Annotated in this window: 47 protein-coding genes, 1 tRNA gene and 1 pseudogene (2 of these 49 running past the window's edge); 23 read left to right on the top strand and 26 right to left on the bottom strand. The window is 51.5% G+C overall.

Features of this window, described 5'->3' with window-relative positions; translation table 11 throughout:
- A protein-coding gene (locus JQR86_RS23905) for a cysteine hydrolase family protein (protein WP_434136694.1) crosses the window boundary here: on the top strand, positions 1 to 460 show its 3' portion. Its footprint begins 89 nt before the window's first position; the window shows 460 of its 549 coding nt (coding positions 90-549); its start codon lies off the left edge, out of view; the stop codon is at positions 458 to 460.
- Between the two features lie 75 nt (positions 461 to 535).
- Here JQR86_RS23905 and JQR86_RS23900 read toward each other — a convergent pair whose 3' ends face one another.
- The 7 genes from JQR86_RS23900 to JQR86_RS23870 form a co-directional block, all read right to left on the bottom strand.
- Positions 536 to 1,189: a gamma-glutamylcyclotransferase gene (locus JQR86_RS23900; RefSeq protein ID WP_434155509.1), complete on the bottom strand. Its 654-nt coding sequence runs from the start codon at positions 1,187 to 1,189 to the stop codon at positions 536 to 538.
- Between the two features lie 94 nt (positions 1,190 to 1,283).
- Positions 1,284 to 2,375 carry an LLM class flavin-dependent oxidoreductase gene (locus tag JQR86_RS23895; RefSeq protein ID WP_434155508.1) on the bottom strand — a complete coding sequence of 364 codons (1,092 nt, stop codon included), beginning with the start codon at positions 2,373 to 2,375 and terminating at the stop codon, positions 1,284 to 1,286.
- 128 nt (positions 2,376 to 2,503) lie between these two features.
- The gene (locus tag JQR86_RS23890) at positions 2,504 to 3,694 is read right to left on the bottom strand and encodes an MFS transporter (RefSeq protein WP_434155507.1); all 1,191 of its coding nucleotides are present in this window, start codon (positions 3,692 to 3,694) and stop codon (positions 2,504 to 2,506) included.
- A 139-nt stretch (positions 3,695 to 3,833) separates the two neighbouring features.
- Positions 3,834 to 4,190 carry a hypothetical protein gene (locus JQR86_RS23885; RefSeq protein ID WP_434155505.1) on the bottom strand — a complete coding sequence of 119 codons (357 nt, stop codon included), beginning with the start codon at positions 4,188 to 4,190 and terminating at the stop codon, positions 3,834 to 3,836.
- A 629-nt stretch (positions 4,191 to 4,819) separates the two neighbouring features.
- A complete protein-coding gene (locus tag JQR86_RS23880; RefSeq protein WP_407364357.1) occupies positions 4,820 to 5,719 on the bottom strand; it encodes a LysR substrate-binding domain-containing protein in 900 nt (299 codons plus the stop codon).
- A 242-nt stretch (positions 5,720 to 5,961) separates the two neighbouring features.
- On the bottom strand, positions 5,962 to 6,348 hold the full coding sequence (locus JQR86_RS23875; protein WP_407364359.1) for a cupin domain-containing protein: 387 nt from the start codon (positions 6,346 to 6,348) through the stop codon (positions 5,962 to 5,964).
- A gap of 128 nt (positions 6,349 to 6,476) precedes the next feature.
- Positions 6,477 to 8,177 (bottom strand): BCCT family transporter, encoded by a 1,701-nt coding sequence (locus JQR86_RS23870; RefSeq protein ID WP_434155504.1) that lies wholly within the window; start codon positions 8,175 to 8,177, stop codon positions 6,477 to 6,479.
- A 396-nt stretch (positions 8,178 to 8,573) separates the two neighbouring features.
- Here JQR86_RS23870 and JQR86_RS23865 point away from each other — a divergent pair, with 396 nt between their 5' ends.
- The 7 genes and pseudogenes from JQR86_RS23865 to JQR86_RS23835 all read left to right on the top strand — a co-directional run bounded on the left by JQR86_RS23865 (position 8,574) and on the right by JQR86_RS23835 (position 15,712).
- Positions 8,574 to 9,767: an aromatic ring-hydroxylating oxygenase subunit alpha gene (locus JQR86_RS23865; protein ID WP_407364363.1), complete on the top strand. Its 1,194-nt coding sequence runs from the start codon at positions 8,574 to 8,576 to the stop codon at positions 9,765 to 9,767.
- Positions 9,768 to 9,777: 10 nt separating this feature from the next.
- Positions 9,778 to 11,223 (top strand): aldehyde dehydrogenase family protein, encoded by a 1,446-nt coding sequence (locus tag JQR86_RS23860; protein WP_434136688.1) that lies wholly within the window; start codon positions 9,778 to 9,780, stop codon positions 11,221 to 11,223.
- 5 nt (positions 11,224 to 11,228) lie between these two features.
- Positions 11,229 to 11,393: pseudogene (locus tag JQR86_RS23855) on the top strand (rubredoxin); the annotation flags it as partial.
- Positions 11,382 to 12,647 carry an NAD(P)/FAD-dependent oxidoreductase gene (locus JQR86_RS23850; RefSeq protein WP_434155743.1) on the top strand — a complete coding sequence of 422 codons (1,266 nt, stop codon included), beginning with the start codon at positions 11,382 to 11,384 and terminating at the stop codon, positions 12,645 to 12,647. The pseudogene JQR86_RS23855 and the gene JQR86_RS23850, both read left to right, overlap by 12 nt.
- A 14-nt stretch (positions 12,648 to 12,661) precedes the next feature.
- Positions 12,662 to 13,990 carry an NAD(P)/FAD-dependent oxidoreductase gene (locus JQR86_RS23845; RefSeq protein WP_434155503.1) on the top strand — a complete coding sequence of 443 codons (1,329 nt, stop codon included), beginning with the start codon at positions 12,662 to 12,664 and terminating at the stop codon, positions 13,988 to 13,990.
- Positions 13,987 to 14,358, top strand: a complete 372-nt coding sequence (locus JQR86_RS23840; protein ID WP_407364369.1) for an ethanolamine utilization protein EutQ — start codon at positions 13,987 to 13,989, stop codon at positions 14,356 to 14,358. Before JQR86_RS23845 ends, JQR86_RS23840 begins: the two co-directional genes overlap by 4 nt.
- A 67-nt stretch (positions 14,359 to 14,425) precedes the next feature.
- Positions 14,426 to 15,712: an MFS transporter gene (locus JQR86_RS23835; RefSeq protein WP_434155501.1), complete on the top strand. Its 1,287-nt coding sequence runs from the start codon at positions 14,426 to 14,428 to the stop codon at positions 15,710 to 15,712.
- 254 nt (positions 15,713 to 15,966) lie between these two features.
- On the opposite strand, the gene JQR86_RS23830 is transcribed toward JQR86_RS23835, so the two are convergent.
- On the bottom strand, positions 15,967 to 17,283 hold the full coding sequence (locus tag JQR86_RS23830) for an ATP-binding protein (RefSeq protein WP_434155499.1): 1,317 nt from the start codon (positions 17,281 to 17,283) through the stop codon (positions 15,967 to 15,969).
- Positions 17,280 to 17,969: a response regulator gene (locus JQR86_RS23825; RefSeq protein WP_434136684.1), complete on the bottom strand. Its 690-nt coding sequence runs from the start codon at positions 17,967 to 17,969 to the stop codon at positions 17,280 to 17,282. Before JQR86_RS23825 ends, JQR86_RS23830 begins: the two co-directional genes overlap by 4 nt.
- 138 nt (positions 17,970 to 18,107) lie before the next feature.
- On the opposite strand from JQR86_RS23825, the gene dsbD reads away from it, so the two are divergent.
- From dsbD to JQR86_RS23790, 7 genes are all read left to right on the top strand, one after another.
- Positions 18,108 to 19,832: a protein-disulfide reductase DsbD gene (dsbD, locus tag JQR86_RS23820; protein WP_434155497.1), complete on the top strand. Its 1,725-nt coding sequence runs from the start codon at positions 18,108 to 18,110 to the stop codon at positions 19,830 to 19,832.
- Entirely contained in the window at positions 19,832 to 20,647 is an 816-nt protein-coding gene (locus JQR86_RS23815) for a redoxin family protein (RefSeq protein WP_434155496.1), read from the top strand. Before dsbD ends, JQR86_RS23815 begins: the two co-directional genes overlap by 1 nt.
- A gap of 44 nt (positions 20,648 to 20,691) precedes the next feature.
- Complete coding sequence (gene dsbG, locus JQR86_RS23810) at positions 20,692 to 21,423, top strand: thiol:disulfide interchange protein DsbG (RefSeq protein WP_434155741.1); 732 nt, start codon at positions 20,692 to 20,694, stop codon at positions 21,421 to 21,423.
- A gap of 141 nt (positions 21,424 to 21,564) precedes the next feature.
- A complete protein-coding gene (locus JQR86_RS23805) occupies positions 21,565 to 21,996 on the top strand; it encodes a YeeE/YedE family protein (protein WP_434155495.1) in 432 nt (143 codons plus the stop codon).
- A gap of 20 nt (positions 21,997 to 22,016) precedes the next feature.
- The gene (locus JQR86_RS23800) at positions 22,017 to 22,451 is read left to right on the top strand and encodes a YeeE/YedE family protein (RefSeq protein WP_434155494.1); all 435 of its coding nucleotides are present in this window, start codon (positions 22,017 to 22,019) and stop codon (positions 22,449 to 22,451) included.
- 942 nt (positions 22,452 to 23,393) lie between these two features.
- Positions 23,394 to 26,780, top strand: coding sequence for a hypothetical protein (locus tag JQR86_RS23795; protein WP_434155493.1), 3,387 nt, complete (start codon positions 23,394 to 23,396; stop codon positions 26,778 to 26,780).
- A 483-nt stretch (positions 26,781 to 27,263) separates the two neighbouring features.
- The gene (locus JQR86_RS23790; RefSeq protein ID WP_434155492.1) at positions 27,264 to 28,178 is read left to right on the top strand and encodes an SdiA-regulated domain-containing protein; all 915 of its coding nucleotides are present in this window, start codon (positions 27,264 to 27,266) and stop codon (positions 28,176 to 28,178) included.
- A 691-nt stretch (positions 28,179 to 28,869) separates the two neighbouring features.
- On the opposite strand, the gene JQR86_RS23785 is transcribed toward JQR86_RS23790, so the two are convergent.
- The 8 genes from JQR86_RS23785 to JQR86_RS23750 all read right to left on the bottom strand — a co-directional run bounded on the left by JQR86_RS23785 (position 28,870) and on the right by JQR86_RS23750 (position 38,427).
- Entirely contained in the window at positions 28,870 to 29,880 is a 1,011-nt protein-coding gene (locus JQR86_RS23785; RefSeq protein WP_434155491.1) for a GlxA family transcriptional regulator, read from the bottom strand.
- A gap of 371 nt (positions 29,881 to 30,251) precedes the next feature.
- Positions 30,252 to 31,742, bottom strand: a complete 1,491-nt coding sequence (locus JQR86_RS23780) for an aldehyde dehydrogenase (RefSeq protein ID WP_434155490.1) — start codon at positions 31,740 to 31,742, stop codon at positions 30,252 to 30,254.
- Positions 31,742 to 32,647, bottom strand: coding sequence for a dihydrodipicolinate synthase family protein (locus tag JQR86_RS23775; protein WP_434155489.1), 906 nt, complete (start codon positions 32,645 to 32,647; stop codon positions 31,742 to 31,744). The genes JQR86_RS23780 and JQR86_RS23775 overlap by 1 nt, the downstream gene beginning before the upstream one ends.
- A 119-nt stretch (positions 32,648 to 32,766) precedes the next feature.
- Entirely contained in the window at positions 32,767 to 34,083 is a 1,317-nt protein-coding gene (locus JQR86_RS23770) for an NAD(P)/FAD-dependent oxidoreductase (protein ID WP_434155488.1), read from the bottom strand.
- Positions 34,084 to 34,191: 108 nt separating this feature from the next.
- Positions 34,192 to 35,274, bottom strand: coding sequence for a GlxA family transcriptional regulator (locus JQR86_RS23765; RefSeq protein ID WP_434155486.1), 1,083 nt, complete (start codon positions 35,272 to 35,274; stop codon positions 34,192 to 34,194).
- 41 nt (positions 35,275 to 35,315) lie between these two features.
- Positions 35,316 to 36,281: a glycine betaine/L-proline ABC transporter substrate-binding protein ProX gene (proX, locus tag JQR86_RS23760; RefSeq protein ID WP_434155740.1), complete on the bottom strand. Its 966-nt coding sequence runs from the start codon at positions 36,279 to 36,281 to the stop codon at positions 35,316 to 35,318.
- A 101-nt stretch (positions 36,282 to 36,382) separates the two neighbouring features.
- Complete coding sequence (gene proW, locus JQR86_RS23755; RefSeq protein WP_434155485.1) at positions 36,383 to 37,336, bottom strand: glycine betaine/L-proline ABC transporter permease ProW; 954 nt, start codon at positions 37,334 to 37,336, stop codon at positions 36,383 to 36,385.
- 56 nt (positions 37,337 to 37,392) lie between these two features.
- Entirely contained in the window at positions 37,393 to 38,427 is a 1,035-nt protein-coding gene (locus JQR86_RS23750) for a quaternary amine ABC transporter ATP-binding protein (RefSeq protein WP_434155483.1), read from the bottom strand.
- 325 nt (positions 38,428 to 38,752) lie between these two features.
- On the opposite strand from JQR86_RS23750, the gene JQR86_RS23745 reads away from it, so the two are divergent.
- The 6 genes from JQR86_RS23745 to JQR86_RS23720 all read left to right on the top strand — a co-directional run bounded on the left by JQR86_RS23745 (position 38,753) and on the right by JQR86_RS23720 (position 47,232).
- Positions 38,753 to 39,712 carry a LysR family transcriptional regulator gene (locus JQR86_RS23745; RefSeq protein ID WP_434155732.1) on the top strand — a complete coding sequence of 320 codons (960 nt, stop codon included), beginning with the start codon at positions 38,753 to 38,755 and terminating at the stop codon, positions 39,710 to 39,712.
- A gap of 117 nt (positions 39,713 to 39,829) precedes the next feature.
- The gene (locus tag JQR86_RS23740; protein ID WP_434155731.1) at positions 39,830 to 41,182 is read left to right on the top strand and encodes an MmgE/PrpD family protein; all 1,353 of its coding nucleotides are present in this window, start codon (positions 39,830 to 39,832) and stop codon (positions 41,180 to 41,182) included.
- Between the two features lie 266 nt (positions 41,183 to 41,448).
- Complete coding sequence (locus JQR86_RS23735; protein ID WP_434155729.1) at positions 41,449 to 42,684, top strand: aromatic ring-hydroxylating oxygenase subunit alpha; 1,236 nt, start codon at positions 41,449 to 41,451, stop codon at positions 42,682 to 42,684.
- A 660-nt stretch (positions 42,685 to 43,344) separates the two neighbouring features.
- On the top strand, positions 43,345 to 44,088 hold the full coding sequence (locus tag JQR86_RS23730) for a gluconate 2-dehydrogenase subunit 3 family protein (protein WP_434155728.1): 744 nt from the start codon (positions 43,345 to 43,347) through the stop codon (positions 44,086 to 44,088).
- Between the two features lie 3 nt (positions 44,089 to 44,091).
- Positions 44,092 to 45,879, top strand: a complete 1,788-nt coding sequence (locus tag JQR86_RS23725; RefSeq protein WP_434136677.1) for a GMC family oxidoreductase — start codon at positions 44,092 to 44,094, stop codon at positions 45,877 to 45,879.
- Positions 45,880 to 45,891: 12 nt separating this feature from the next.
- Entirely contained in the window at positions 45,892 to 47,232 is a 1,341-nt protein-coding gene (locus JQR86_RS23720; RefSeq protein ID WP_434155727.1) for a c-type cytochrome, read from the top strand.
- A gap of 94 nt (positions 47,233 to 47,326) precedes the next feature.
- Here JQR86_RS23720 and JQR86_RS23715 read toward each other — a convergent pair whose 3' ends face one another.
- The 4 genes from JQR86_RS23715 to JQR86_RS23700 form a co-directional block, all read right to left on the bottom strand.
- Positions 47,327 to 48,190 carry a sugar phosphate isomerase/epimerase family protein gene (locus JQR86_RS23715; protein ID WP_434155726.1) on the bottom strand — a complete coding sequence of 288 codons (864 nt, stop codon included), beginning with the start codon at positions 48,188 to 48,190 and terminating at the stop codon, positions 47,327 to 47,329.
- A gap of 81 nt (positions 48,191 to 48,271) precedes the next feature.
- Entirely contained in the window at positions 48,272 to 49,513 is a 1,242-nt protein-coding gene (locus JQR86_RS23710) for a nucleoside permease (protein ID WP_434155725.1), read from the bottom strand.
- A 40-nt stretch (positions 49,514 to 49,553) separates the two neighbouring features.
- Positions 49,554 to 50,627 (bottom strand): sugar phosphate isomerase/epimerase family protein, encoded by a 1,074-nt coding sequence (locus JQR86_RS23705; RefSeq protein ID WP_434155723.1) that lies wholly within the window; start codon positions 50,625 to 50,627, stop codon positions 49,554 to 49,556.
- A gap of 2 nt (positions 50,628 to 50,629) precedes the next feature.
- Positions 50,630 to 51,796: a Gfo/Idh/MocA family protein gene (locus JQR86_RS23700; protein WP_434155721.1), complete on the bottom strand. Its 1,167-nt coding sequence runs from the start codon at positions 51,794 to 51,796 to the stop codon at positions 50,630 to 50,632.
- A 192-nt stretch (positions 51,797 to 51,988) separates the two neighbouring features.
- Between JQR86_RS23700 and JQR86_RS23695 the strand changes: the two genes are divergently transcribed.
- A complete protein-coding gene (locus tag JQR86_RS23695) occupies positions 51,989 to 53,023 on the top strand; it encodes a LacI family DNA-binding transcriptional regulator (RefSeq protein ID WP_434155720.1) in 1,035 nt (344 codons plus the stop codon).
- Positions 53,024 to 53,498: 475 nt separating this feature from the next.
- On the opposite strand, the gene JQR86_RS23690 is transcribed toward JQR86_RS23695, so the two are convergent.
- The 5 genes from JQR86_RS23690 to JQR86_RS23670 all read right to left on the bottom strand — a co-directional run bounded on the left by JQR86_RS23690 (position 53,499) and on the right by JQR86_RS23670 (position 56,952).
- Positions 53,499 to 53,768 carry a hypothetical protein gene (locus tag JQR86_RS23690; protein ID WP_434155719.1) on the bottom strand — a complete coding sequence of 90 codons (270 nt, stop codon included), beginning with the start codon at positions 53,766 to 53,768 and terminating at the stop codon, positions 53,499 to 53,501.
- A gap of 415 nt (positions 53,769 to 54,183) precedes the next feature.
- Positions 54,184 to 55,392 (bottom strand): MFS transporter, encoded by a 1,209-nt coding sequence (locus JQR86_RS23685; RefSeq protein ID WP_434155717.1) that lies wholly within the window; start codon positions 55,390 to 55,392, stop codon positions 54,184 to 54,186.
- Between the two features lie 95 nt (positions 55,393 to 55,487).
- Positions 55,488 to 56,345: a LysR family transcriptional regulator gene (locus JQR86_RS23680; protein WP_434155716.1), complete on the bottom strand. Its 858-nt coding sequence runs from the start codon at positions 56,343 to 56,345 to the stop codon at positions 55,488 to 55,490.
- 9 nt (positions 56,346 to 56,354) lie between these two features.
- Positions 56,355 to 56,672 carry a helix-turn-helix domain-containing protein gene (locus JQR86_RS23675; protein ID WP_434155739.1) on the bottom strand — a complete coding sequence of 106 codons (318 nt, stop codon included), beginning with the start codon at positions 56,670 to 56,672 and terminating at the stop codon, positions 56,355 to 56,357.
- A 206-nt stretch (positions 56,673 to 56,878) separates the two neighbouring features.
- A tRNA-Gly gene (locus JQR86_RS23670) sits at positions 56,879 to 56,952 on the bottom strand.
- 335 nt (positions 56,953 to 57,287) lie between these two features.
- Here JQR86_RS23670 and JQR86_RS23665 point away from each other — a divergent pair.
- On the top strand, positions 57,288 to 57,671 hold the 5' portion of the coding sequence (locus JQR86_RS23665) for a P-loop NTPase fold protein (protein ID WP_434155715.1). The gene runs 1,332 nt beyond the window's last position; the window shows 384 of its 1,716 coding nt (coding positions 1-384); its start codon is at positions 57,288 to 57,290; its stop codon lies off the right edge, out of view.

Below are 57,671 nucleotides of genomic sequence, written 5' to 3'. Positions count from 1 at the left end.
TGAAAATGCAGCAGCAGTAATCCAGGATGCGCGCGCGAAAAACATCCCGGTCTTTCACATTCGTCATGAATTTGCCAATGGGGAGGCACCTGTCTTTATCCCCGGCTCCGATGGCGTTGAGATTCAGCCGGCAGTGGCGCCTGTCAGCGATGAGCCTGTCATTGTAAAAAACCACATCAACTCCTTCCGTGATACCGCACTCCAGCAGCAGCTGGAAGCCAACGGAGTAGAGGAGGTCACTATCGTGGGTGCGATGAGCCATATGTGTGTTGACGCGTGTGTTCGCGCCGCAGCGGACATGGGTTATCCCGTCACGGTGCTGCACGATGCCTGCGCCACGCTTGACCTAGAGTTTAACGGAGTAACCGTGCCTGCTGCCCATGTACACGCCGCAATGATGGCTGCTTTTGCCTTTGGCTACGGCACCGTCAAGTCAACCGGTGAGTACCTGGCTGGTTGAAGCCGTTAGCTGGGATGTCAGGAGCCCTGGGATCCCAGCTGGACTGGCAGCTTTAATAGATCAAGGCCGAAGATTCTAGGACTCCGGCCTTAATCTACTAGCAAGCGTATGGATATAGCGATCCTCAATGCCATGTCTCTGCAGCGCGCTGTCAAGTTGAGTAACGTAGTCCTGGTTGCTGCCTAACGGACCGCAGGCACCTGCTATGACTGGAGCTATCGTTTCGATAGTATCATCGGACTCATAAAGCCTGCTGTTTTGATTGGCGGTAAAGATAATAGCTGGCACCGTGCGCTTGTCGGCTAATGTAATCTGAGTCCATTCTGGCCTGTAAACTCCGCCGATCATTTCGCGTGTCCAGACCATTGCCAGCTCCTGCTCAAGGTCCGGGTCGTGCAAACGCAGCGCAAGACCTGCGGTGTGGCCGCCCGGCACCAGCGCCATCATTCTTCCCGGACGCTGGGCACTTCCACGGGCAATAACCAAGCGAATACAAAAGCTGCGCCGCCACCCTTCAAGTAGAGCAGGGCACTTTTCCGCGAAGTGAACCAGCGGATTCCAGATCAATGAGCCATAGGCAAACAGCCATACCGACTCTCCGGCAGGCCGGCAGGCTAGCATTTCCTGCATCGAGGCGTTGATACGCTCCTCAGACCACCAATCGATTTCAGGCGTATCACGAAAGGCAGTTAGAAACGCGCCATTTCTAAGTGTGTCTCTGGTGAGCATAAATCTCACTTTTCCATCATGATGGTTTCAGTGGCAGGCCTGTCCTGAGCAACGTTGCCAGCAACAACGGCCTGCTTGAAGCGAGCCGTCGATCTCAGGCCTCGCTGGAGGGCATGCCATAAGCGTCTGCAATAAGCTCGGTTGAACGATAAATAGCCTGGGGTAAGTGTCCCAGGTTAAGAATCATCAGCTCGTCGGCATTGATGTATTGCTGCCATGCGTTGAGCTTTTCCATGACTTGAAGACCTGTTCCGCTCATGATCTTGGCATTCCACATGTCCATAACGCGTCGCTCTGTGGGCGTGTACTCGTAGACTTCAGCCTCCTCGGCTGTGGGGACCACAAAGGAGCGGCGTGTGGTCATGCGCATCATGGCGTGCGAGTAGGCCCAGGCCTGGCGCCGGGCTTCGTGCTCGTCATCTGCAGCCATGACGCCAAAACTTGCCATCACGTAAGGTTTGGCAAGAACCGCCGAGGGTTGAAAATGCCGACGATAGACATCCAGGGCCATAACCACATTCTGATCGGCCAGATGGGCTGCAAAGGCAAACGGAAACCCAAGCTTTGCCGCCAGTCTCGCAGAATAGTCCGAAGATCCCAGCAGCCATACAGGGGGACGGGCAAACGATCGAGGCACTCCGTTCTCCTTATCCTGCCTGGGGCCAGGAACGGCATATACGCCCGCATTGAAAGGATGGCCGTCCGGAAAATCATCGTCTAGAAACGAAAGCAATTCCTTAAGCTGGGCGGGGAAGTCCTCGGCACCTATCTGGCCTCGGCGCAGGGCGGCAGCCGTATCCATATCAGTGCCAGGCGCTCGGCCGACGCCCAGATCGATACGTCCCGGCACCATGGACGCCAAAAGACCAAACTGCTCGGCTACCACAAGAGGAGGGAAATTGGGAAGCATCATGCCACCTGCGCCCAGGCGAATACGGCTGGTCTCGCCAACCAGGCGAGCCAATACCATGGCAGGCGAGGAAGTAGTTACTCCCGGCATGGAATGATGCTCAGCGACCCAGTAGCGGTTAAAACCGCGCCGATCAGCCAGGCGAGCCAGTTTGATACTGGCATCGAGAGCCTCTCGTGCGGTCAGGCTGCGTCCTGCCATGGCAAAATCAAGAAGGGATATGGGAAAGGGCGCTGCACCCTGGCGTGCACCCATGATCGTATCGTTCATGGTCATTCTCTTTCAGAGTTTGGATTTAGCGTCCTGAGCCGGCCCGCTGTATAGCTGAAAGTTTGTTCGATGCGCCAAAGCCTAGCAATTGGCCTGGATGACAATATTAGATAAATCCAGGCCAATCTATCCGCTTAGCCTACCGCCTCCATTCGTAGGCCTCTACGACAGGCCAGCCACAGCAGGGCCATTGCTATGGAAACCGCCCAAGGAATGAGAAGAAGATTCAGTGTGTGCCAACCCAGGGTATTAACCAGCATTCCTGCGCTCAGTGAAGAGGCAAGGGTAAAAATGAAGATCGTCATGTCATTGATGCCCAATGCAATCCCTTTCTCCGATGCCGTAACGGTACTGGTGACAAGTGATGTGCCGCCTATGTAGAGAAAATTCCAGCCAAGTCCAACAAATATCAGAGCGCTGGCAAACTGAACTGCCCCTGTTCCACTCAACGCCACAGCGAAGTGGCAGGCGAACAGCACCACACCTGCCAGCATGACTCTGATTGCACCGAAACGCCCTATAAGACGCCCGGTTATAAATGAAGGCAAATACATGGCCAGCACGTGCAATTGGATAATGCTTGAGATGGTTGCCAGCGGATGGGCATGATGCGTCATCGCAAGCGGAGTGGCAGTCATGGCCAGTGCCATCAAGCCGAACCCGGAGGCTGCAGCATAAAGCGCAATCAGGTAGGTTGGCTGGGATACAACAATCCTCCATGACCTTGCAGGTTCATCCGAGGCTACTGTGATCCCGCTTTGGGGCATATTGAGAGCGAACAGTATGATTACAGCAATCAGGGTTGCTAGGACTAGCAACACAAACGAGCCTAGGTAGGGAATCGCAAGCAAATCGCTACCCAATCTGGCCATGAGTGGTCCGGCCACTGCCGCAACAACTCCTCCTGCCATTACAAGCGATATCGCTTTTGTCCTGAACGCAGCCGTAACGGCCTCGCTCGCTGCAAAGCGATAGAACTGGGCAAAACCTTGATAAACGCCAACGAGTACTGTGCCCAGGCACAACTGCAAAAATGACGCGTGATAAACGCCCGATGTTGCCAGCAGTGCGCCCAGAAGACCCACGCCTGCGCCTGTGCGAAACCCTTTTTCTCGGCCCACGCGGCTCATCCAGATGGAAGCCGGAAACATTGTTATAGCGGTGCCCAGGAACATGCCTGCGATAGGCGCTGTGGCCAGGGAAGGGGAGGGGGCCAGCTGGCTTCCAACTAGCCCACCGATGGTCATTACCATGACGCTTACAGTTTGTATAAGTGCCTGAGCACTGGCAAGTAGTGCTACCTGCCGGTTCATCCCTTTAAACATGATCGAGACCTTTTCAGGCGAAATGTATCACCCACATGGAGGCTGGCAAAATCAATGGCATGCTCGGAATCGGGCAGGCAGTTTGATTTAGTGATTTAGAAGTACGTGACATGGGGCTGTGTAAAAACACGAGGCGGCTCTATGCCATTACATTGACGACCACCAGGTCACAACAATTGGTTATTACCCTGGGTTCGGAGATATTTTCTTCAGCTTCCCTATTCATGATAAACATGGTTTTCTCGCCAGGATGCGTTAGAACCAACCCGCACGCTTCGGCTTGAGAGCATTGCGGATCCATGCTCGGAACTCTTTTAGGGTTTTTTAGACCTTGCGGTTTGCTGAAGTATATATCCCCATATTCGAGCCCATCATTCAGCGCGAATACATTTACGAATCCTTGCGACCTGATATGTTCGGCAGCTTGTTCGCTACAGGAAATAATAGGAATATCTTTCGGAGCCAGTTTATGCGTGATCTCGTTCCAATGACTCATATGGCCTGGCGTAATTATCAGAGCATCTACATCAAAAAGTGTTTCTATCGAAAACGGTAGCCCCGATAAATTGCATTTTGAATAGGAAGACTTCAGGTGGCGTGGTACCGAATGGTGGGATATGTCGTCAATGACTGGGTCAACCAACAACTTCCTTGCCGCGTACTCTATTACTATATTGGAGTTACCTGCTTTCGTTAATCTCATGGCCTTAGCTAGAACTCTGCCTAAATCGTTATCTGGTATTCATCTCTTTGTAGTGTGGGCCTAGTAACTGATAAGACGCTGAAACCACTTTTATGAATTCTTATCAGAGGATCATTCTTGCCCAATCATCTAGGGTGAGATACTGCTATATGGGACACATTGCGAAGTAATTGGGCCAATCTGGTCTGCCGATAGCCCTGCTTTTATTTTAGATAGTAATTTTGGGGCCGATCACAGGCGCTGAATGGCTTAGGGCCATGTAAAAGCACCTGCTAAGGTCGACCCATAGGGCATGCCATGAAGGTCAGCCCTATTGTTAGAAATGCAGGTGAGCTGGAGAAAGAACATTTTCTGGTTAAGGCCTATCCCAGCCATTTCTGGTAGCAGGGGAGGTATAACGCTGCTGAATATAGGGTTGTGCTTCAGGCAGTTAGCTTGATTAGCCACTCACGAAAAAGCTTCACACCTTTACGCTGGCTGTAACCGCTACGCGTTTCAAGAAGACAGAACTTTGCCTCAGTTTGCACTACCAGGTCGTTTGGTCTTACCAGCGCCCCTGACTCGAGCTGATCATCTACGAGCTTGCTCCAGGCTAGCGCTACACCTTGCCCACTTACAGCGGACTGTATCAGCATACTGTAGCTATTGATCTTGACCTTGTGCTTGGGCGTGAGAGGGGCATGCCCTAGGCGCTTGAGCCATTCTGACCAGCCAATCCAGTCGCGCTGGGAGTCCTCTAGCCATAGCCAAGTACAGGAGGAAAGCCCCTCCAGGGATGAGAGCTCAGGATGAAGGCTCAAATAAGCAGGGCTGCATACCAGAAAGATTTCTTCCGAAAACAGGGGAGTAACTTCTATTTCGTGCGGACGTGAGCTGCAGTAGTACAGGGCAAGATCACTGTCAATTCTAGAAAAATTTTTGACATGATCCTGAGCGATGATACGTAAATCTATCTCCTCATGTTCACGTTGAAACTCTGCCACCTTGGGCAGAAGCCAAAGGGAAGCCATTGCGGTACTTGTGGCTACTGTTACCTGCTGGTTTCCATCAGGTTGACGTATCTCACCTGTTGCGCGCGCGAGCTCCTGAAGCACCCCACTGATATCTTCATAGTATTGTGCACCTGCAGGAGTAAGGTTGATGGTCCGGGTAGTTCGCTCAAGTAAGGTTTTACCAAGATAGTCTTCGAGCAGGCGAACTTTTCGACTTACAGCTCCTTGAGTCACGTTCAACTCTTCCGCTGCATGAGTAAAGCTCAAGTGCCGTGCGGCCGACTCGAAGGCCAGCAAGGTATTAAGCGGAGGCAAAGGATGGATTTTCACTTAAGGCTAGTCCGATATTATTATTGTATAAAGCAGGCTGCTATTCTCATCAGCTCTGTATGGTTTTAGATAAGGAATCTACACAGTTGCCAGCAATCTTGGAATAAATTGTTTAGCCGGCCTTGGCTATATGCAGTCTTGTGAGTGCAATATCCATCTAATAACCATTACCGGTATGACAGCTCATTCTATGCGCTGGCCTCGGTTTCGGATGTTAGAGATCCTGCGGTGGGGGAAAATGCCTAGCGAGAAGTATATGTTACAAAAAGTACTGCTCCGTTTTCTGAGCCACCGGTATGCTTCGCACCCGGCGCCCGGCAGCAATAATCACCTGCAACCATGGTTTGATTCTGGTCATAAAATGTCCCCTCAACAACAAACAACTGCTCAAATTCTGTTGGATGTGAATGTAGAGTAGCAACGGCGCCAGGATCGACCCGCATAAGAAAACTTCTTTCACCATGCCTGTCGTCGCAATAGAGGGGCTTTATCCAAAAACCGGGTGCCCCTATGCAGGGCTGCCACGTGACTTGTGCTGAGGTTCGGTAATGCGAGCCAACCCTTATGGTGGTTAAGGGTCCGTCCCCTGAAGGGCATAGCGAAGCGAAATCGTTTTCTGGTCTGCTCATGGGCTAGCCGTTATATGATTGTGTTTAGAAAACGTTCTGATCAACTCAAGCAATATTGTATTAAGCGTGATATCCCGAGCGCATCAGAAACTAATGCGCCCGGGAAAAGGGTGTTTATGTGAGTACGCTCAGGAAGCTCTTTTAGCGGTTACAAGACCATTGGAATCGAGGCTTGAGAGATGCTCGCTTGACTGTAATGTATCTTTCGAGCGCAGCTCTTGAGCTACCCGGCGGCCTGGAAACGGCTCGAGACCTGGCCCCTTGAGCTCCTGCCGCAAGCTTTGCAGTAACGTGCAGCAGATAAATACAATGAATATTGCTATCGGAAGACCCGCTGCAATACTGGCCATTTGTATGGCCTCCAGACCGCCTGCCATCAGTAGACCTACCGCAATAGTACCCTCCAGTACGCACCAGATGAGGCGGATCATCCGTGGAGGATTCGTACTTCCGAGTGAAGTTAGTGTACAGAGCACCTGGGTGCCTGAGTCAGCAGAGGTGATGAAGTAGGTCGCGAGTAGGACGCATACAAGCACGCTAAGTGCCTTGCCTATTGTGCCTGCATCGATTTTTTCGATCAGGGTAAACATGGCAGAGGTTGTTTCCTTTTTAGTGGCAAGAAGAATGGTGCCACCCTCAAACTTTGCCTCTTCACCCTGCAGCTGCTCATTCACTACCCGCTGCGCATGAGCTTGACGATCGGCTTTCTCGGTGTAAAGGGCTGCGCCTCCAAAGACTGACATCCACACAATGGTAACTAGAGTAGGTACCAGCAGAGCTCCAGCAATAAACTCACGAATAGTTCGCCCTTTGGAGATTCGTGCGATGAAAAGGCCGACAAAAGGCCCCCATGTCATCCACCACGGCCAGTAGAACGCCGTCCATGAATTCTGCCACCCATTATCCTTTTGCGTGTCGCTCCAAAAGCTCAAGCCTACAAGGTTCTGAGCATAGTCCCCGGTTGTTTCCAGCATGAGGTTCAGGATATAGCGCGTCGGCCCAAGCAGTAGCACCAGAACGACCAAGGCGATAGAAAGAAGAATGTTCCATTCGGACAATCGTTTCATGCCACGCGAGACGCCTGCCATTACCGAAAGGGTAGTGACAAGGCTGATCAAGACAACAAGCGTGATCTGGACCCCCAGGCTGATCGGTAGGTTGAATACCTGGCTGAGCCCGGTGTTCATCTGAACCACACCCAGTCCCAATGATTGGGACACACCAAATGCAGTGATTATGACCGCCAGGATATCGACTACATGACCTATCGGGCCATATATCTTGTCGCCGATAAGTGGATACAGTACCGAGCGCATGGTCAAGGGGAGCCCCTTGCGGTACGCAAAGTAGGCAAGCCCCAGACCTACAATGGTAAAGATAGCCCATGGGTGAAGGCCCCAATGAAACATAGTCAACCGCATAGCAGTAGTTGCGGCTTCGTCAGTCAAGCCCTTAGCAAAAGGATTGCCTGCGTAATGCCACATGGGCTCGGCTACCGACCAAAAAATTAATCCGATTCCCATGCCGCCGCTAAACAGCATTGCGACCCAGGAGCCAAGGCTAAATTCCGGGGTATCTGTCTCACGGCCCAGCTTGATATGCCCGTAGCGACTGAGCATAAGATAGATCAATAGACCTAATACCCCACTGACAATAGCGAGATAAAGCCATTTAAAGTTTTGCAGAATAACGGCAGATGTTGATTTAAATACTGAGGCTGCCTGTTCAGGTAAAAGCCCACATGACAAGACGAACGCCAAAACGGCAAGTATGGAAATGATGGTAACCGTTGGGTTGAGGCCTTTGAGCAGGCCTGAATCAGCACGCATAAGTTATCCCTCTTATTATTGTGTAAAGGGCTATGAAATTTGGCAAAGCGCCCGAAATGCCTGGTGTTTCGACTATTACGAGCAGGTCCTGGCTAACACAGCAACCGTTGAGTATTTACCTCTTAGCTGATGCAACAACATGGGGGAGTACCGTCCTGGGGGGCAACTCATTTTTCTTCATTAATCTATGAAACTTTGGAATATATCCTGGTACATTTTCGAAAGAAGACAAGCATTCCCGCGTGATAGATGAGCTCGCCCGATTAATGAGCGCAAGGAATAAATAGCGTAAAAAATATCGTTTGTTTGTTGATTCTTACGCTGTCAAAAATTGCTACTACGCAGCATGCCTAGTCTGTCGTGCAACCATCTCCGTATTAGCAAGAGAGAACAACAATGAATTCAATAATATCTTCTCGCCTAATTCCTACCCAAACGCTCGAAGGCGTTCTCGCCCCGATCCATGAGGCGCATGGTTTAACAAACGAGTTCTATGTAGATCAGCGTTACTTTGAACTGGAGCGTGATCAGGTGCTGGGTCGCACTTGGGCGTGCATTGGCTTTGCCAGTGACCTGGTCAAGACTGGCTCGGTTAAGCCTGTCGACTTCATGGGGCTTCCCTTGCTTTTGATGCGAAACCGGGAAGGGCAGGTTCAAGTTTTTCACAATGTCTGCAGCCATCGCGGCATGAAGCTTGTAGAGGAAGAAGGAACAGTACAAGGCGTTATTCGCTGCCCGTACCACTCGTGGACTTATGATCTGAATGGCGGACTGCGCGGGACGCCACATGTCGGAGGAATCAACCAGCATAAGGATGAGCGCTTTGCTTGCGAAAAGCATGGTCTAAAGGCGATCCGTAGCGCTATCTGGATGGACATGGTCTTTATCAACCTGTCTGGAGATGCGCAGCCGCTTGAAGAAATGCTGGCGCCGCTCACCGAGCGCTGGACTCAATTTCTAGGCACAGACGGCATGAGCCTGCTGCATCGCCGCCCGGGAGAAGACCAAACCACATTGGACATCGCCTGCAATTGGAAATTGGCCGTTGAGAACTACTGTGAGGCCTACCATTTACCTTGGGTTCATCCAAGCCTGAACAGCTATTCTCGTCTGGAAGACCATTACAACATCCTTTTTGATGAGCATTTTGCTGGTCAGGGTAGTCATGCCTACAATTTGTCCGACGTCGCCGGCACGCATTTGCCAAAGTTTCCAAGCTGGCCGCAGGACCGACTACGCACCGCAGAATATGTTGCTTTTTTCCCTAACGTATTGCTGGGCATCCAAGCCGATCATGCGTTTGCCATGCAGTTGGAGCCAGTTGCACCGGGCCGCACGCTAGAACATCTTCGCCTGTTCTATGTCGGCGAAGAGGCGTTGGGTGAAAAGTATGCGGATTGCAGAAAGGCAATTCTTGAGTCCTGGAAAGTGGTGTTTGCCGAAGACGTGGCGTCGGTCGAAGGTATGCAGAAGGGCCGCAACTCACCGGGCTACAAGGGCGGCGCTTTCTCACCTGAGATGGATGTCCCTACTCATTATTTCCATCAATGGGCAGCTCGCCAGCTTCTGAATGTTGATCGATCTGTATAAGGAGGCTGCCATGTATCCAATCTCATCTCATTGGTTGAACTATATCGATGGTGAATGGCTAGATAGCCCTCAGGTGCTATCGGTCAATAATCCTGGAACAGGTACCTGCGTTGCAACCGTAGCCCAGGCCACGATAGAGGATGCGCAGCGCGCATTGGACGCGGCACGTCGATGCGCGGACTCAGGCGAACTTACCCGAGTTCGCCCCGCGCAGCGCGTGGCCTGGCTGCTGGCTATTGCTGAGGAAATTCGCGCCATTGCCGACGAAGGTGCATGGGTCTTGTGCCAGGAGAACGGAAAAAGCTTAAGCGATGCGAGGGATGAGTTCGTCGAGGCTGCTCGGTACTTTGAATACTATGCGGGTATGGCTGACAAGATCGAGGGCACCTCGATTCCGCTTGGTAACGGGTATATGGACTTTACCGTCTATGATCCCATGGGCGTATCTGCACAGATCGTACCCTGGAATTTTCCGGTATCCATTTGTGCCCGCTCATTGGCGCCTGCTTTGGCGGCAGGCAATGCAGTAGTAGTAAAGTCTCCAGAGCTTTCCCCACTGGGTGTGGCTGTGCTGATACGGGCTATAGCCAGAGTCGAATTGCCCAAGGGAGCAGTCAACCTGATTTGTGGGCGTGGCCGAGAGGTCGGCTCCTACCTGGTAAGCAACTCCATGGTTGACCAGATCGTATTCACCGGCTCGGTGCCAACCGGCCAGATGATCCTTCGTGATGCGGCCAAGCATGCTATTCCCAGCGTTATGGAGCTGGGCGGCAAGTCTGCTGCAATCGCCTTTGCTGACGCAGATCGCTCTCAACTCCTGGCCAGCGTTAAGAATGGAATCTTTTTTAATGCTGGCCAGGTATGTTCAGCTATGTCGCGACTGCTCGTACAACGAGAGATCTACGAGGAGGTTGTCCAGGCTGTAGTCAGGTTGGCGGAAGGGTTGAGTGTGGGAATAGGTCAGGATAATCCTGACCTGACGCCGGTTATCAGTGCTTCTCAGCTCTCCGGTATTGAAAACCTGTGCCGACAGGCCATCGAGGAAGGCGCCGTCGCGGCAACCGGCGGAGAGGCGTTTAGCGACAGAGCGGGCTATTTCATGCGGCCCACCGTCTTTCGCGATGTAAAGCCTTCCATGCGTATTGCACAGGAGGAAGTATTCGGTCCGGTGTTGGCTGTGATTCCGTTCGATAGTGAGGAAGAAGCCCTGACTATCGCCAACGGTACGGATTTTGGTCTTGTCGCGGGTGTTTTTACCCAGGACATTAGCAGGGCTATGCGCTGCGCACGTCATCTAAAGGCCGGACAGGTCTTTATCAACGAGTGGTACGCCGGAGGTATCGAGACACCCTTTGGCGGGATTGGACTGTCGGGTTTTGGACGAGAAAAGGGTCAGGAAGCCCTCTACAGCTATGTCCGTACCAAGAACGTTGCGATCCGTGTAGCAGGGGAGTAGCCAAGATGTTCAAAACATGGCTCTGTCTGGTATGTGGTCTGATTTATGACGAGGCCGTTGGTTGGCCAGAAGATGGCATCGAGCCGGGTACAAGATGGGAGGACGTTCCAGAAGATTGGCAGTGCCCTGAATGTAACGTAGGCAAAGCCGATTTCGAAATGCTGGATATCAGTGAAACAGTAGCGGCGGCCACAAGCGCGCCGCTACCAGTTGTAACGCAGGCCCCTACGGTTACAGCGAAGGCCGAACCAGAATTGCCAGCAGTATCTGAGCCTATTGTCATTATTGGTAGTGGACATGCTGGTTATGGTCTGGCGCAGGCCCTGCGCAAGGCCAATTCGACCATTGACATACGAGTGCTTACCCAAGATTCGGGTCATCTCTACTCAAAGCCGTCCTTATCGATTGGACTAGCTCAAGGTAAGACCGACGACGCGTTGGCCGGTGAGCCTCCGCTTTCAGTTGAAAGACGTCTAAATATCCGAGTCCACTCCCATTGCCGGGTTGATCGCATCGACCCGGCCTCGAAAAAACTTTATACCAGTTTAGGCGAGATTGAATATGGCCAACTGGTGCTGGCCAGCGGCGCAACACCAATCAGCCTACCCATTGAAGGTGACACAGCTGAACTCCTAAGCGTTAATAATCTTCATGATTATCAGCACTTCCGTAAGCGTCTCCAGCAGGCCCGCAGCATCGCTATTATTGGTGATGGCCTTATTGGGTGCGAGTTCGCCAATGATCTAGCCGCCACTGGCTATAAGGTAGACGTCATTGGGCTTGGAAAGTGGCCCATGGAGCGCTTACTCCCTTTGGAAGCGGGGCGGCATCTGCAAACGGCCCTTAGTAGATTGGGAGTTGATTGGCATCTGCAAAATACGGTTCGGTCTATCAGAGCCGATAATGGGCGAAACCAGCTCACACTGGCTAATGGTGAGTCTATTGAGGCTGACCTTGTGCTTTCTGCAGTTGGCTTGCGGCCCAATCTGACTTTGGCCGAAACCGCAGGGCTTGATGTAGGTCGTGGTATTCGCGTCGACACGCACCTCCAGACGTCTCAATCGGATATTTATGCCCTGGGCGACTGCGTTGAGATTGATGGTCAGTTGTTACCTTATTTGGCACCTATAAATCAGGGTATTCAGGCGTTAAGCAAAACACTGCTAGGCCAACCAACTGTGGTCGATTACCCGTTTATGCCGGTAACCGTGAAAACTCCAGCAGCTCCCCTGTGTTTCCTGCCTCCTGCTCCGGGCGCTACTGGTACCTGGCGCTGTTCACCTACCGAGGATGGATTGTGTGCTGGTTTCTATACAGACGAGGCCCTGAATGGGTTCGTGCTGCTTGGTCGCCAAGCCCAGGCGCAGCGTAACAGTTGGCTGCAAACCTATACAAAAGCTCAACAGGCAGAGGCTGTAGCCTAAGGGCGAGAATTATCATGACCAAGACCATCAATTTTCCGCATGATGATGCAACCTGCGGCTGGTATGCCGCGTTACCGGAGCCGCAACCCTGTCAGCGCCTGCAAGGCGAGCAGCAAGCCGATTATGCCGTCATAGGCGCCGGCTTTGCTGGCCTCGCCGCAGCGCGCCGTCTGGCTGAGCACCACCCGCAAGCACGTATCATACTGGTGGACGCTCAGCGGGTCGGTTATGGCGCCTCAGGTCGTAATTCCGGCTTCGTGATTGATCTTCCGCACAAATTTGCTTTGGAGCATCCTGATCCAGAACACAAGCAGCGCTTGTTGCGCCTTAATCGATCAGCTATTGCTCAGTTACAAGAGCTTATTGAGCTTAACGGTATCAACTGCCAGTGGTCGCACGCTGGCAAATACCAAGGGGCGGTAGGTGAGCGCGGACTCGCATATCTGGACCATTTCGAGCATCTGCTTCAACAGCTGGGTGAACCCTTCCGGTGGGTTGAACGTGAAGAGCTTTCCGGGATACTTGGCAGCCATCACTACAGCCGTGCCATTTATACGCCTGGGTGCTATCTAATGCAGCCTGCCGCCTTGGTCACCGGGCTTGGTCGCTCATTGCCCGGTAACGTTGAGCTGCTGGAGGAGTCGCCCATTCAGCGCCTTGAGCGAGATGGCCGTGGGGGCTGGATTTTGCATGGCACCGATGGATCGATTCGAACTCCGCAGTTGTTACTAGGGACTAGCATCTTTACCCAGGAGTTTGGCTATCTGCGCAATCGATTACTGCCTGTCATGACCTTTGCCAGTTGGACACGCCCGCTGACGGATAGTGAGATGAGGATCTATGGTGGTCAGTTGGACTGGGGCCTCACCCCTGCCGATCATGCTGGAACCACTGTGCGGATGACTCAGGACCGGCGCCTGATTATTCGAAACACCTATAAGCATGTCCCCAAATATGGCAAAAGCACCAGTGATTCGATGCGTAAAGCAGTTCAGGCCAGTCATCGTCGCGCCTTTTTGAAACGCTTCCCCCAACTGGTGAATGTACCCTTTAGCCATACGTGGGGAGGGGTTTATGCGATTTCCCGTAACTTCACAAATTTCTTTGGTCAGTTGGAGCCAGGGGTGTATGCCTCGGCATGTGATAATGGGGTAGGCGCCGCATGGGGTACTATCTCCGGCACTATGCTCGCAGACCTTGCAGTAGGGGCTCAATCGCAGCAGCTCAGTGATATTCAAGCGGTTACCGGAATGCCTTCACTTAATCCGCCGGAGCCTTTTTTGGGTTTTGGTGTGAGGTCGCGCATTCGTATGGCTGCCTGGAATAGTCGGAGTGAGCTATGAGCCAAGACTTTTCAGGGAAAGGGCCGGTTCTGTTGGTTGACCATAAAGAGCTGGATTTTGTCGTGCGGGGCGGTCCACCCGGCGCAGCCTATGTGGCTCGCGCCATCAGCAATGAGGTCTCGCCCAATATTGGCGTTGGCTTCGCCCGCTGGGAAGGCGCTGAAGTAGCATGGACGCTACTGTATGACGAAGTGATATTTGTCATCGAGGGCTGTTTTGAGCTCAAGGCCAACGCAGAGCTCTATCAGGTGAGACCAGGGCAGTTGCTATGGATACCAGAGGGGACCGAGCTGACCTATGGCGGGCATGCCTTGTTTGGTTATGTAGTTCATCCGGGCAACTGGAAGCAGAGGCATGGCCTGACCTGATTCAACTAAGCCCTGTTGCAGTGTTTGAATAAGACTAATGCGCACTTATTACTAAAGGAAAGAAGTGATGCTCAAGCAGGTGCAGGCGTTTGGCGCAATTAACATAGCTAGCCTGCTCTTGCAGTTAGGGTCCAGTCTCTTGATGACCTATCTGGCATTGTCCTTGTCTTCAGACGGTCTGTCTGATGTATGGGGTGGAGCTCTAATGGCCGCCAACGCCTTAGGCATGGTGACGGGTGGACAGTTTGGACATAAGGTGATTGCTGGGGTGGGGCATGTGCGAACGTATGTGGCTTGCGCTGGAATCATCTGTGCTGCGGTCCTCGCCCATGCCTTCAGTGATTCCATGCTATTTTGGTTGCTACTGCGCTTTGTGGTTGGCATGTCTATGATGTGCCAACTAACTGTGATCGAAAGCTGGCTTAACGACCGGGCGCAGAGTCATGAGCGAGGCGTAGTCTTAGGCAACTATATGATTGCCAGCTATGTAGGCATGATGCTAGGGCAGTTAACGCTAAGCCTAAAAGGCGACCTTGGAATTCATGCGCTTCTTATAGTGGCTATTACATTCGCCTTAAGTCAGGTGCCTGTTGCCCTCACTAGAAGCGCTCATCCTACTATCCTTCAGCCTGGCCAGGTTAGCGTCAGGCGGTTCGTGCGCCGAATCCCGCAGTCCCTTGTTACCGTTCTGGTGTCAGGAATAATAAACGGCTCCTTCTATGGTTTGGCTGCGATATACGCCAAGCAGCAGGGACTGGATACTGCGGGTATTGGCAAGTTCATGGCGCTAACCATTGGGGCAGGGCTACTCGCTCAGTTGCCGTTAGGCTGGGTCTCTGACCGTTTTCCCCGCGCATCCATTATCCGACTGGCTGCGCTCCTCTTGATGCTAGCCTGTCTACCGCTTGGTCTAATTCAAGGCCTGCAGCTTGAATTACTCATGCTTTGCACAGCAATAGTTGGTTTTTTCCAGTTCTGCCTATACCCGTTAGGCGTAGCGCTGGCTAATGACAATGTCGAGCCTGAAATGCGCATCCCCCTTGCTGGCCTATTACTAGGAACTTTTGGTATCGGAGCCTGCATGGGCCCATTGATAGCTGGAGGACTGATGTCCTATTACGGTCCCCCAAGTCTGTATTACTTTTTAGCCAGCTGTGCGGCAATTCTGGTGTTGATTGTTGGCCAAAAGAAGGTAAGCGGAAAATACCTGCAGCAAGATGCCCCGCTTCTTCATCAGGCCACTCCATCTGGCTTGGCTACAGCTAATATTGCAGCGACTGAACCTGTTGAATCTGTAAATGATGATCAGAAAAGCCAAGAGACGCCAGTCGTCATTGAGAGGCTTCCTGGCTAAGGCGGGCACATGTGCTCACTTTTGAGATACTGAAGATACCCTAAGCAGATATGGCAATAAGCAAGAGTTTTGCTTTTTTCTCACTTTCGAGATAAGAGTTGTAACCTCAGACTTTAATGCAGAAGAGCCGAACTTAAGGCAAAGCAGAACAGCTAAAGCTGGCCGGTATGGTTTGGCATATCTAGCACCAGGTGGTCTTAGGAAGCATTGTTTTACTGCCTCGTATTGGTAAATAGAAATCCTATACATCGGAATTATCGCACAGGAACTTTCAATTTTGCCTCTGTACCCGTAACTGATGTATAGAAATGCAGATGACAATCAAAGCGCTCAGCTATAGCGCAAACGATGGACAGACCTAATCCGCTCCCGTTGCTGCCTGGACCACGCCAGAAACGTCGAGTTATATGCTCCAGCTTTTCTGGAGGCAAACCAGGCCCCTTGTCATAGATGCTAAAATTAACGTAGTTTCTATTTATAGTAACTTTAAATTGTACCGCCATGTCTTCTGGAGTGTGTCTCAAGGCATTTTCAAGAAGGTTACGCAGAGCGACCATCAGCAAAGAGACAGGCATATCAAGCTCTTCATCCTTGAACGAGGCAGTCTCAAGCTGAATCCGTCCACTCGAGTGTATCTGCAGATCGGCTACTACCTCCTTCGCAGCCTGTAAAGCCCAGCAAACGGCCCCATCGTCAAACTCCAGATTGCCCTCTACTTTGGCTAACAAGAGTAACTGTTCAAGCGTATGTTGCAGCCTGTCAGCTCCGGCTTCTGCACTGGCTAATGCATCTGCAACCGCTTTGCCTTGGGTCATCTGAGCAACCTGGATATGGGTCTTGATGGCGGTAAGAGGGCTGCGTAGCTCGTGCGCGGCGTCCCCTGTAAAGCGGCGCTCGCGCTCCAGCACTAGGGCGATGCGTTGAAAGAGTTGATTTTGGCTTTCGACTAAAGGCTGTAATTCCGCCGGAAGAGAATCCAGCTGCAATGGCTCAAGCGAGTTGGCGCTGCGACATGAGAGTGCGTCTCGAATTTTCTGTAAGGGATCCAGCCCGCGCTTTAGGCTCAGCCACAACAGATACAGACTGCCCAACAGCGCTACCAGCATAGGCACTGTTGTCGCTACAAGTACTGAAGTGCCGAGCCGATTACGCTCGTCCAGGCGGTCTGCCGTTGTAATAAGTAGTTCGCCTACTGGCAATGTAAAGCTGCGCCAGGCTACTCCATTGATATTTTGATCGTGGTAACCCGACCGTTTGGCGCTAAGTTGCTGATCCGGTGTGTCGTGGCTACGAGCAAGGACTTCGCCCCGCAGGGAGCTTACTTGGCATGCCAGGCCATTTGGAATACCTAGCCTCTCGGCGCTGATTGCTTTACGCGTACCGTCATTGGCTAGCGGTTGGGGTAGTTGTTCCAGCAGCCCAGCCACCATCCGAGCGGATGCACCAAGACGTTCATCAAGGGCCGTCATCATCTGGTTCCGTAGATCATGGAGCATCCAGGCCGCTGCCAGACTCCAGATTATTATGAACGCCGAACCAAGCCCCATGGTCAGGCGAAGACGCAGGCTCATGCTGCTCCTCCATCATGAGGGTCACCTGCGGCAGGCCCTAGTCGGTACCCAAGCCCGCGAACCGTTTCTACAATCCGATTACCGAGTTTTCTACGCAGATGATGAATATGAACATTCAACGCATTACTTTCTACATCTTCGGCGAAACCATACATGGCATCCTTTAACTGGTCGGTGTTGAGCACGCGGCCTGGGTTATTGAGTAGCGCTTGTAACAATGCCTGCTCCCGGCGCGACAGGTCCACTGGCTTACCCGCCAACCATGCTTCACAGGTACTAGGATCATAGATAAGGCTGCCATGATTGACCTGATTCACACTTCGGCCGGACATGCGCCGGACCAGCGTATGCAGTCGCGCAGCCAGCTCTCGAATGTCGAAGGGTTTAAGCAGATAGTCATCTGCCCCTGACTGCAAGCCAGTGACACGTTCGCTAACGGCATCACGCGCTGTAAGGATCAGTACGGGTATTTCCACCCCCTCCTGGCGCAGGCGGCAAAGCAGGCTAATTCCGTCCTCGTCAGGCAGGCCAAGATCAAGAATCAAGACGTCAAAACGCCCAGTTCGTAACATGGCCTCCGCATCGCCTGCCATATGGGCATGGTCAACAGTCAGGCCTTGGGCTGTGAGTCCGGCACAGATGCCGCTGGCGATCAAATGGTCGTCTTCGGCTAGAAGTACGTGCATAAAACAGCTCCGCGTTAGATCGGGCCATAATCGGTCTTGGCCATTAAGGCAACATTATGACTTTCCTGCGAACACTTAACGTTCTGTTAATAGCTGTTTTTTAAGCTCTGCCCATATTTACCTTCGGCTGGAGCAACAATGCGCCTTCTAATCCTCTTACTGTGGCTACTACCTGGCATTGCCTGGTCTACACAGGGGCTGTTGCCAGGCAGTAAAAAGCCTGACTTTCTTCCCGTTGAGCAAGCGTTTGTACTGAGCGTAGAAACCGACGACAAGCATGCTACTACGCTGCACTGGCAGATCTCAAAGGGTTATTACCTCTATAAGAACCGGCTCCAGTTCGAGGGTCTGGAAGGTAATCGCAAGCCTCTGCTACCGCCAGGTGAGCCCCATCATGATGAGTACTTTGGTAAGCAGGAAGTATACCGTCAAGCCCTCACCGTAACGGTACCTGAAGGTGAAGCGAAACGGTTGAAAGTCACATGGCAAGGATGCGCTGAGAGTGGATTATGCTATCCGCCACAAAGCCGCTTTATTGACCTTGTGCCGTCCGCACCATTAGCTCTGCAGGCCAGTGATCAAACACTTGCCAGCGGGTTGCAACAGCAGACGCTGCTGTGGAGCCTTGTGGTTTTCTTTGGTCTCGGCGTGCTCCTTGCCTTTACACCCTGCTCACTTCCAATGCTGCCCATTCTTGCGGGCATTGTAGTGGGTAGCGGCGCATCACCACGGCGAGGTCTGGCGCTTGCTGGCGTTTATGTACTGGCTATGGCCTTGGTCTATGCAGTGCTTGGCGCAGTTGCCGCCTCACTGGGCGCTAACCTGCAAGCTACGCTTCAAAACCCCTGGCTTTTAGGTACTTTCGCGGCCTTGTTCATAGTGCTCGCGTTACCGATGTTTGGTGTCTTCGAACTTCAGCTGCCTTCTTTCATGCGCGACCGCTTAGAAAATGCCGGGCGTAAGCAGCAGGGGGGAAGTCTATTCGGCGCAGGGATGCTGGGGATACTGTCTGGTTTACTGGTAGGCCCCTGCATGACCGCACCGCTAGCGGCGGCACTGCTATTCATTGCACAAAGCGGCAATCTTCTACACGGAGGGTTGGTTCTGTTTGCCCTGGGATTGGGAATTGGTGCACCGCTGTTACTGCTGGTGACGATGGGAAACCGCTTCCTCCCCAAACCCGGGGCCTGGATGGATCGCGTCAAGCTCCTGTTTGGCTTTCTCTTTCTGGCGGCCTCACTGTTAATTGTCCGAACACTCTTGCCCGATAGCCTATGGCTGGGTCTCTGGGGATGTTGGCTAATAGCACTGGCTACACTATTCCGGCATGTTTCCCTGCAATGGGAAACACGGCAGGGGATAGGCCAGGCCGTCAGCTTGATGATGGGCATCTGGGGTATGTTCATGCTGTTGGGTGCAGCTGGCGGTGCTTCAGACCCTCTCAAGCCGCTAGCGGTTTATGCCCCTTCAGCTACCCCAATAGCGACTGAGGACAATATAGGCAAGGAAATCATCGACCTGCCAGCTCTTGATGCTGAGCTGGCAAAAGCCAAGGAAAGTAGGCAATGGGTGCTTATCGACTTCTATGCGGACTGGTGCATTTCCTGCAAGGTCATGGATGACAAAGTGTTTAGAAACCCTTCAGTACAAGCCGGCCTTGCTGATGTACGAATAGTACGGCCAGATGTCACACATAGCGATGCAGCCAGTCGCGCTCTGCTTGAGCGTTATCAGGTTCTGGGGCCGCCAACCCTCTTATGGATTGGACCTGATGGCCAGGAACGTAGAAACGGACGCATCACGGGTGAAGTCGATGCCGAAGAGTTTCTACAGCGCTGGAATGCTTTAAAGGAGCATGGTTAATGCTCACGCTTAACATTGGTTCAATACCGTTGGCTGTGCCTCATTTGTTAATCATTGGGAGCTTGCTTATAGCCGTCTTGACAGGGGCCTGGCTTGGGCGTGGTAGTACTCATAATATTGACCGTATCTTATTTAACTGCTTGGTCGCGGCGCTGTTGATAGCCCGCCTGGCTTTTGTAGCGAGATACTTTAAGCATTATCAGAATGATCTCTGGCGGGTAGTTGATATTCGTGACGGAGGGTATATCGCCTGGCCTGGAATACTGGTGGCCTTAAGTATGGTCACCGTTCAGCTTTGGCGCCGGCCTGGGCTGCGAAAGCCGCTTGGTATTTCATTGATAGTTGGTCTGCTCAGTTGGGGGCTTGGAAACCTCGCCTGGCAATCCATGGAACGCAGTACCCGTCTCCCCGAGCTAACGCTTTATAGCCTAGAGGGACGCCCCATCCAGCTGACAAACCTGCAAGGTAAGCCTCTAGTCATCAACCTATGGGCTAGCTGGTGCCCACCATGCCGGCGAGAAATGCCTGTGCTGGCCAGCGCTCAGTCACTTTATCCAGATACGCAGTTCGTTTTTGTGAATCAGGGCGAGGCCGAAGAAACCATCCAAGTGTACCTAGCAAAGGCACAGATCGATCTTCATACCGTTCTGCTTGACCCAAGCGGTTTAATAGGCAAGCAGGTGGGTTCACAGGCTTTGCCCACGACCCTTTTCTACGATGCCCAAGGCCGCCAGGTTGGCAGTCATCTCGGTGAGCTTTCACAAGCAAGTCTGGCTCAGGCTCTTAATCAACCTAGTATGGAAACCACTCCGTGAAATTATGCAAGCTGTTAACCCTGATCCTGACATCGCTTGGCCTAATGATATCTTTAGGAGCAGAAGCCAAGGATTGGCCTGAACCAATCAGATCTATCGAAAAACAAGGCGCCGAGATTGTTGGCACCTTTGATGCCCCTGATGGCGTCAAGGGATATGCCGCCTTATACAATGGTCAGGGAATGGCACTTTATCTGTTACCTGACGGTGAGCATATTCTTGTAGGGACCTTGCTTGATGCCAAGGGAGTCGATCTTTCGAAAGCCCCTCTGGAAGAGCTGGTCTATGCGCCGCTAGGACAAAAGATGTGGGCCAAGATGGAAAAAAGTGCCTGGATCGCCGATGGCAAAGATAAGGCTCCCCGCGTGATTTATGTATTCAGTGATGCCAATTGCCCCTACTGTAACCTGTTCTGGAAGCAGTCTCGTCCATGGGTTGAGGCAGATAAGGTGCAACTGCGCCATATTATGGTAGGTATTATTCGTCCAGATAGCCCGGCCAAGGCTGCAGCGTTGCTTGCCGCAAAGGACCCAGAGGCCGCGCTTTTCGCCCATGAGAGTGAGGGTAAGACCAGCACATTAAAACCGCTTGAAAACGTGCCAGCAAAGATTGCTCAGCAGTTAGACGCAAACCTTGAACTAATGACTAGCCTGGGAGCCCAGGCTACGCCCGCGATCTTTTACCTTGACGATAACGGCCGACTGCAACAACACCAGGGAGCCCCTGATCCAGACTCGCTGCTTCAGATGCTTGGCCCCCAACCTGGGAAGCCCTAACAAGGTCATAATAGTAAAGCAGAGCAAGCCTTGTTTTCCTTAATCAACCTTAGCCTGGAGTTTGTGCCATCTGGACCCAGACAACTGGAATAATGGCAGTGCCTTACACACTGTTCTGCGTCAAGAGCCAAGGAAGTAGATTTGAGAATTGACTGGATAAGTTTTACCCCAGGGCCAGCGTTTGCTGGCGGGCTTCTGATCGGCGTTGCGGCCGCACTCTTCGTACTGTTTAACGGGCGCATCGCAGGTATCAGCGGCATACTCGGCGGGCTACTACGTTTGACCAAGGGTGATATTGCCTGGCGCGTGGCGTTTCTGGTGGGGCTTGTCCTGGCGCCGTTGATGTACAGCCTGGCGGCCCCGCTCCCAGACATACGGATTGACGCTAGCCCCATCACGCTGGTGGCGGCCGGGCTACTGGTTGGTATCGGTACGCGGTACGGTTCAGGTTGCACCAGTGGGCACGGTGTATGCGGCCTGTCGCGCCGCTCGCCGCGCTCGTTAGTAGCAACAGCCTCGTTCATGCTGGCCGGCTTTGTGACCGTGTTCCTGATCCGGCATGTAGTTGGCTGATGTCAGGTCTAGGAGAAAGTATGAAAATCATCATGGCACTCATTGCCGGTATTGTGTTTGGTATCGGGCTAATTGTCAGCGGCATGACTAACCCGGCTAAGGTGCAGCAGTTCCTCGATATAAGAGGACCTTGGGATCCTTCGCTGGCCTTCGTTATGGGCGGGGCCATCCTGGTTGGGTTGGTCGCCTTTCGTTTCGCCAGTAAGCGTAAGCATTCCCTGTTAGGGGATGTCATGCGCCTGCCTGCCGCTACTCAAATCGATCGCCGGCTGGTACTAGGCGGCTTGGCATTTGGTACCGGCTGGGGCCTGGCAGGATACTGTCCTGGTCCCGCCCTGGCATCGCTTGCCATTGGTGGCGCGAAGCCGCTGATATTTACGGTTGCCATGCTGGCTGGCATTGGCATATTCAAGTTTTTCGAACGCAGCGCCGCTGACAAAACACGTTCGGCCTGAACCATTGCAGACTGTTATTCACAAGAGAGCAACAGCGGGAGCTTGCGTAAAAATGCCTGCGCGCCGTTTCAAGTCGAGTACGTTGGAAGTCTCGCCGAGTAGGGCGGGGGCAGTTACTGCATCGCAAATTATTAGCGCTTTATCTGCAGGCGGTAAATAGACCGTAGGGTGTCCTCAAGGTGTGTTTCTCGTGTGGCAATAAGTGAGCATCAGGATAATATTGCCGATGGCCCGTCTGCTGGCCAGAAAGGGCGGATGGTACTCTGGCCAGCGTGGCGCATGTCGAAGACTTCGGCTATGGATACCCATTCAATAAGGTCTATGCCACAGACCTTTATCAGCTGGAGCAAAACCAGAGCATTCAGGATCATGGGCGTGTCTGCCCGATCTGTAGGTTAGCTAAAGCTATCCATGTAAACGAGGAATATGTCGAGCTACTCGACACGGGCAGGTCACTTATCCGCTTTGCGCGTAGGCTTTAGGCTCGTCGGTTCCTCTGTTCTTAATTTATCTGCGCTTATGAGAGCTTTTGGCGGCAATTGCAGTTATGCCTGGTGGTATTTCGCCATACTTAAAGCCCTATAAAGCAAGAGTTGCAGCTCGGCTTTCGCCATATTGGTGCCACGGATTTTTCATACTCAGCCGTGATAATTCCGGTCGTCGAAGACCAATGTGACCCTGTGCTGTGTTGTCTGAAGTCTTGGCTTCGCCGTCGCTCCGTTTAGGTGATGATGGCTTTAGCTTCTCCATGCCCGTCACGCCTTACGGAACTGCCACTAACACTTAATTCGTCTTCAAGACAATTACAGGAGTCCGTATGTATTCCTCACCTTTCTGTGCCGCTCAGCCATCACCAGCATGCTGTACATCTTTCATGATCGGTTGCCCCGATGCCACCTGGCTTTCCCTCCCTCGTCACGCCAGCCTGAAGGAGCAGATAGCATGACCACCGCGCTCAGACCAAGCCATGCCGAAGGTACCACTGCCGACACACAATCACCTGCCCTCGGATTTTTGAAGGTTCTTCAGAAGTCCACAGCCAAACGCAGCGATAACAGTGACTACAAGCCTGCGACCTCAGAGACAAAACCGCCCAAGCTCAACGATTACAAAGGCATTGAGGATCTGGGTAACGGCCAGGTGCGCTACGTTACACAGGCGGATGAAAAGGTTCTGGTAACCAAAGAAAGCACACCAGAGCTGTACAAGGTGGTCATGAATGATTTGAAGACACGTGAAGGCATCGCAAAAAGCGAAGCTGATGGTTATCGCCGTGCAAGCGACAATGAAGTCTGGCCCTCAACTAACGGTACCTTTGTAGGGGCGGTGAACGAGATGGGCCCCGATCTAATTCGCTACCACAATAGCGACGAAAAGGTAGTTGTCTATCGGGACGATAATCCTGAGCTGTTTAAATACCTGAGCCAGTTAAAGGCCCTGGTTACAGATTCGGACGCTTCACGTGTGGTGGAAAAGGCTCAGTCTGAGGGATTTACCCTCGCTGATCGAAACGTTACAGCGCCAGACTTTATGGACTATAAAAACTTTTCCTGGGAAGGAGAGATCGGCAGCAATGGTGTGATCAGCTATGAGACCGCTGAAGGTAAAAAGATAGTGGTCAGCGAAGCCCTAACCCCTGAACTCTATGCTGTGGTAAAGGATGCAGTTACCACCCGATACGTCATGAATCAGCAGATTTCCCAAGGATTTCAGGAGGCAGGTCCAACACTGAATATACCAGAGCACGAAGTCAGCAAAGTGGGGTCACCTGAAGAGTTTGGCAATGGACTCATCCGTTTTGAGACCCGCTCTGGTGAGAGATACATCGTGTCCGACAAGGAAAACAAGGCGCTGTACGACCAGATTGTTGCCAAGAGCGAAGGGAGTCGAGCGGATAAGGTGGGGGATCTCCGTAATGAGAACAACCTGCCGCCCCTGAACGAGCTTGACGTGCTGAATATGGAAACAGATCAGATTTCCGATCCCAATAACAAGGACTCGGAGCGGCTGACGGTTTCAGAAGCGGCGACACAAAACCTGATCGATGACTACAAGAAGGCTATTGAAAAGGGCGAGCTGGGTAAGGACAGTGATGAGGCCAAGCTCATACTGGCGCTGGAAGCGAAGGTCGCGCTCAATAGTGGCAGGGGTATTACCGGCTACACGGAAGAAAAGCGAATCGGTGGTACTACCTGGCGCGAGTCGGACAGCAAACAGACTCAGCTGACCAAGGAAGACATGCAGGAGATTATTGACGGCCGATCCGTGGATGATCTGCTCAGTGAGCTGTTTTCCAAAGAAAAGATAGCCGGTGACTACCAGGCCAAGTTGAATGAGGCGTTGGGCAAGATTGACAACAGGGAAGGCATCGCCGACAAGCTCTACACCACGCTGACGAGTGAAGATTACGTCAAGTACCTCAAGGATCTCAAAGAGCACGGAATGGAAAACGCAGGGTCGACCGAGACGGCCAATCTGCTCCAGAGCCTGAGCCTGCTTGATCCGGAAAAGGCCAGGCAGGCCCAGCAGGAGCTGATGAAGAACAGCATGACGGCGGATCTCAATGAGCTGGTAGCTGACCCGACAAAAGTTGATCAGTCAGCCAAAGAGCAGGGCATGAAAGACGTCCTGACCTTGATCAAGTCGGTTCTCAAGTACGATACATTCGATATTCCACGGCGAGCTCAGGAAACAATCGAAAAGTTCATTAATGAGTTTCTGGGTGACAAGCAAAAACTGAGCAGCTTTACCAAGGTAGTGGAGGAACTCAACAAGCGGATCCAGGCTGGAGATATGCCCTCCGAGGCCGATATCAAGAAAGCGCTCAAATCGGTTTATACCGAGTTTGGTAACGAAAGTGCCGGTCGAGCACTTAACGCCCTGAACTACCTGAACAGCATGGGCGTACTCGGCTCGCTGGGAGGGACAGTTGGGTTTGTCAGTGGCTTCTACCAGCTGTTTGGCCAAAACGGAAAACTCGCTGATCAACCTCTTGAACGACTGGCCATTGCCAAGGACTTCATCAGTTTTCTAGGCGCCTCTCAACACTTCATAAAATTCGGCTCTGATATCGTCTCACGCCTGCCTGGGGGGAGTGCTGCAAAGGGCTTCCCTGACTTGTTAGGGCTTAGCAAAACCCTTCCGCAAATATGGGGAGCCAACGGAACGCTGAGCAAGGAGATGAGTACCTCGCTGCCCGATACGCCAAAGGTTCCAGACAGAGCCCCGCAGTTACCTGATTTTGACTTCGGCAAGTTTTCTGAGGATTGGGCTCAGTACACCGATGACCTGTTTAGCCGCGAGGTACCTACCACGACCCCGGCGGGTGCAGGCTCGCCAGATATACAGCAGATCAGTGAGAACCTTGGCGATACTATCGACAAGCAAATCAATGATCTGCCCAGCACTTCGGGCAATTCAGGTGCTGGCGCCAATGACTCCAAAAAGTCGACGCCTAAAGTCGGTCACAAGATAGCTGGCTCGGTTGTACGAGTACTGGGCGGCATTGGCGATACGTTTGGTGGAGTGGCCGATATTGTGCTCGGCGCCTTCACCATCAAGGCTGGCATCCAGAGTGGTAGCGATCTACAAAAGGCAGCTGGCAGCCTGCAAATCGTAGGTGGTGTATCTTCCGGTGTTGCGGGCGGGATCGGTCTTGCAGGCCTATTCGGCAGTGTGGGCGCTGCGTCGGCCTTTGCTGGGCCACTGGCATTGCTTGGCGTGGTCCTGCTGGGTGTAGGCGGAATCATCAGCTATTTTGTTGAGCATGAAAAAAAGCAGAAGGCGACTAATGCTGAGGGTCAGTGGTATCACGACTTAGCCGATGCCGGTCTGACTCAGGCAGACTGGGGCGATAAAGTGGAGTATGCCCGCTACAGCATTTATGAGTATGGCGGAAGGGACGCCCCTGATAACGAGAGCCTTTTCGATTATCAGCGTCTGGAGTGGGAGTACTTCGAGCGAACGCCGCAGGACCACGGTACATCCAGCAACCGTCTGGAAGATGATCTACATCGACCCAAGGATGGCAACACATCGCTTCCCATTGATCAGTACGGCAAGGCCTTCTATGACGAGCACAGGGACCTCATCGAAACCATTCGCGCCCGCTGGGACGACTGGAACGGGAGAGACAGTATCGTCAGCAAAAAGGATCTTGAGAAAATTGCCAATGGAGGGGGTAGTGATCAAGAGAAGGATGCTGCACGGTTCCTGCTTGATAACCAAGGTTTCTTCGACTTTCTCGATACGCTGGCCAAGAAAGATAGGGCTGATACAAAGATCAGTACGGGCGATTTGAACGATTGGATAAGGCTGGTGGGCGTTTGATAATTGTGGGTAATTAGTCCGCCTTGATTACTAGATCAGGATGATCGGCAGCGCCACGGAAGGCGTTATAAGGGGCCTGTACAGAAATATTTCTTAGACAAGCTGGCTAACGCGTCTTGCACTCGACGTAGCGTGAGAGCGCGGTTGAGCAGATAGGCATAGCATACTCTAAATTTAACATAATGAAGATTATGCGTAGTAGATCTTGAGCCTTCGACAGGATCTAATGCTGCTATCTTATTTCCGATTAAGATGTTAATCGGAAATCGACTCTAGCTTGTAAAAATTGTTCCTATTCTTGGTTAGCTACTGCAAGCGAGCTAATGAGTTTCATGGATCAGCAGTTTCAGTAGTGAGCGTAACTTAGGTACTGGCCTGTGCTTATTCTCACTAGCCATAACCCCAGCCTATTTCCATTCTGTCATCTTATGTTCATCATTGAGCAGTTATTATGGAGGTTTTTGAAGGGAGCATTCACTCGTAATGAGTAATTTTAAAGCCAGGATGGCTGGCGCAGCTATCCTGCTACTGATCGCTATACCAATTGTTATAGCTATTCAACATCGTTTTTTTGAACAGGGATGGTTTAGATATCAGCAGCGTCTCGACTTAGGTCAAGACAGTGGCACTCTTTGGTTACCTGATTACCATACTGTAATTGACGCATTGTCCATTCCAAATGAAACAAATATGTCAGGGCTCACCTTTGATTCAAGCAGACGAATACTCGTAAGCCTAACAAATAAGGATTCTCGATTAATTGAAATGACACTGGATGGAAAGGTCCTGCGTTCCCTACCGATGAAGGGCTTTGGTGATCCTGAAGCTATTGAATATATAAGACCAGGCGTATATATCATTGTAGAGGAAGGAATATATCGACTGACTGAGATTCACCTTGACAATGATACTCAAGTCGTCGGCAGGCTAGATCCATTGAATACGCGGCAACTTACTCTAAGTGACGCGGACACAAATAATAAAGGCTTTGAGGGGCTTGCCTACGACCGAAGGGAAAAGCGCCTTTTTATAGCCAAGGAAAAATTTCCTGCTCAGATCATTTCGGTAGATGGTTTCTATAATCTACGCAGCTCAGAAAAATTTAATCTAACCGTACATACGGATATGGCAAGGGATAGAAATCTGCCGGTTACAGACCTATCTAGTTTATATTACGACTACAGTACAGGCCATTTACTAGCTCTTTCTGACGAATCAGAAATGATTATAGAACTAAACGCAAAGGGGGAGCCTGTAAGCTCTTTTACGCTTCGGTCGGGTAATCAGGGACTCAGCTCTACTGTACCTCAGGCAGAAGGACTTACCATGGACGATGAGGCGAACCTGTACGTGATTAGTGAACCCAATTTACTCTATAAGTTTTCAAAGAAAAATTAAAATTAATGTTCTCCCGCTATGAAGCCTACTCTAGCGGGACATTTAAAGGCCGTTTTGCCTAGTATAGTGCCCATGTGTTGCTAATGATCTAAGTATTCAAAACCTAATGCGATGAGACCAAGCCGTCCTGCTGTTGGCTCCTGACCAACCCACTAGCCCGCACCAACCATAGTGCTTTGATACAACCTCGCTATTTGCTGCGTTGGATATTGACAATAGCAAAGTAAACAGACGTCCCAAGGATCGTCATCGTAGCGCTGAGCTGCTTGATTTCTTGTAAGGTGTTGATGAGAGTATCTCGACTGATCATCGACAATTATGCAGTACACAAGACCGAGCAGGTAAAGACATGGCTAGCCGCATGTCCTCGCTATAAGCTGAGCTTCGCCTCAACCTCGGCTTTCTCGCTAAACCTGATAGGGTGCTTCTTCGCTTGTTCAACCGTTGGGTAGAGCCGGTATTGGTAGACGCGTTCTAGTCCCTTACAAAACACAACACTTAATTTGAGATAAAAATGGACGATGAGTAGGAAGCGATAACAGGGCCACGTTTTGCACGCCCCACTATCCCTCCCTACTCATCGTGTGCGGGTTAACTCGCGCAAACTGATAAAGGCTACGCCGATTTTCCAGATCCATTTCTCACATGCCACCTGATGGTACGAACCTTCATCACTGGGATTTTGAGCAGACTAAAGCCCAGGTCTTTTTTCCATCGAAGGGCGGTGCCCAAAGTAAGCCAAGTAACACCTACTAAAATGGCTCGGGGATATAAAACCACACGCAAGCCCAACCTCCAGGACTGTAAGTTCAGAATGCTGAAGCAGGCGTCGTGCCTCGGTGATTCGCAGCTCCAAATAATAGCGCTGCGGCGTGGTACACAGTTGATTCTGGAATAGACGCTCAATCTGGCGGCGTGAAAGACCTACGTATTGAGCCAGTTGCGGTATACCCAGCGGCTCCTCAATATTAGCATCCATAAGATTCACAATTTCACGTAGCGGGGCCGTCATTTTTTCGTGTAGTGACGGCTTTGTGCGTTTATAGCGGGAGGCCTCGAATGCGAGGATATCGACAATACCATCAACTAATGGGCGTCCATATAATGTGTCGATCCATTGAAGCATCAAATAGAAAGCTCCGTTTGGACCTGCAGCGGTCAAGCGGTCTCTATCGACGGTAAAACTGTCAGTGGTAACGGTTGCGCTCTTTGCTACTTCGGTAAGAGCGCCTCGGTGTTCAGGATGAATAGTGCATCGATAATTATCTAGTAAATTGGCCCGCCCAAGAAACCAGGCACCGTTCCACAATCCAGCCAAAGCGATTCCCCGTCCCGCTGCAATCTGTAGCAGATCGATTAGGTCATTGCTAGCCTTGAGGCTAGTACGAAGCCCTCCACATAGAACAAGCAGGTCCAGTTCTTTTAGCGCACCATTAGTTAACTTGGCATCGGGCCGGATAACGAGCCCTAGGTCGCTAGTGACTTCCTCGCCTGTAAGAGTAAATGTCTTAGTGGCAAAGAGGCCTGCCTGTATCAGGTTAGCAGTAACCAACGTATCCAGCGCTTGGGTGAAGGCCGGTAATGAAAAATTGTCCAGCAGGAGAAAGCCTGCCAGCGCGTTATCCGCAGCCGTTTTATTCCACCCCAGATAGCGAAGGTTCTTGTCTTTTAGACGGCGACTAAACTCTCTTCTTTCTTCCACTTTTATCTCTTTACTAGTTATGCTTAGATCTATCTAGTCTTTGGCATAATCTCTGCTTCATTTGATAGTCTTGATTTTAAAAAAACTTATGGATTAGTATTAAAATTATAGAAGCTCTCTGAATACACAGATCAAAACGGCACCTGAAGTCAAATAGCGATATAATTAGAATGATGACCGAAGCAATGGAATTAATTTTTATATTCTTATAATTTTTCATGAAACCGTTTATTCAAAATTTCTGATCGCTTTGGCAATCCTTTATTTGTACTTATGGTTTGATTTACTCATACCAACACAGCTCTATAATAAATCTGACCCTTAAAGTTTGACCGCTGCGGTATGGGCAGCGGTCAGCACAATTTATGGTACTAAGATGCATCTATCCAGATTGTTTTTAGCTCAGTGTACTGATCATGAGCCCAGATCGACTTGTCGCGGCCTCCAAAACCTGACTCTTTATAGCCACCAAACGGCGTAGTAGCATCACCTTCGCCAAAGCAATTGACCGTAACGATACCGGCACGAATGCCACGCGATAGCTTCAGGGCTTTTTTTAAGCTCCCCGTGTAAACTGAAGCTGCTAAGCCATAGGCTGTATCGTTAGCAAGCGCCAACGCCTGCTCTAGGGTTTCGAAGGTCGTTACACATAGCACTGGTCCAAAGATTTCCTCTCGGAACAGGCGGCTTTGTGGCGTCACGCTATCAAAGACGGTCGGTTGAACAAAAACATCTTGCTCAGTCTTGCCTCCGATCAGTGCGCTAAGTTTTTCATCGGTGGCTTGGTCCAGATACGCGCGCACCTTTTCAAAGTGCTCCTTGCTAATCATTGCACCTAGGCGGTTTTCTGGATCCATCGGGTCTCCCATCTGCCAGTGGCGTAAGTGAGCGCGGATGCGTTCGAGCAAGGCATCTTTAATGCTGCTATGCACGATAAGCCGCGAAGAAGCCGAGCAGTTTTCGCCCATGTTCCAAAATGCGCCGTTGACTACATGCTGCGCAACCTCATCAATATCTTCAACATCATTCATTACCACTGCTGGATTTTTGCCACCGCATTCAAGCACGATACGTTTGAGGTTCGATTCACTGGAATATTTTAGAAACAGACGTCCGGTATCAGTGGAGCCGGTAAAACTTATCATGGCTACGTCAGGGTGACGCCCCAATGGCTCACCGGCTTCCTTGCCTCCTCCGGGTACTACATTAAACACGCCTGCTGGGATTCCTGCCTGAACAGCAAGCTCGGCCACGCGGAGCGTACTTAAGGTAGTTTCCTTGGCTGGCTTGACCACAATCGAGCAACCAGCAGCGAGCGAGGGGCCAATTTTCCACGCCAGCATCAATAGAGGAAAATTCCATGGCAACACCAGTCCCACCACGCCGATAGGTTCGCGTACCACCATTGTCATAGCACCAGAGCCCACAGGTGCAGTGGCATCGTAAACCTTGTCTATCAACTCAGCATGCCAACGCAAGGTATGGATAGTCTCTGGAACATCGACCGTTTGGCACTCCCGGATCGGCTTACCGCTATCCAAGCTTTCCAACACAGCCAGCTCATGAGCATTGTTTTCTAATAATTGTGCGAAGCGCTGCAGCACGCTCTTGCGTGCTGCAGGACTCAAGCCTTGCCAACGGCCATCGTTAAAAGCGACTTTGGCACTGGACACCGCGGCATTTACATCTTGCTCCCCACATGCGGCGATAAATGCTAATACCTCCCCTGTGGCAGGGTTGGTTGAGGCAAAGGTGTTACCGGATGCGGCAGCTACGAACTTGCCATCGATAAACGCTTGGGTACGGAACTCGAGTCTGGCTGCCAGTTCTGTGTAGGCCTGTTTTGTGAGTAACTCAGCCATTACCATGCTCCTCCAACAATGGACGATACGGTTTTACGCAAGGTTTCGATTACAACCCTGAGCGACTCTTTTTCGGCATCATTAAGGCCTTTAAGCGGTTGACGCACCCCTCCTGTGCGTAAGCCGTTAAGCTCACAGCCGTACTTGATCGACTGCACAAATTTTCCACCTTCGAGAAAATCCATCAGCGGAAGCATGGCGGTCATGATTTTCCGCCCTTTGTCAAAATCCTTTTCCAGTACACAAGTTTCATATAATGCTACATGCTCGGCTGGGATGAAATTAGAGCCAGCACATACCCAGCTGCGGGCACCCCAAGCGAAATACTCCAGGGCTTGGTCGTCCCAACCGCAAGAAATCTGAATGTCTGGGTGATATTGGGCGAGGCGATGAAGACTGTGCATGTCCCCAGAGCTCTCCTTAATGGCAATGACGTTCTTACAGCCGTCCAACGCAGCGTAAAAGGACTCTCCCATGGATACCCCCATGCGTGCCGGGTAGTTGTACAGCATGATTGGCAGGCTGGCCGCCTGATCCACCGTCAACACATGGGCGGCGATTTCTTGCTGCGTAGGCAGGGCGTAGGGCGGTGAGCCCACAAGAATGGCATTAGCCTTATGTCTCCGCGCTGCCTGAGCAAAAACAATCGAATCTTCTGTACGGATCGCGCCAGTACCAATCACTAGCGGCAGGCGGCCGTTGATCACGTCGCTGGCGCGAGCAATTAGTGCAAGGCGTTCCTCAGTCGTGTGGGCGTAATACTCACCAGTGGAACCACCGACCACGATGCCATGTACCCTAGAGTCGATCAGATACTCGAGGATGTCAGAGAAAGCAGCATGGTCAATCTCACCACTTGGCAAGAGCGGTGTGATAACAGGGGTAAAAATTCCGTCAAAATTCATGGTTCATTCTCCAGTGGTTCCTAACAAATAGGTGGGAAAGAGCTCCCCTTTCTTCCAACGACGCGGCTTGTTGCAGGTCTGATAAAAGGTTTTCGGAGCCAGGATGACGTCATCCGCTTTTAGCTCTCACGCCCAGCACGGTATTGCCCCCATAACAAATTGAAATTCACCCCTGCTGATAGAAATGGCTGAGGCGGATTGACGTTTGGGCCGGGTGATGCAAGCAGAAAGTCGATCAGTTCGTTGCGCTCACCATGGAGCCAATCGGCCAATAATTTTCCGGTGATCGTGCCCCGAGTCACTCCAAGACCATTACACCCCAGCGCACCGTAGACGTTTGGCGCTAGCTGTCCGAAAAAACCGCTGTGGTTGCGGGCCATTGCCAACGCGCCGCCCCAGGTATATTCGAACGTTACCTGCGGCAACATAGGGAATCGCAGGGCGAAAGAGGCCTTATGACGACGTACGAAGCGCTCCAAGTATTTCTGGTTGCTGCGTCCATCTGGGTTAAAGCTGAAGCTATTTCGGATTAGCAAGCGGTTATCGGGGGTACGGCGTACCGTAGTACCGAAGGGGTCCGCTGGAATGGCGCCCCAATGAGGCTTGCCTCCGAGCTGTATTTGCTCATCAAGAGAAAGCGGCCGAGTAATGCTGGCGTAGGTAAAGATTGGCAGCATACGACCTTTCAAAAAGCCAAAATGCATACCGAAGGAATTATTGGCCAATATCACATTAGCAGCATTGATACTGCCGCTTGAATGAATAAGCCGCGTATGACAGCCATATTCTACCTGGGTAATAGGTGTCCACTCGTACAGCGTCACATTATCCGGTAATGCCTCGGCTAAGCCTTTAACTAAAGCAGAAGGCTGGACAAGTATGGCGCCAGGAGTAAATAGAGCCTTTTTGTAAAAATGGGTGCCCAGATGCTGGGGTAGCTCGGCCTCATCGATCATTTCATAGGGCTGGTTGAGCTTGTCTAACCCGCGCCGGTAGGCATCAAGCACAGCCATGCCTCGAGGCTCTACGGCGGCCTGATATTTTCCGCTGGCCTCCATATGACAGTTAATGCCATGCGCCTTAACCAGTTGACGCAAGTAATCTTGGCCTGCCAGGTTGAGTTTCAGGGTAGTCTTAGCGGTTTCGATATCCCCAATATAGTCGTCGGCACCTATGTCGTGAGGTAAGTCGATGGCAAACCCCGCATTGCGACCTGATGGGCCCAGACCGACTTCTTGGGCCTCAACAAGAACGATCTCATCGTCAGGAAAGTTCAGCGCTAGCTGCCGAGCGGCTGCCAGCCCGGTAAAGCCGGCACCAATAATCGCCCAACGAGCGTCGCGGTGGCCACGGTGAGCAGGCTTTGGTGTTCGCGCGGGGCTCAGGTGGTACCAACCACAAGTGCTATCGTCAGCTGGCAAAAAATGTACTTTCATAATGCAAGACCATTAGTGATAAAAAGGCGCAGACGCTCCGTACCAGATCTAAATAGAAATGGCTGGCTGTACGATCAAAATTTGTAAAAGTAGAAAGACGCTGGCTGGCTAAGCAATTGACCAAGAGCGTCGTTGCGCGACCTGCATGCCGCCACCCTCATGGGCTTCGCGAAGCTCTAACGGAGGCAAGCCAAAAAATTCTTTGAACCGCCGGTAAAAATGTGGATAGCTCACGAAGCCCGTTGCCAGCGCAACGTCAGTTAATGGACGGTTGCTATACACAACTAGTTGTCGGGCGCGAGTGAGCCGAAGTTTTAGGTAATAGCGGCTGGGTGCAGCTTTCAAATAATGGGCGAAGCGCCGCTCTAACTGCCGACGGGATATCCTTACATGTCTGGCGATAACATCAAGATCCAGCGGCTCCTCAATATTTTCTTCCATAAGCGAGAGTGCAGTCGTTACGGATTTAGGCATACGCGCGCTATCAGTTGGATGAAAGCGAGCCTCAGGTGGTGACTGATGAGCTTCGGGCTGATATGGATGAAGGTTTGGCTGGTGAATTCGTAAGGTCGCCTCGGCAGTTGGTAGCGCGGGCTCTGCTGAAAATTGCTGCATCACTTTAATTAACAATGGCAGGGCCGCATCAGCTTGGGAGCACGTTCCCACACGGCCGGCTAAATGATGGCTAGCCAAGACCAGTTCAACATTTGGGTAGTACTCCTTTATAACTGCACTGCTGTCTGCGTGGCAGGCGCAGGGCACCCTGTCTAAAAGCCCTGCTTCGGCTAGATGAAAGGCGCCATTCCACAGGCCGCATATTACTGTCCGTGAGGCGTCAGCGCGCTTGAGTACACGACTGAGTAATGCATCTGCCACTAACCTAACCCTGTGACCCCCTACTACTATGATCACTTGATGGTTTAAGCGTTTTGCCTGAAGCCGCTCGCTAGCGACAGACATACCGATATCGCTCAGCACAGGTCCGCCCATAAGCGAGTAAACAGTAGCTTTATATAGGGTCTTGCGGGCTAGATCCGAGCCGGTACAAAGGGCGTCCATCGATGTGGAAAAAGATGTCATCGAAAAGTGTTCGAGCAGGATAAAGGCCACGCGTACTACTTGCGTCGCACTGTTATGTTGCGAGTCTGCTCTACCTTGGCGCTTTAATGCACCTTGTAATCCGTCACTCATATTGCGCCCGCCTGCCTATTAATCTTATCCGCTTATGCCGATCACTTTTGCGCCGCGGCCCTCGCGTTGCTTAGCCACTTGTTCCAGACCTCTTGATGGGTCCTGATCCACTCCTGCGCGTGGCGCTTAATGTCGCTCAGCGACTTTTCTCCTTTTTGCATGCGCATGTTTTGCTGGCTTTCGTCGCTAGTGCTGATCTCTAATTCCGCAAGGAACGTCCGTGCCGCAGGATTTTCCTCAGCAAAGTCCTTGTTTAAGACCGCTTTAACGGTATCAACAGGAGCCCCAAGATTTTTGCCTTGATAGATCGTATTAATGTCGTTCTTGCCGTCAGGCAGCGAAGTAAACGGCACCGTCAACCAAACCACATCGCGCCCTTCCACCAACACACCAGAAATCCACTGAGGCACCCAGGTGTAATAGAAAATTGGCGAGCCTTGTTGATAACGTGCCATGGTGTCAGCCATTAGGGCAAAGTATGAGCCGCGGTTGTTGGTGACAGTCTCTTCTAGGCCATAAGCTTTGATCTGATGCTCTACAATCAGCTCGCAACCCCAGCCCGGATTACAACCTGTCAGATCTGCCTTGCCGTCACCATTGCTGTCGAATAGCTTGGCGATTTCTGGCTTCTTAAAGTCAGATACACTTGTGATGTGGTAAGCGTCAGCTGTTTTTTTGTCGATCATGAAACCTTGCAGGACGCCTTCCATTACATCGCCAGCTTTGACCATTGTGTCATCGCCGCCTGCCTTGTCGTAAAACGCTGCGTGCAGTTTGTCCCACATGTGTACGGTAAAGTCTGCATCACCGTATGACAGGGCCAGGAAAAGTGCCGGGTAATCAGTTTCCTTTGGTGTTTTAACCTCATATCCCAATGCTTCTAGACCAGCAATGGCAACCTCTCCTCGGAAACGTTCTTCTGCAATCGTAGGGAAGATTGGTGTTACCGAAACGCCCTTACCGGGTTCATTATTGTCGGCAGCAATGGCTTGAGAGACCGCCATCATCCCCAATACGGCAACAGAAATACCGCCAAAGATCGCTTTCATGCATGTCAGAATATTCATGTATTACCTGCTAAAGGTCTGGTTTAGGTAGCGAGGCACATTCAATTGGCCATTGGCTGTACAACGTTCTTCTTTTTTTTCATACGCATCAGCAGGCCCACCGGGCCGGTTTCATACCAGTGTTGTCCTGTCGCCAAGTGTCCGCTGCGCTCACCTAAGGCTTGGGTAAAGCGGTCGAGAAAGACTGCGAGTAGCACCAGGCCTACGCCACCCACACTGGCCAACCCCATATCTAGACGGCCGATACCGCTCAGTACCATCAGCCCCAGCCCCCCCACAGAAATCATTGATGCCACCACGACCATTGATAAGGCCAGCATCAATGTCTGATTCAGCCCGGCCATAATGGTCGGTGCCGCCAGCGGAAGTTGTACTTTGATCAACATCTGTCGAGGGGTACAGCCAAAGGCCCTTGCGGCTTCGACCTTGTCCTGTGGCACCTGACGAATACCTAGATTGGTAAGGCGCACTAGCGGCGAGACAGAAAAGATAATGGTTACAATTACACCGGGCACATTACCGATACCAAAGAGCATCACCACTGGCACCAGGTATACGAATGCCGGTAAGGTTTGCATGGCATCTAGAACCGGACGGATAAACATTTCTAGACGATCGCTGCGGGCACACAAAATACCCATCGGAATACCGATCACTGCACAGAACAGGAGTGATGTCAGCACGAGTGCCAAAGTAACCATGGCATCGTTCCACACCCCAATCAGGCCTAAGGCCGTAAGTGTAGCTACCGAAAATGTCGCAATTCTTCGTCCACCCAACTGCCAACTGATCAAGCCTAGGATGATAATGAATACTGTTGGCGGTACGGATAACAACGCGCTTTGTACGCTATCTAATACCTGGTCTACCGGCCAGCGTATAGAGCGAAATACTTCTCTAAAATTACTTACTAAATATCGAAGCGTAACTTCGACCCAGTGCCCTAATGGAACATTAATACTTTTGAAAGGATCGAGAAGATTGAAATCAGACATGAGTTACCCCTCACCGTCAATCGCAGCGTATGAACGTCTATAATAAAATCAGGGAATTAGCCCCTGCCGAGACAGCTCAAAAGATGACCTTGGGAAATAGAGCCCTTGTATGTACCTACGGCATCGACTACGGGAACGGGCGCGCTAGCACAAGCCACAATCTGGAAGATTTCCTTCAGCGGGGCATCCGCCTTTAAGGGAGTCTGCCGACCCGGTTCGTACATAATCGACTTGTCTAGCTGGGCAATGTCGCCAGCCTTCAGAATGCGGCTTGTATCAAAGCCGTTGAAAAACGCCCGAACATATTCATTAATTGGGTTGCACAGCAGTTCACGAGGGGTGCCAATCTGCACTACGCGGCCACCTTCCATAATTGCAATGCGATGACCGATGCGAACGGCTTCATCAATATCATGCGATATGAAAATAATCGTACGATTCTGCTCAGCCTGTAGCTTGATTAGCTCGCCTTGCATTTCGCTTCGGATCATCGGGTCTAGCGCAGAAAATGCTTCGTCCATTAGCAAAATTGCCGGGTCGTTCGCTAGTGCACGAGCCAGACCTACACGCTGTTGCATGCCGCCTGAAAGTTGATGTGGGAAACAATACTCCTGTCCACCCAGGCCTACCTGACGCAGGGCATCAATGGCTCGCCCGTTACGCTCGTCTAGCGTCACGCCCCCAATGGCTAAGCCAAAAGCAACATTATCCAGCACATTCATGTGCGGCATTAATGCGAATGACTGAAACACCATGCTCATGTCCTTGCGACGGACCTGCAAAAGATCCTTGTCGCCCAGGCCAGTTATTTCTTTGCCATTGAGAAAGATTGAGCCAGCGGTGGGCTCAATCAGCCGATTGAATAAGCGCACCATAGTGGACTTGCCTGATCCGGAAAGTCCCATGATTACGAAGATTTCCCCACGCTGGACGCAGAAGTTGGCATTGAACACGCCAATAACTTGACCTGTCTTTTCAAAGACCTCCGCCTTGGACGCTCCTTCTTGAACCATTTTCATAGCCACGTCAGAGTCAGAGCCGAAAACTTTGTAGACATTTCTAACTGAAATGATCTCGTCGCTGCGAGTCATAGCGTGCCTCCATCGTGTTCACAGCTAGTGCCATTAAGCACTGGTTGAACCCAAATAGTATTTTTTGAATGGCAGAAGCAATGAATCGCATTTTTCACGACGAATTTCCTTTTGTTATTGTTTGCCCCCGGAATAGGGCTTTCCTCAAATCTATTACCCAACCGGTCGCAAATCCAGCAACATTTCCATCGTCAATTTGATAACCTGAAGTTATGAGTTCGTGCTCAGGCAGATACAAGCCGCAGCTTGACATACCTCATTGAAGGCTTCCGTTTACGCTGGTGTGGCCTACCAACCTTAAGCCTTGCAGCAAGGTATAATAAGAATGTCGAAGCACGTCGATCCTGATGCTCTGTTATTGAAGATGCCTTCCTTGAGGGCGGTCAAAGCCTTTGTTGCAGCCGCTAAATATCAAAGCTTTACGCGTGCGGCAGAAGCTACATGCGTCTCACAGGCGGCGATCAGTAGACAGATTCGAGAGCTAGAAAACCATCTGGGCGCAAAGCTGTTTAGTCGGGTGGGTCGTACTGTGGAGTTGACAGCCGCCGGAGCGCTGTTTTTTGACGCTGCCCAACTATCTTTTGTAAATATTGCCCAGGCTGCCGAGCGTATCCGTAGTAACCAAAAGGCCCGTAAGGTTCTTACTGTATGCTGTTCGCCAGCATTTTCGGCTCTGTGGCTATCCAACTACCTCCCGGAGTTTTTTTCACTGCATGGCGACATTGAGATAAATCTTATTACCACTCAGAATTTTCTAACTATGGAGCCCGGCATGCAGCCGGACGTTTTCATTACCAAGATTTCTCAAGTCCGGGAAGGCTATCGAACCTTTCCCATGTGTCACGACATTATCTACCCGGTATGCTCGCCCTACTTTCTTGAGCAACACCCAGAGATACGCACCTTGGAAGGCGTGCGGAACTCGGCTCTACTAAACTTAAGCCCCTATGGCCGTTCCCAGGTTGCCGAGCACGTCGACTGGGGCGTCTGGCTAGCTTTCCAGGGTGTTGATATCGATGACCGTCCTAAAAACAGTCCTCATCCATTCAATGCTAACGATTACAATCTTCTGATCAGTATGGTGCTGACTCACCAGGGTATCGCGTTGGGCTGGAATCATCTGGTGGCGCCACTGTTGGAAAAAGGTGTGCTGGTGCGACCGATTGCTGAACAAGTTGTGCTACGTAACAGCTGGCACTACCTAGCCTGCCGTGAGGGCCGCGATAACGACGACGCCCTTAAACGCTTTTGCAAGTGGGCTCTAGCAAAGTTTCCACGCCGCTAGGACAGGAGAAGTTTGGCTTACCCTAGGTTATTAAAAGACCGCCCAAAATGTTGCTAGTACAAATCCAGCGGCTGTTTCATTGTCATCCGACCCTGCGCCATCATAAGGAGCCTTCGGATGTCGTTTTATATGTTCTGCCGCGAATTTGATTTCGCTACAGTACCCACTCATACCCAAAACATTTTGAAAAAAAGCGTCTTGGATATTGTTGGAGTAATGGCTGGGGCGATATCAAGCGATACCAGCCAGACCCTCTATCGGTATGTACGAAAGCATTACCCTACAGGAGAGCTGACCAGTCGGTTGCTGTTCGATGGCCAGCGCGTCAATTTGTTAGGTGCCGGCTGGGCAGGCGGCTTTACTGCCGACAGCCTTGATGCTCATGAGGGTCACTTTACCTCTAAGGGTCACGCTGGCGCTACGGTGGTGCCGGCACTGTTAGCCCTTGCCGATGCGTTACACCGACAGGGTAAACCGATCAGTGGGCAGCGCTTGCTAAGTGCCATATGCCTGGGTTACGAGGTCTCCCTTAGAGCTGGAGTAGCCTTAATGGGTACCTCTCCTACCTACCATGCGTCGGGCGGTTTTTCCGCAATTGGCGTGGTGTGCGCCGGAGCGGTACTGCTTAATTTGGATGAACAGGCATTTCGCCATGCACTGGGCATAGCCGAGTATTTTAGTGCACGGTGCCCAATGATGCGCGTTGTGCAAAACCCGACTATGTTACGCGATGCCCATGGCAGTGGCGCTTATGTAGGATTAACCGCATTACTGATGGCGAGCGAAGGGGTCACCGGTGCGCCGGCCGAAACCCTAGAGGCCCCCGCTGCGGCTAGCTATTGGAACGACCTAGGTCAGCGCTGGGAAATAGACGTCCAATATTTCAAGCCCTGGCCAGTGTGTCGCTGGGCGCAACCAGCACTGACAGCCATGACACAGTTACAAAATGCGTATCCAACTATTAGTTCAGAGTCGGTCGAAACCATTCGCGTTGAAACATTTTATGAGTCAATGTGCCTGCAAGGTCACGTACCAACCAACGCCGACGAAGCCCAGTATGCGCTGGCCTTTCCACTCGCAGCGCTGATTGCTCGTGGAAAAGTAGGTCCTCACGAGGTTACTGGCGACGCGATCCATGCCCCCGACATCCTAGCTGTAAGTCAAAAGATTAAGATTGTAGAAGCCGCTGACATTTCAGCGCGCTTTCCTCAAGAAATCCTCTCGCGTCTAGTGGTTACCCTAAATGATGGGAGCGTGTTGACTACGCCTATAACTCCAGCCAAAGGTGATCCTGATATGCCAATGACCCTACAAGACATCGAAACGAAATTTGACTTGTTTGCGCAGCCCAACCTGGGAATCGGGCACAGCGATGAGGTGAAGAAGGCAGTGCTTGTGTTAGAGCAGGCCGCCGATGCAATCGAAGCCCTGGCGCCTCTATTCCGAGCTCCGGTGCGTATATTTAAATAATGACTCCATTGAGGAAGACTACGTAATCGATAACCTATACGCATCCTTTGCCCTCCTGAAATATTGTTTGTCCGTTTTGTCGAGAAAGCTTTACGCTTCTTGCTAGCACCCTGCACTGGAGGGTGTCTCCGGCCTGCCGCGAAGCCAGGTTGCTGCTTGGTTATAACTTGCGGCCCTGTTCGAAAGCCATGTTTTTTAAACAACCTCAGAAGCACAAGAAAAATAGATCTGGATTGGGCTCAAGGTTAGTATCCTGGAGGAAAGAAATGGATAGTAAAGAAACCGTCTTTAACCTGATTTCGCAACGCAAGCCACGCCACGCGCTTTCACGCGAGCTCTACAGTAGCACAGAGGTCTACCGCCAGGATCTGGAGCAGATCTGGCACAAGGACTGGATCTTTGCAGGTCATACGTTCGAAATCCCCAAAGCGGGCAACTTCTTTACTCTTCAGGTAGGCGACTACCCTGTGGCTGTAGTAATGGGCAAAGATGGTCAGGTACGTGCCTTTCATAACGCTTGCCGCCACCGCGGCGCTAAGGTGTGTGAGCAAGCTCAGGGCAAGGCTGCCAAACTGGTCTGCCCTTACCACAAGTGGACGTATGAGTTAGACGGGACCTTATTATTTGCCGGTAACATGGGTCAGAACTTTGACAAGGATCAATATCACCTGAAGCCAGTACATGTAGAGATCGCGCAAAGTTACATTTATGTTTGCGTTGCCGAGCGAGCACCGGATTTCGATGCCTTCCGCAATGCCGTTACGCCATTCCTTAAGCCGCATTTTCTTGACGATTGCAAAGTCGCATTTCAATCTGACCTGATTGAACGCGGCAACTGGAAACTGGTGTTCGAAAACAACCGCGAGTGCTATCACTGCGATGGCTCACACCCTGAATTACTTAATTCATTCGTCGAAAATCTGTCTGTTGCTGGCGTAGGCGGCGATGATGATCCACAGCTGGTCGAGCACTGGAGTCGCTGCGAGCGCGCTGGCATGCCAAGCCGATTAGTAATGGACATCAATGGCCGCTTCCGTATGACGCGTATCCCACTGTCTGCTGGCGCAGTCAGCTACACCATAGATGGTAAACCGGCCGTAGCAGGGCGGCTCGACAAGAGCGGTGAGCCGGACATCGGTGCGCTGTTATACTTCAATTATCCTTCAACATGGAATCACTTTTTAGGTGATCACGCCTTGAGCTTCCGCGTACTGCCAGTCGGTCCTAACGAGACGCTTGTTACTACTAAATGGTTAGTTCCAGCAAGCGCTGTCGAAGGGGTAGACTATGATTTGGACCGCTTAACCAAGGTCTGGCTGGCAACAAATGACCAAGATCGCCGGCTGGTCGAAGGTACCCAAGCTGGGGTAAATTCTCCGTCTTACGAGCCGGGACCATTTTCTGAAATAGCAGAAAATGGAGTATGTCAGTTTGACGATTGGTATTGTGCAACCATGCTTAACCGTCTCGGTGGATCAACTCAGCTAAAATCTGTCGGATGATTTGATATGTCTGTGGTGCCGTCCTAGCGCCCCACAGACATTTAATAAACCAGTTATTGCGTCCTTCCCTCCAGCCATTGGCTAGAAGAACCTTCAAAAAATTTTTTAGTTAGATCTTCGCATCTGTCCCTAAAGCTGGGATAGCTAAGGCCATCCAAAGATAGTATCAATTCGATTCCATCACCTCGCTAACGCCTCTGCATCCTTAAAAAGGACAATTTGCAGGCAAGCGCTGTGTTTAATGTTTGTACATTACCTAAAAATTGAGGCTAAGGCAGATGCGTTACGGCTAACTCCCCTTACGTGATTCACCGCTTAGCTGTCATGTTTCCAGTATCTGTATTAATGCGATTAAAACTATCCCCCGGCTTGTGAGGCTTAATGATTTTAAGACTGCTTATAAGTGAATGAGTGGTTTCAAGTGTGTTCGCAATGCGTCAAACAACGCCTTTACCTGTCTGACATCATACAGGCACTGCTTCAATACGATCATGAAACTATTGATAAATAACGACAAAATCCTCGCAAATCAGAAGATGTCTGACAAGAAAACAGCAACGACATATGTCAGAATGCCGCACCTTTGTAGTACTTTGTAATAAATATCAAGTTAGCCTGCTACCTATGAGCAGGCTACGCAGTATGCTCTAGGAGTAATTGATGTCTAGTGAAGACGCATCCAATGCGCGTCGGGACTTTTTACGTAAGTCCATTACCCTGATTCCGGTCGTAACCCTGGCTACCGCCGGCATCACCAGCCCTGTTCTTGCGCAAACGCCCGCACAGGAGAGCGAGGGGAATAAACCAGGCCAAAGTTCTGCCTCGGATGCCTATGAACCCAGCTTTTTTACCCAAGAGGAATGGGCCTTCCTGCAGGCAGCTGTTGCTCACCTGATACCGGCTGACGATCGAGGCCCAGGTGCTATCGAGGCTGGTGTTCCCGAATTCATCGATCGTCAGATGAATACGACTTACGGCAGTGGCGGGCTCTGGTACATGCAGGGCCCGTTCAAGACAGATGCCCCGCCAGAGCTTGGTTATCAGCTAAGGCTTTCACCGCAGCAGATCTATCGACTGGGCATTCAAGAGTCAGATCAGTGGAGCAAAAAGCGCTTTAACAAAGTGTTTGCAGAGCTGAACCCTGAGCAGCAGGACATCGTGCTCCACGAAATAGACGGTGGAAAGGCACAGTTTGAAGCCTTGCCGGCCAATACCTTTTTCTCCCTGCTCTGGAGCAATACCAAGGAAGGCTTTTTCTGCGATCCAATCCATGGCGGCAACAAGAACATGGTGGGCTGGAAGCTGATCAACTTCCCAGGTGCGCGCGCAGACTTCATGGATTGGGTGGAGCGTGATGAGCCCTACCCCTTTCCTCCCGTATCAATTCGTGGCGAGAGGGCATAACGCATGGCCAAGGTAATGAAAAAGACCGATGTGGTCATTGTAGGCTTTGGCTGGACAGGGGCCATCATGGCCAAGGAGCTTACCGAAGCTGGTCTGCAGGTCGTAGCGCTAGAGCGCGGCCCAATGCGCGATACCTATCCGGACGGGTCCTATCCGCAGGTAATCGACGAGCTCACCTACAATTCGCGAAAAAAGCTGTTTATGGATATCTCGAAGGAGACGGTCACGCTGCGCCACAGCGTTAATGACACGGCTGTCCCCTATCGTCAGTTCGGGGCATTCCTGCCGGGTACTGGCGTAGGTGGCGCCGGCCTGCACTGGTCTGGCGTACACTTCCGGGTTGATCCTGTCGAGCTGAAGCTGCGCAGCCATTACGAAGAACGTTATGGCAAAAAGTTTATTCCTGAGGGAATGACTATTCAGGACTTTGGCGTTACCTATGAGGAACTGGAACCGTACTTCGACTTTGCAGAAAAGGTTTTTGGCACCTCTGGAACAGCCTGGTCCATCAAGGGAGAAGTCGTCGGCAAGGGCAAGGGCGGCAACCCATATGCAGCAGATCGCTCAAATGACTTTCCCCTGCCCGCACAAAAAAATACTGTCTCAGCACAGCTGTTCCAGAAGGCTGCGCAGGACGTAGGCTACCACCCTTACAACCTGCCCTCGGCCAACACATCGGACTCCTATACCAATCCGTACGGCTGCCAGATGGGTCCATGTAATTTTTGCGGCTACTGTAGCGGCTATGCCTGTTACATGTATTCAAAGGCTTCACCTAACGTAAACGTGCTTCCGGCGCTGCGCCAGGAACCCAGGTTTGAGCTGCGTACTGAGGCCCATGTACTCCGCGTCAATCTTACCGATGACAAGAAGCTGGCCACTGGAGTGACTTATGTAGACGCCCAGGGCAACGAAGTGGAACAACCGGCAGACCTGGTTATCCTGGGCGCCTTCCAGTTTAACAATGTCCGCCTGATGCTGCTTTCCGGTATCGGCAAGCCATACGACCCAAAGACCGGTGAAGGTGTGGTTGGGCGTAATTTCGCCTACCAGAACGAGGCCAACGTAAAGGCATTCTTTGGCAAGGACCAGCATCATACAAATGTCTTTATCGGCGCAGGCGGTAACGGCGTTGCGGTAGACGACTTCAATGCAGACAACTTTGACCATGGTCCTGAAGGATTCGTGGGTGGCTCTCCCTTCTGGGTGAACCAGGCGGGTACCAAGCCAATCTCTGCTGCCGTTACTCCACCTGGCACGCCTAAATGGGGCAGCGGTTGGAAAGCAGCAACTGCCGACTACTACACCCATCACCTATCAATGAATGCACACGGCGCGCACCAGTCCTATCGTGACAATTACCTGGACCTTGATCCTAACTATAAGGATGCCTACGGACAGCCGCTTCTGCGCATGACGTTTGACTGGAAAGAAAACGACATCAAGATGATTCGTTTCATGGTAACCAAAATGCGCAAGATAGCCGAAGCCATGAACCCCAAGGCGATCTACGCGCATATGCGCGAGTTTGGTGACCATTTTGATGCCACCAGCTACCAGACAACCCACCTCAACGGTGGAGCGATCATGGGAACGGATCCCAAGACCAGTGCGCTTAACCGCTACCTGCAATGCTGGGATGTCCACAATGTGTTTGTACCCGGCGCTTCAGCCTTTCCCCAGGGGCTGGGCTACAACCCCACCGGGCTGGTAGCCGCCTTGACCTACTGGTCAGCCAAAGCCATTCGCGAGCAATACCTGAAGAACCCAGGCCCACTGGTACAGGCGTAAGGAAAAGTTACGATGAAAACCCTTTTCTCCGCTCTGGCGCTCAGCCTCGTGGCTACGTCTGCGTTTGCCCAGGATGCTAAAAGCGACTCGGCCCTGATCCAAAAAGGTGAATATTTATCCCGGGCCGGCGACTGTGTGGCCTGTCATACGGCAAAGGGTGGTAAGCCCTTTGCCGGCGGTCTGCCTATGGAAACTCCGATCGGTACGATCTATTCCACGAACATCACGCCAGACAAGGGTACCGGGATAGGCAATTACAGTTTTGAGGACTTTGACAAGGCTGTTCGCCACGGCATTGCAAAGTCCGGTGATACCCTGTATCCCGCTATGCCCTACCCGTCCTATGCTCGGGTGACCGAGGACGACATGCGCGCCCTGTACGCGTACTTTATGCATGGAGTTGAACCGGTCGCTCATGAAAACAAGAGCACTGACATACCATGGCCGTTATCCATGCGCTGGCCGCTGTCCATCTGGCGCAACCTGTTTGCTCCAGAAGTCTCTGACTTCAAGCCAGCACCAGATCAAGATCCCGTGATTGCTCGGGGGGCCTACCTAGTCGAAGGTCTTGGTCACTGTGGTGCGTGCCATACGCCGCGTGCGATAACCATGCAGGAAAAAGCCTTGTCACCATCTGATGGTAATGACTTCCTGGCAGGTAGCGCGCCTCTTGAAGGCTGGATCGCTAAAAACCTGCGCGGTGACCACAAGGATGGGCTTGGCAGTTGGGATGAAGATCAACTGGTCGAGTTTCTTAAAACGGGACGATCCAAAGACAGTGCTGTATTTGGTGGTATGACTGAAGTGGTTGAACACAGCCTGCAGCATATGAGTGACCAGGACCTGACGGCAATTGCCCGCTACCTGAAATCGCTCCCTGCCAAAGATCCAAACGACAAGCCATTCAAGCCTGACCGTCAGGTTGCTGAAGCCCTCTGGAAAGGTGATGACACTGCTCGTGGTGCCTCGGTATACGTTGATAACTGCGCGGCCTGTCACCGTACAGATGGCAAAGGCTATCAGCGGGCTTTTCCAGCACTGGCGGGCAATCCTGTTCTGCAGACAGACGACCCGACGTCATTGGTTCATATTGTACTCAATGGCGGAACACTGCCTGGCCTCAAGCATGCGCCGTCAACGATAGTAATGCCAGGATTTGACTGGCGCCTATCCGACAATCAGGTTGCAGACGTGGTGAGTTTTATTCGTACCAGCTGGGGCAATCAGGGGACGCCAGTCAATGCTGATCAAGTAGCCAAGCTGCGTAGCGATAATAACCGTACCACCTCCGGCGATGATATTGGCCAAGTCTCTGGCCAGAATGAAGCGGGGTCGACCTCCGTTCCTCGCTAAAAGGCAGCGACTGGAAGTCGTAAAAAGATTTCCAGTCGCTAACTTCTATTGCTAAAAAGGCAGCTATCTACAATGAGCCTTTTAGGTTGGCTTTCTAGTTTTGATGCCTGGCCTGCATGAGTTCGTTGAGCAAATTCTTACGGGATGTCGTTATGATACTTGCCGGGTCCTTGGGTAGGTCGTGTTCAACGATATACCACTGGGTCCGACTTCGAAGTGCTGCCGGAATAATCTGATTCCAGGAAAGAAGCCCTTCGTCGACCGGGGCAAAGTTCATTTCATCATTTCGCACACCGATCCCCGCATTATCCTTGGCATGAATCGCAAAAATTCGCTGAGTGTATTTGTTCAATAGGCGTACTGGGTCCTGCCCACCCCGGGAAACCCATGCTACGTCCAGTTCAAGGTAAAGATTATCTGGCCGAGTAGCGTCTACCATCCATTCCAACGCCGTCCGGCTACCGTATTTCTTCATCTCAAAATCGTGGTTGTGGTATGCCAGACGCATTCCCTCCTTTCGTAATCGACTGCCGATTCTATCAAGCTCCTGACCAAGGGTTCTCCAACCGTCCCTGTCGGTGGGTCGATCTTCTGGGGCAAGATAAGGCATGACAAGCATGCGATTACCGATAGCTTTATTAAAACTTATTGTTTCCTCCAGGCGGTTTCGTAACGCTTCAAACTGTTCATGAGAAGAAGTCACCGACAGGTTGTACCGAGCAAGCAGGCGCCTGAGTTCAGCGGCGGAAACGCCTTGGTTACCAACAACTTCTACCGCTTCAAATCCTGTGCGTCTCGCTAATGCAAATTGTTCTTCAAGTGTTCCTGCATTGCGCAGGGTATACATCTGCAAGGCAACAGGATCAGACAATGACTGTATGTTCTGCGCTGATGCTGAGAGGGTAACGCCTGCTGAAACTGTAATGATTGCAAGGAGAGAACGAAAGTATCCGGTCATAGGTTTTTTTACTCTTGTTTTGTAATAGTGGATATCTGCACAACACAGCCCAGGATTTGGCTTAGCAACCCTGGCCAGAGGTCAACTCGCTTTGCTTAATACAGGTAGTTGCCTTACCTGAGCATCACGAAACGCAAACAGGAATGCGAACAGCACGCCCAATGAAAACAACGCGGGGAATAGCCAGATGCTTTTCCAATCGTGTGCATCAGCCTGTGAAAAATGATCAGAGACTTGGCCTGCGACCCAGAAGCCAATCAGCATTCCAACACCGTAGGTCGCGAGGGTGATTAACCCTTGTGCCGAGCTTTTGAACTGCTCACCGGCCTTGGCATCGGTATAGATTTGACCAGAGACAAAGAAAAAGTCATAGCACACGCCGTGTAAGGCGATGCCGACCAGAAGGAACATCACCAGCTCCGTACCATTTCCAAAAGCGAACAGGGTATAGCGCAGCGCCCAGGCAAGCATGCCAAGCAATAACGTTGTCTTGATGCCAAAACGCTGGATAAACACAGGCAAAAGGACCATGAACAGTACTTCAGAAACCTGGCCAAGAGTCATCTTGCCTGTTGGGTTGGCGACACCTATTTCAGCGAGAAATAGATTGGCATTCTGATAATAGAAGGCCAATGGGATACAGATAAGTACCGAGGCTACGAAGAAAATTGCAAAGCTGCGATCTTTCAATAGCTTCAGCGCATCGAGTCCCAGCCATTGAGTTATCCCGCCTTCCTGTGGGCGATGTGCCATTGGTGGTGTGGCTGGCAGGGTAAAACTGTAAAGCCCCAACACAAGTGCTGCTACGGCACACATAAGAAAGGTATTACGCAGCGCTCCGGCTGCAATTGCATCCCTGGCATCCCAGGCGAAAATAAAGCTGATGACCAGTCCCGCTACAATCCAGCCAATCGTGCCCCACACCCGTACCCGCGAGAACTGGCGAGCCGGATCACTCATCTGTCGAAACGCAACAGCGTTGACCAACGCCAGCGTTGGCATGTACGCAATCATGTAGCTCAGCACCAGAGGATAAAAGCTCTGGAAATCCTGGGCCTGATACAACAGGTACAACAGCACAGCCCCCACGAGATGCAAAAGGCCCAAGATGCGTTCGGCATTGAAATAACGATCTGCAATCAATCCAATCAGGAACGGAGCCAGGATGGCTCCCCAGGATTGGGTTGAGAAAGCCATCCCTATCTGCCCGCCGCTTGCCCCGAGCGTATTGCCCAGAAACGTACCTAGTGTGACGAACCAGCCCCCCCAGATAAAGAACTGGAGAAACATCATTACACTCAGCCGCATGTTTACAATACTCATGTCGTTATCCTTTTTGTTGTCACGAGGTGGCTGGGCTACGTCAATCCAACCCTAATATCCTTCGAGCATGGCCGGGATTACTGCCAACGCTGGCGAAGTCGTCGAATGACCGGGTTGCGCGTCTGATGAGATGCTGCTCAATAAAGGGGGCACCCTCTTCTGCACCCTGTAAGGCATCTTTCAGGCAACACTCCCACTCCAAGACGGCCCAGCCCTGATAACCGTACTGAGTCAGCTTGCTGAAAATGGATTTGAAGTCGATCTGCCCATCGCCCAAAGAGCGGAATCGGCCCGCGCGGTCGATCCAATGCTGATAGCCGCCGTAGACACCTGATCGAGCAGAGCCATAGTATTCGGCATCCTTGACGTGAAACATGCGAATCCGTTCGTGGTAATGGTCAATGAAGCCCAGATAGTCCATTTGCTGTAGCAGCATGTGACTGGGGTCATAGAGTATATGCGCGCGTGGATGATGTTTCACGGCCTCCAAAAAGCGCTCAAAGCTTGCTCCGTCATGAAGGTCTTCACCCGGATGCAATTCAAAGCACAGGTCAATTCCCTCCTCTTCAAAAGCATTCAGAATCGGTGTCCAGCGTCGTGCCAGCTCATTAAATCCTTGCTCCACTAACCCTTGAGGCCGCTGCGGCCATGGATAGAAAAAGGGCCATAATAGAGCGCCTGAAAAGGTGGCGTGGGCCTTAAGTCCAAGGCGCCGGCTTGCTTTTGCGGCCAGCTTGAGCTGTCTGATAGCCCACTCGGTACGTGCGGTCGGATGGCCTCTGAGTGGCTCAGGAGCAAAGTCGTCAAAAAGAGGATCAAATGAAGGATGGACCGCTACCAGTTGGCCTTGGAGATGAGTAGACAATTCGCTGATCTCGAGGCCAGCCTGAAGACAAATGTCTTTAATCTCATCGCAGTAATCCTGGCTTGTCGCAGCCTGCTCAAGATCAATAACCTGAGTGCCCAGGGTTGGTAGCTGTATACCCTTGTAACCAAGTCCTGCCGCCCAGTGCGCAATGTGTGGCAGCGTGTCGAATGGCGCTTCACTTGAAAGGAATTGCGCGAGAAAAATGCCTGGGCCTCGGATACTGCTCATAACGGAAGACGTATGCATTGCTATTTTTCTCCATAGGCTAATGGTGTCCATTTGGCAGAGCTCAGATGACTGGCCAGCACGGATTCAATAAAGGCCATTCCTCTCACAGCTGCCTCGATACCCGGGACACTTACAGGATCCGTATTCTTCTCGATGACAGCCTTTGCAAAGGCTGTATAGAGATTGGCCATCGCTTCCAGATAACCTTCAGGATGCCCTGCTGGTAGCCTTGTTCGCTGTTTTGCCTCTTCACATAGCCACGGTTGGCCCTTCCCCGCCCGCAAGACCTGCAGAGGCTTGGTAGCCGATCGGTAGATCAGGCTGTTGGGCTCCTCCTGGCGCCACTCAAGTCCGCCTTGATCACCATAAAGACGAAGCTTGAGCGCATTCTCTTCTCCTACACAGACCTGGCTTGCGATAAGCACACCACTGGCGCCATGCTCGGTCTGGAACAGCACGGCGCCATCATCGTCCAATTGGCGCCCAGCGACATGGGTAGCGAGATGTGCACATAACCTGTCTATCTTCTGCCCACTCACAAACTCCGCCAGATTGAAGGCATGGACGCCAATATCACCTATGCATCCACTAGGGCCAGCCTGGTCAGGCATGCCACGCCACTGCGCCTGTTTATTTCCGGTAATTGCCAAGTCACCAGCGAGCCAGCCTTGCGGGTATTCAACAATTATTTTGCGAATCTTTCCCAGCTCTCCTGCTTTAACCATGTGGCGTGCCTGCCAGACCATGGGATACCCCAGATAGGTATGTGCCAGGCCATAGAAAACGTCGCGGCCCCGGACCAGCGAAGCCAGCTCTAGCACCTCATCCAGTGAAACGCCTGCAGGTTTTTCGCAAAACACTGGAATTCCAGCGTTGATAGCTGCCTTGGCGATAGGAACATGAAGATGATTTGGCGTAACGATAGACAAAAAATCGATGCGTTCGTGAGCTGGCAGCCTCTTTTCGTTATCTATAAGGGTCACCCATGCATCATGACAACGCTCAAGGGAAACGCCAAGCTGCTCGGCAGTATGCCGGTTGTTTTCGGCATCGCGGCTAAACGCTCCGCTGACAAGCTCAATGTGCCCATCAAGTGATGCAGCTAAACGGTGAACTTCGCCTATAAAAGCGCCACTGCCTCCGCCAACCATGCCCATGCGGACTTTTCGTCTGCTTTGTAATGTCATCCGAATTAATCCTTATAGTTATTTTTTGTTAGAAAATAGCCAAATGTAACCGGTTACACGCATCGATATAATAGGAGGCTTGCTCTAGAAGTCAATCAATGATTTTAGTCGCTACATAGAGGGTTAAAGGTTGAGTTATCCTAAACCTCTTATCTCAGGGGGACTGCCAAGCAGGCCGGTATTCGTAAAGTCATGTCTAACATTCGAAAAGTTGCCCAGCTTGCTGGCGTTTCTGTGGCCACCGTATCTCGAACGCTTAAAACTCCTGATGTAGTCTCTCCTGAAACGCGTGATAAGGTGCTTGCCGCGGTAGAGCAGGCAGGCTACCGCCCCAATCTGATGGCGATACAGTTTCGTTCGCGACGTACCAATAATTTGGTCGTATTAGTACCCGTAATTGCCAATACCTTTTTTGCACGCGTGATCAGCGGAATTCAACACACAGCGCAAGCAATGGGTTATAGAGTCCTACTGTGTAATACACAGGGTAAGCCAGAAACGGAGCGTGAATATGCCGAACTCGTGCATGCACGCCAGGCTGACGGAGTGATCCAGCTGCGTGCCAGCAATCCTTTCGGAGAGTCCACTCTAGCACCGACTGCGGAGTTAATGCCTCTCGTCAACGTGTGTGAGATTGTTGAAGAGGCAAGCTGGCCTACGGTCAGAATCGATAATCGTGCGGCTGCCCGGGCAATGACTGACCACCTTATATCGTTTGGACACAAACGCATTGCACTTATCCAGGGACCTGTAAGCAGTCCGCTAACCCAGGCACGCATGGCAGGCTACAAAGATGCATTGCAAGCAGCAGGCCTAAATATCGAAAGCAACCTGATTTTGCCCGGTAGCTTTACTCTGGATTCAGGAAGTCTGGCAGCAGAACGATTGATAGCTACTGGCAATTTGCCTACAGCCGTCTTTTGCGAAAATGATGAAATGGCAATTGGTGCAATACAATGCTTTCGTAAGGCAGGGCTAAGAATTCCTGAAGACATCTCGGTTGCTGGCTTTGACGATATCTCGTTTGCTGCCTATTGCGATCCACCGTTAACAACTATTGCTCAGCCAGCCGAGGCATTTGGACGGCACGCAGTTGAGTTAATGGCGGCCTTGCTGGAAAACAAACGTCCCATTCAGGGACGTCATCTAGTACTTCCATTTGAGCTTGTTATTAGGGAGAGCACCGCACCAATCACGGTGGCTAGCAGTGCAGCTGTTTTACAATGAGACTAGTGCATACAGGACGCAGCGTTGAAGCCACGATGCTATACAGCCTCAATCCATAATAAAATGAAATATAAGTCAGCTGCGTTCAGCAAGTTGTGGGTCAGTGATGATTAATAATAGTTAGTAGCCGAAGACCTGCCAATTGTATCCGGAGAGGAGTCATGTTCGCAGAGCTGATAAACAAGGAGCTGCATCTTCACGGCATAACAGCGAAGTTCAATGCAGTCGCTAGGTCAATTCATAAAGGTATGACACGGCGCATCAGCATTCGTTGAGCTTGACAACGCAACTTCTTTGCTTTCCTCGCTGCGCACCACATGTCCTGGCCAGCTCGCTGCCATAAGAATTGAAGACTCGGAAATTCATATCACGTACTCTGAGTCTATAAAAAAATCGTCTCTACACCTATTTCTCAATGCCATCCGACACACAGCCAGCCTCTGTTTCCCTTACTCACTCAGATCAAGACTACCGACTATTCACAGACGTCTTGGCTCTTGCGGCAGTACTCAAGAACGGACCTCAGGCAATAGGTGACGGTGTAAAACCAATGTGTGTCACCCGTTTCCATTGCCTTGCGAGCAGCTTCAACGATGTGAGCCGGGGTATCGAGGTCAGGTTCGCCTACGGTGAAGTTGGCGATATCGCAGCCTTCTGCACGCAACTGAGCGACCAGAGCGGTTGCCGCACCGCTCGGAGAAAGTGCAATGCTCAGCACGCGTTCAGACAGGGATTTGTTGCTCATCTCGTGTGCTATCAAAGCAGGCCGGCTTTAGCCAGCGGGTTGTTGATCCAGGATTGGTTTACCGAACCGTTGGCAATTTCTGCTTTCACGCGCTCTTCAAAAGCTTCGTGATCACGAGCCTTGGCCAGGCCTGACAATCTATTTGACCAACCCTGAAGACCACCCAGGTTTCAACGAGGGCTACCGGCAATACTTCAAGAAGCGTTGGCCCGTGCGTGCTGGAATCGGGGGCACGGCTCTGCGCGTTTCCGGCATGAAAGTCGAAGTAACCACTGTTGCGCCAAAAGTTAAAAATAAGGCTGCATGAGCCCTGCCTGTTATAATTTCAGAGATTATGAAGGCGCCAGTCCCGCTTGCCATAGCGGGATTGTTACTGACTGAATTAGAGGCTATAAGGTGACCCGCCGCTCTTAAGTCAGCTCTGATGCATGGCTTGAGCTTTCCCCTGCACTGCATGGCGCAAGTAAAGCTGCGTCAAAGCGAGGCATCCTTGGCATGCGATGATCGTCGCCAGGGAGATTATCCCAGTAGTTAAACCGAAGTAGTCAATCAGGTAGCCGGTCAGAACAGGGATAGCGCCGGCAGGCATGTACCCCCCCATGTTGAATACCGCATTTGCCTCAGCTCTACGTTCGCTCTGAACGTTGTCCGCGATCAGTGTCAGACCTCCCAGTTGTCCCAAGCCTTGGCCCGCGCCGGCAAGTAGCGCTGAGGCGATTAGCCAGACCACTGATCCCAACTCCAGCGCAATCCAGACGCTAAACATCGATGCAATTGTGGCGATGCCACTGAGAGAAAAGACGGTGCGGTAGCCGTACCGCTTCGCTGCGAATTGGACGCCCACTGCCACGATGAACATCGAGAAGGCCATGCAGCCGGTGATCAACGGGCTGTTTACTCCCATGAACGTGGCGATCAGCTTCGGGCCCAGCGACAGAATAAAGGATGTCGATGTGATGCCTGGGCCGAAGAACGCAATTCCCAGCAGTACGGTCCCTATGCTTTCCTTCGGCACGGTTGGCAGACGTGGCTTGAACGAGCCAGCTCCCAGCTTGCGATTCTTTTGAATCATCAATGCGAGCAGCGCCAAGCACAGCAGCGCAATTTCGATTCGGAAAACTGTGTGAATGGGCGCGGTAAGGTACTGCGCCACGACGCCTGCCAGTAGCGGCCCGGTACCTGCGCCGAACACCATTGCTACGGAAGCCATCAGCGAAGCGAAATGCTTACGGTGTGGCTGAGAATGTTCGACAACGTTGGCCATGCCCCCGGAAACCACTAGCCCGACCGATATCCCAGTCAGGAACCGGGCAAGCATAAGAGTGGCGATGCTTGCCGCCTGGTCGAACAGGATGGCAGCAATGATTGCCAGACCGATGCATGGCATCAACAGGGCTTTGCGACCGAAGTGGTCAGACAGCTGTCCGGCTACCGTCAGCGTCAAAAGCAGGCCGATGATGTAGCAAGCAAAAATCACAGTCAGTGTGCCTGAGGTAAAACCCAGGGTCTGCTGCCATATGCTGTAGAGGGGCGTAGCAGCGTTTGACAGGATGAAGATCGCAGTGACAATCCAAGCAGTTCGATACACGGCGAGCGTTCCCTGTTGGGGAGTGATGCTGCTCATGAGTAAGGTCTCTCTGGTAACTGGTTTCGAGCAAGATTAATCAGAGGACTTATGTGAGCCCATTCCTAGGGAATGCATACGGGATGTGAATAAATTCACATGACTTTAGTATTGGCCAATCCCTCAACAAGGAAATCTAGAACCACCCTGATCTTCATGGAACTGCGCAGGTCTTCATGGAAGGCGAGCCAGATAGGAAGCTCAAGGGGATTGTAGTGCATGTCAGCTCTGACTAACTCATATTCAGCGGCCAGGAAATCTGGCAAGTAGACTACGCCAGCACCGCCAACTGCAGCGAGCGCCTGGATCCGCAAGTCGTTGCTCGTCACAGAAAGCCGTCTATCTTGAAGGTGATCTATCAGCCATCGCTGCTGGACGGATTGCCTCATGCTGCGGTCGTAGCCGATAAATTCGTAATCAGCAGCTGCTCGCTTGGCCAAGTAAGCCTCACTTGCGTAAGCGAAGAAACACAGAGTGCCTAGTCTCTTGGCCACTACGCTTTGCTCTTCGGGCCGGACGAAGGTGATAGCTATGTCGGTCTCCTTCCTCGCCAGAGAAGCTGTGGACTTAGCGCCGACTAACCTGAGCTGCAAAAGGGGGTGGCGTTCGCGTAACTCTCCGAGCCTCCGAGCTACTAGCGTACCTAAATAGGCTGGAGGGGCAGAGAGAGTGACTTCGCCTTCAACACGGCTTTCTTCCCCATCGACGAAGCGTTCGAGTGCGAACGATGCCGACTCCATGAGTGCCGCATACTCACCTACCCGAAGGCCGTCTTCGGTGAGTTCATAAAGGCGGCTTCTGCGGTCAACCAGCTTCATGTTCAATGAGGTTTCAAGCGCAGAAATCCTGCGCGCTACAGTGACGTGCTCGACGCCCAAAGATCGAGCAGCCGCAGCCAGAGAACCCTCGCGAACGAAAGCGTTGAAATATCGAAGACTGTCCCAGTCAAACATGGCGTTTCATCAATGAGGGCCTAATTGTTTACGCAGGCTGCGAAGACGTGACAGCGTCACCTGGCAGGCTCGCTTGAACCAATGGATAAGATGCGAGCTGTCTGTGAGTCCACACTCATATGCTATTGGGGTGAATGATCGACTGCTGTTGATTACCATCCAATGAGCTGCTTTTAAGCGGAGCTGTCTCCAGTATTCTTCCGGTAGTAATCGCAATCGCTCGTTGAACAATATTGTCAGCTCTCGATCAGAAACGCCAACAGCATTGACCAACCTAACGTCGGCGCGAGCGAGACCCAGATCCTCGCCACCATTGAATGCCTGCATTTCCTCAACGCCTCGGTTGGTCATGAGGTAGTGCATAGTCTTGTCAGAGCGTACTTGCCCACAGTGTTCTGTTGGCCAGATTATGGATGCTAGACCACCAGGGCAGGTTATATATGGGCCATCACGAACTACAGGTTGGTCACTTACCGCAATAACACTCGGATGCAGTTGGCGTAATGCCTCCATCATGAAAAAATGGACGGGGCTGGAGTGGGTAGAGACAATCGAACCCTCACTGATTGCTTGGAAAGCAACAGTTGTACCATTCAACTATACCCGCATCACTAACGCGCCGTTAGAGTGTGCCAGGTCGCACACCTAGGTCAAGAGCGCAGGAGCCAGGCTTACAAGAGCGGCTGCCCAGTAAGTACATTAGTAAAAGTAGTGATATTTTAGCTATAAAACGAATCGCTAATGGGATGGCTCAAGCGATATGCATTTAGCATAAGCTTTCTTATGCGAAGTCGACGTGACCAGCATGCGCAGCAGCGGTCATGTTTTGACCGCCAGCGCGTCCACTGTTCAAGGCGCGTTAACCTGTCTTTGCTCCTATTTGACTAGCCACCAGCGTGAAACAACTGATAGCGTCTGGTTTTTAATCGCTAAGTCAGTCTTATGTCCAAATCGTTTGAACTCACCAAAGAAGCGCTTATTCAGGCTCTTGCCGATAACAATATTAAGGTAATAGCACTTTCAGGAGACTGGGGTACGGGTAAAACCTATCTTTGGAAAGAGGCTGAGAAAGGTTTTAATCTAAAAAATAAAGATAAAGTAGGCTCCAGTAGTCAAAAGCCTCCTATCTATGCAACGTTATTTGGTGCAAAGTCAGTAAATGAGTTAAAGCTAAAGTTAGTGAATAGTGCTACAGGTAGTAGTGAGATTAGTGCTTTACTCACTGATGGTGCAAAGTCTTTAGCCGCTAAACTTCTTCCAGGCCTTCCGGTTGAGAGTGCTATACTACTTTCAGCGCCTAAAATGCTCTCGAATCGATTAATCGTA

It is taken from the genome of Pseudomonas sp. JZ134 (assembly GCF_051027695.1).
Lineage (GTDB): Bacteria > Pseudomonadota > Gammaproteobacteria > Pseudomonadales > Pseudomonadaceae > Chryseomonas > Chryseomonas luteola.
Note: the sequence above shows the minus strand (reverse complement) of the source record. Positions and strands in the feature narration are given on the sequence as shown.

Excerpts from the sequence above, each read along its gene's own strand:
- JQR86_RS23900 (WP_434155509.1), bottom strand. The coding sequence starts at position 1,189 with ATGCTCACCAGAGACACACTTAGAAATGGCGCGTTTCTAACTGCCTTT.
- JQR86_RS23895 (WP_434155508.1), bottom strand. The coding sequence starts at position 2,375 with ATGACCATGAACGATACGATCATGGGTGCACGCCAGGGTGCAGCGCCC.
- JQR86_RS23890 (WP_434155507.1), bottom strand. The coding sequence starts at position 3,694 with ATGTTTAAAGGGATGAACCGGCAGGTAGCACTACTTGCCAGTGCTCAG.
- JQR86_RS23885 (WP_434155505.1), bottom strand. The coding sequence starts at position 4,190 with ATGAGTCATTGGAACGAGATCACGCATAAACTGGCTCCGAAAGATATT.
- JQR86_RS23875 (WP_407364359.1), bottom strand. The coding sequence starts at position 6,348 with ATGAGCAGACCAGAAAACGATTTCGCTTCGCTATGCCCTTCAGGGGAC.
- JQR86_RS23870 (WP_434155504.1), bottom strand. The coding sequence starts at position 8,177 with ATGCGTGCTGATTCAGGCCTGCTCAAAGGCCTCAACCCAACGGTTACC.
- JQR86_RS23865 (WP_407364363.1), top strand. The coding sequence starts at position 8,574 with ATGAATTCAATAATATCTTCTCGCCTAATTCCTACCCAAACGCTCGAA.
- JQR86_RS23860 (WP_434136688.1), top strand. The coding sequence starts at position 9,778 with ATGTATCCAATCTCATCTCATTGGTTGAACTATATCGATGGTGAATGG.
- JQR86_RS23850 (WP_434155743.1), top strand. The coding sequence starts at position 11,382 with ATGCTGGATATCAGTGAAACAGTAGCGGCGGCCACAAGCGCGCCGCTA.
- JQR86_RS23845 (WP_434155503.1), top strand. The coding sequence starts at position 12,662 with ATGACCAAGACCATCAATTTTCCGCATGATGATGCAACCTGCGGCTGG.
- JQR86_RS23840 (WP_407364369.1), top strand. The coding sequence starts at position 13,987 with ATGAGCCAAGACTTTTCAGGGAAAGGGCCGGTTCTGTTGGTTGACCAT.
- JQR86_RS23835 (WP_434155501.1), top strand. The coding sequence starts at position 14,426 with ATGCTCAAGCAGGTGCAGGCGTTTGGCGCAATTAACATAGCTAGCCTG.
- JQR86_RS23830 (WP_434155499.1), bottom strand. The coding sequence starts at position 17,283 with ATGAGCCTGCGTCTTCGCCTGACCATGGGGCTTGGTTCGGCGTTCATA.
- JQR86_RS23825 (WP_434136684.1), bottom strand. The coding sequence starts at position 17,969 with ATGCACGTACTTCTAGCCGAAGACGACCATTTGATCGCCAGCGGCATC.
- dsbD (WP_434155497.1), top strand. The coding sequence starts at position 18,108 with ATGCGCCTTCTAATCCTCTTACTGTGGCTACTACCTGGCATTGCCTGG.
- JQR86_RS23815 (WP_434155496.1), top strand. The coding sequence starts at position 19,832 with ATGCTCACGCTTAACATTGGTTCAATACCGTTGGCTGTGCCTCATTTG.
- dsbG (WP_434155741.1), top strand. The coding sequence starts at position 20,692 with ATGATATCTTTAGGAGCAGAAGCCAAGGATTGGCCTGAACCAATCAGA.
- JQR86_RS23800 (WP_434155494.1), top strand. The coding sequence starts at position 22,017 with ATGAAAATCATCATGGCACTCATTGCCGGTATTGTGTTTGGTATCGGG.
- JQR86_RS23795 (WP_434155493.1), top strand. The coding sequence starts at position 23,394 with ATGACCACCGCGCTCAGACCAAGCCATGCCGAAGGTACCACTGCCGAC.
- JQR86_RS23790 (WP_434155492.1), top strand. The coding sequence starts at position 27,264 with ATGAGTAATTTTAAAGCCAGGATGGCTGGCGCAGCTATCCTGCTACTG.
- JQR86_RS23780 (WP_434155490.1), bottom strand. The coding sequence starts at position 31,742 with ATGGCTGAGTTACTCACAAAACAGGCCTACACAGAACTGGCAGCCAGA.
- JQR86_RS23775 (WP_434155489.1), bottom strand. The coding sequence starts at position 32,647 with ATGAATTTTGACGGAATTTTTACCCCTGTTATCACACCGCTCTTGCCA.
- JQR86_RS23770 (WP_434155488.1), bottom strand. The coding sequence starts at position 34,083 with ATGAAAGTACATTTTTTGCCAGCTGACGATAGCACTTGTGGTTGGTAC.
- JQR86_RS23765 (WP_434155486.1), bottom strand. The coding sequence starts at position 35,274 with ATGAGTGACGGATTACAAGGTGCATTAAAGCGCCAAGGTAGAGCAGAC.
- proX (WP_434155740.1), bottom strand. The coding sequence starts at position 36,281 with ATGATGGCGGTCTCTCAAGCCATTGCTGCCGACAATAATGAACCCGGT.
- proW (WP_434155485.1), bottom strand. The coding sequence starts at position 37,336 with ATGTCTGATTTCAATCTTCTCGATCCTTTCAAAAGTATTAATGTTCCA.
- JQR86_RS23750 (WP_434155483.1), bottom strand. The coding sequence starts at position 38,427 with ATGACTCGCAGCGACGAGATCATTTCAGTTAGAAATGTCTACAAAGTT.
- JQR86_RS23745 (WP_434155732.1), top strand. The coding sequence starts at position 38,753 with ATGTCGAAGCACGTCGATCCTGATGCTCTGTTATTGAAGATGCCTTCC.
- JQR86_RS23740 (WP_434155731.1), top strand. The coding sequence starts at position 39,830 with ATGTCGTTTTATATGTTCTGCCGCGAATTTGATTTCGCTACAGTACCC.
- JQR86_RS23735 (WP_434155729.1), top strand. The coding sequence starts at position 41,449 with ATGGATAGTAAAGAAACCGTCTTTAACCTGATTTCGCAACGCAAGCCA.
- JQR86_RS23730 (WP_434155728.1), top strand. The coding sequence starts at position 43,345 with ATGTCTAGTGAAGACGCATCCAATGCGCGTCGGGACTTTTTACGTAAG.
- JQR86_RS23725 (WP_434136677.1), top strand. The coding sequence starts at position 44,092 with ATGGCCAAGGTAATGAAAAAGACCGATGTGGTCATTGTAGGCTTTGGC.
- JQR86_RS23720 (WP_434155727.1), top strand. The coding sequence starts at position 45,892 with ATGAAAACCCTTTTCTCCGCTCTGGCGCTCAGCCTCGTGGCTACGTCT.
- JQR86_RS23715 (WP_434155726.1), bottom strand. The coding sequence starts at position 48,190 with ATGACCGGATACTTTCGTTCTCTCCTTGCAATCATTACAGTTTCAGCA.
- JQR86_RS23710 (WP_434155725.1), bottom strand. The coding sequence starts at position 49,513 with ATGAGTATTGTAAACATGCGGCTGAGTGTAATGATGTTTCTCCAGTTC.
- JQR86_RS23705 (WP_434155723.1), bottom strand. The coding sequence starts at position 50,627 with ATGCATACGTCTTCCGTTATGAGCAGTATCCGAGGCCCAGGCATTTTT.
- JQR86_RS23700 (WP_434155721.1), bottom strand. The coding sequence starts at position 51,796 with ATGACATTACAAAGCAGACGAAAAGTCCGCATGGGCATGGTTGGCGGA.
- JQR86_RS23695 (WP_434155720.1), top strand. The coding sequence starts at position 51,989 with ATGTCTAACATTCGAAAAGTTGCCCAGCTTGCTGGCGTTTCTGTGGCC.
- JQR86_RS23690 (WP_434155719.1), bottom strand. The coding sequence starts at position 53,768 with ATGAGCAACAAATCCCTGTCTGAACGCGTGCTGAGCATTGCACTTTCT.
- JQR86_RS23685 (WP_434155717.1), bottom strand. The coding sequence starts at position 55,392 with ATGAGCAGCATCACTCCCCAACAGGGAACGCTCGCCGTGTATCGAACT.
- JQR86_RS23680 (WP_434155716.1), bottom strand. The coding sequence starts at position 56,345 with ATGTTTGACTGGGACAGTCTTCGATATTTCAACGCTTTCGTTCGCGAG.
- JQR86_RS23675 (WP_434155739.1), bottom strand. The coding sequence starts at position 56,672 with ATGCAGGCATTCAATGGTGGCGAGGATCTGGGTCTCGCTCGCGCCGAC.